At 43.0% G+C, this 57671-nt stretch carries 56 protein-coding genes, 1 tRNA gene and 1 other annotated feature (1 of these 58 running past the window's edge); of the genes, 24 read left to right on the top strand and 33 right to left on the bottom strand.

The window, feature by feature from the left end; genetic code table 11:
• From ACE4RR_RS16965 to guaB, 24 genes are all read right to left on the bottom strand, one after another.
• Positions 1-388 carry the 5' portion of a polysaccharide deacetylase family protein gene (locus tag ACE4RR_RS16965; RefSeq protein WP_375536627.1) on the bottom strand. 200 nt of this gene lie to the left of the window's left edge, so only the first 388 of its 588 coding nucleotides appear in the window; its start codon is at positions 386-388; its stop codon lies off the left edge, out of view.
• Positions 389-500: 112 nt separating this feature from the next.
• Positions 501-878, bottom strand: a complete 378-nt coding sequence (crcB, locus tag ACE4RR_RS16960) for a fluoride efflux transporter CrcB (protein ID WP_375536626.1) — start codon at positions 876-878, stop codon at positions 501-503.
• Positions 875-1273, bottom strand: a complete 399-nt coding sequence (locus tag ACE4RR_RS16955; RefSeq protein ID WP_375536625.1) for a fluoride efflux transporter FluC — start codon at positions 1271-1273, stop codon at positions 875-877. Before ACE4RR_RS16955 ends, crcB begins: the two co-directional genes overlap by 4 nt.
• A gap of 355 nt (positions 1274-1628) precedes the next feature.
• Complete coding sequence (locus ACE4RR_RS16950) at positions 1629-2114, bottom strand: DsrE/DsrF/DrsH-like family protein (protein WP_375536624.1); 486 nt, start codon at positions 2112-2114, stop codon at positions 1629-1631.
• 12 nt (positions 2115-2126) lie between these two features.
• Positions 2127-2354: a sulfurtransferase TusA family protein gene (locus ACE4RR_RS16945; RefSeq protein WP_375536623.1), complete on the bottom strand. Its 228-nt coding sequence runs from the start codon at positions 2352-2354 to the stop codon at positions 2127-2129.
• Between the two features lie 32 nt (positions 2355-2386).
• Positions 2387-3514 carry an MBL fold metallo-hydrolase gene (locus ACE4RR_RS16940; protein ID WP_375536622.1) on the bottom strand — a complete coding sequence of 376 codons (1128 nt, stop codon included), beginning with the start codon at positions 3512-3514 and terminating at the stop codon, positions 2387-2389.
• 21 nt (positions 3515-3535) lie between these two features.
• Positions 3536-4105: a sulfurtransferase TusA family protein gene (locus tag ACE4RR_RS16935; RefSeq protein WP_375536621.1), complete on the bottom strand. Its 570-nt coding sequence runs from the start codon at positions 4103-4105 to the stop codon at positions 3536-3538.
• Positions 4106-4213: 108 nt separating this feature from the next.
• A complete protein-coding gene (locus ACE4RR_RS16930) occupies positions 4214-4999 on the bottom strand; it encodes a sulfite exporter TauE/SafE family protein (RefSeq protein ID WP_375536620.1) in 786 nt (261 codons plus the stop codon).
• Positions 5000-5065: 66 nt separating this feature from the next.
• Positions 5066-5326, bottom strand: a complete 261-nt coding sequence (locus tag ACE4RR_RS16925; protein WP_375536619.1) for a metal-sensitive transcriptional regulator — start codon at positions 5324-5326, stop codon at positions 5066-5068.
• 504 nt (positions 5327-5830) lie between these two features.
• Positions 5831-7948, bottom strand: a complete 2118-nt coding sequence (locus ACE4RR_RS16920) for a heavy metal translocating P-type ATPase (protein ID WP_375536618.1) — start codon at positions 7946-7948, stop codon at positions 5831-5833.
• On the bottom strand, positions 7935-8315 hold the full coding sequence (locus ACE4RR_RS16915; RefSeq protein ID WP_375536617.1) for an ArsR/SmtB family transcription factor: 381 nt from the start codon (positions 8313-8315) through the stop codon (positions 7935-7937). The genes ACE4RR_RS16920 and ACE4RR_RS16915 overlap by 14 nt, the downstream gene beginning before the upstream one ends.
• A gap of 134 nt (positions 8316-8449) precedes the next feature.
• Entirely contained in the window at positions 8450-8905 is a 456-nt protein-coding gene (locus tag ACE4RR_RS16910; protein ID WP_375536616.1) for a DUF1801 domain-containing protein, read from the bottom strand.
• A 316-nt stretch (positions 8906-9221) separates the two neighbouring features.
• A tRNA-Ser gene (locus tag ACE4RR_RS16905) sits at positions 9222-9314 on the bottom strand.
• A 154-nt stretch (positions 9315-9468) separates the two neighbouring features.
• Positions 9469-10350 carry an oligopeptide ABC transporter permease gene (gene opp4C, locus ACE4RR_RS16900; protein ID WP_375536638.1) on the bottom strand — a complete coding sequence of 294 codons (882 nt, stop codon included), beginning with the start codon at positions 10348-10350 and terminating at the stop codon, positions 9469-9471.
• 33 nt (positions 10351-10383) lie between these two features.
• Positions 10384-11346 (bottom strand): ABC transporter permease, encoded by a 963-nt coding sequence (locus ACE4RR_RS16895; RefSeq protein ID WP_375536615.1) that lies wholly within the window; start codon positions 11344-11346, stop codon positions 10384-10386.
• 156 nt (positions 11347-11502) lie between these two features.
• Positions 11503-13308 (bottom strand): peptide-binding protein, encoded by a 1806-nt coding sequence (locus ACE4RR_RS16890; RefSeq protein ID WP_375536614.1) that lies wholly within the window; start codon positions 13306-13308, stop codon positions 11503-11505.
• Between the two features lie 93 nt (positions 13309-13401).
• The gene (locus ACE4RR_RS16885) at positions 13402-14460 is read right to left on the bottom strand and encodes an ABC transporter ATP-binding protein (RefSeq protein ID WP_375536613.1); all 1059 of its coding nucleotides are present in this window, start codon (positions 14458-14460) and stop codon (positions 13402-13404) included.
• Entirely contained in the window at positions 14444-15451 is a 1008-nt protein-coding gene (locus ACE4RR_RS16880) for an ABC transporter ATP-binding protein (protein ID WP_375536612.1), read from the bottom strand. The genes ACE4RR_RS16885 and ACE4RR_RS16880 overlap by 17 nt, the downstream gene beginning before the upstream one ends.
• Before the next feature lie 91 nt (positions 15452-15542).
• Positions 15543-15995: an Lrp/AsnC family transcriptional regulator gene (locus ACE4RR_RS16875; protein WP_375536611.1), complete on the bottom strand. Its 453-nt coding sequence runs from the start codon at positions 15993-15995 to the stop codon at positions 15543-15545.
• Between the two features lie 328 nt (positions 15996-16323).
• Positions 16324-17607 carry a serine--tRNA ligase gene (serS, locus tag ACE4RR_RS16870; protein WP_375536610.1) on the bottom strand — a complete coding sequence of 428 codons (1284 nt, stop codon included), beginning with the start codon at positions 17605-17607 and terminating at the stop codon, positions 16324-16326.
• Between the two features lie 147 nt (positions 17608-17754).
• Positions 17755-17971, bottom strand: a binding site (T-box leader).
• Positions 17972-17974: 3 nt separating this feature from the next.
• Positions 17975-18580: a pyridoxal 5'-phosphate synthase glutaminase subunit PdxT gene (gene pdxT / locus ACE4RR_RS16865; protein ID WP_375536609.1), complete on the bottom strand. Its 606-nt coding sequence runs from the start codon at positions 18578-18580 to the stop codon at positions 17975-17977.
• 41 nt (positions 18581-18621) lie between these two features.
• Complete coding sequence (gene pdxS, locus ACE4RR_RS16860; RefSeq protein WP_375536608.1) at positions 18622-19506, bottom strand: pyridoxal 5'-phosphate synthase lyase subunit PdxS; 885 nt, start codon at positions 19504-19506, stop codon at positions 18622-18624.
• Positions 19507-19662: 156 nt separating this feature from the next.
• On the bottom strand, positions 19663-20982 hold the full coding sequence (locus ACE4RR_RS16855; protein ID WP_375536607.1) for a D-alanyl-D-alanine carboxypeptidase family protein: 1320 nt from the start codon (positions 20980-20982) through the stop codon (positions 19663-19665).
• A 502-nt stretch (positions 20983-21484) separates the two neighbouring features.
• Positions 21485-22939, bottom strand: a complete 1455-nt coding sequence (gene guaB / locus ACE4RR_RS16850) for an IMP dehydrogenase (RefSeq protein ID WP_375536606.1) — start codon at positions 22937-22939, stop codon at positions 21485-21487.
• Between the two features lie 183 nt (positions 22940-23122).
• Between guaB and ACE4RR_RS16845 the strand changes: the two genes are divergently transcribed.
• Positions 23123-24046: a YaaC family protein gene (locus ACE4RR_RS16845; protein ID WP_375536605.1), complete on the top strand. Its 924-nt coding sequence runs from the start codon at positions 23123-23125 to the stop codon at positions 24044-24046.
• An 8-nt stretch (positions 24047-24054) separates the two neighbouring features.
• Here the strand turns inward: ACE4RR_RS16845 and ACE4RR_RS16840 are convergent, their stop codons facing one another.
• The 8 genes from ACE4RR_RS16840 to dnaA all read right to left on the bottom strand — a co-directional run bounded on the left by ACE4RR_RS16840 (position 24055) and on the right by dnaA (position 34522).
• The gene (locus ACE4RR_RS16840) at positions 24055-25134 is read right to left on the bottom strand and encodes an HD-GYP domain-containing protein (RefSeq protein ID WP_375536604.1); all 1080 of its coding nucleotides are present in this window, start codon (positions 25132-25134) and stop codon (positions 24055-24057) included.
• Positions 25135-25418: 284 nt separating this feature from the next.
• A complete protein-coding gene (gyrA, locus tag ACE4RR_RS16835; protein ID WP_375536603.1) occupies positions 25419-27959 on the bottom strand; it encodes a DNA gyrase subunit A in 2541 nt (846 codons plus the stop codon).
• Between the two features lie 55 nt (positions 27960-28014).
• On the bottom strand, positions 28015-29922 hold the full coding sequence (gene gyrB, locus ACE4RR_RS16830; RefSeq protein WP_375536637.1) for a DNA topoisomerase (ATP-hydrolyzing) subunit B: 1908 nt from the start codon (positions 29920-29922) through the stop codon (positions 28015-28017).
• Between the two features lie 67 nt (positions 29923-29989).
• Positions 29990-30274, bottom strand: a complete 285-nt coding sequence (gene remB, locus ACE4RR_RS16825; protein ID WP_375536602.1) for an extracellular matrix regulator RemB — start codon at positions 30272-30274, stop codon at positions 29990-29992.
• 9 nt (positions 30275-30283) lie between these two features.
• Positions 30284-31402, bottom strand: a complete 1119-nt coding sequence (gene recF, locus ACE4RR_RS16820) for a DNA replication/repair protein RecF (RefSeq protein WP_375536601.1) — start codon at positions 31400-31402, stop codon at positions 30284-30286.
• Between the two features lie 12 nt (positions 31403-31414).
• Positions 31415-31636, bottom strand: a complete 222-nt coding sequence (yaaA, locus tag ACE4RR_RS16815) for a S4 domain-containing protein YaaA (protein WP_375536600.1) — start codon at positions 31634-31636, stop codon at positions 31415-31417.
• A gap of 231 nt (positions 31637-31867) precedes the next feature.
• Complete coding sequence (gene dnaN, locus ACE4RR_RS16810) at positions 31868-33010, bottom strand: DNA polymerase III subunit beta (RefSeq protein WP_375536599.1); 1143 nt, start codon at positions 33008-33010, stop codon at positions 31868-31870.
• Between the two features lie 159 nt (positions 33011-33169).
• Positions 33170-34522 carry a chromosomal replication initiator protein DnaA gene (gene dnaA, locus ACE4RR_RS16805; RefSeq protein WP_375536598.1) on the bottom strand — a complete coding sequence of 451 codons (1353 nt, stop codon included), beginning with the start codon at positions 34520-34522 and terminating at the stop codon, positions 33170-33172.
• 608 nt (positions 34523-35130) lie between these two features.
• On the opposite strand from dnaA, the gene rpmH reads away from it, so the two are divergent.
• From rpmH to ACE4RR_RS16755, 10 genes are all read left to right on the top strand, one after another.
• On the top strand, positions 35131-35268 hold the full coding sequence (gene rpmH, locus ACE4RR_RS16800) for a 50S ribosomal protein L34 (protein WP_375536597.1): 138 nt from the start codon (positions 35131-35133) through the stop codon (positions 35266-35268).
• An 80-nt stretch (positions 35269-35348) separates the two neighbouring features.
• Entirely contained in the window at positions 35349-35708 is a 360-nt protein-coding gene (rnpA, locus tag ACE4RR_RS16795) for a ribonuclease P protein component (protein WP_375536596.1), read from the top strand.
• 184 nt (positions 35709-35892) lie between these two features.
• Positions 35893-36669: a YidC family membrane integrase SpoIIIJ gene (gene spoIIIJ / locus ACE4RR_RS16790; RefSeq protein ID WP_375536595.1), complete on the top strand. Its 777-nt coding sequence runs from the start codon at positions 35893-35895 to the stop codon at positions 36667-36669.
• The gene (jag, locus tag ACE4RR_RS16785; protein ID WP_375536594.1) at positions 36666-37292 is read left to right on the top strand and encodes an RNA-binding cell elongation regulator Jag/EloR; all 627 of its coding nucleotides are present in this window, start codon (positions 36666-36668) and stop codon (positions 37290-37292) included. Before spoIIIJ ends, jag begins: the two co-directional genes overlap by 4 nt.
• Before the next feature lie 311 nt (positions 37293-37603).
• Complete coding sequence (gene mnmE, locus ACE4RR_RS16780; protein ID WP_375536636.1) at positions 37604-38974, top strand: tRNA uridine-5-carboxymethylaminomethyl(34) synthesis GTPase MnmE; 1371 nt, start codon at positions 37604-37606, stop codon at positions 38972-38974.
• 31 nt (positions 38975-39005) lie between these two features.
• On the top strand, positions 39006-40895 hold the full coding sequence (gene mnmG, locus ACE4RR_RS16775; RefSeq protein WP_375536635.1) for a tRNA uridine-5-carboxymethylaminomethyl(34) synthesis enzyme MnmG: 1890 nt from the start codon (positions 39006-39008) through the stop codon (positions 40893-40895).
• A 113-nt stretch (positions 40896-41008) separates the two neighbouring features.
• The gene (gene rsmG / locus ACE4RR_RS16770; protein ID WP_375536593.1) at positions 41009-41725 is read left to right on the top strand and encodes a 16S rRNA (guanine(527)-N(7))-methyltransferase RsmG; all 717 of its coding nucleotides are present in this window, start codon (positions 41009-41011) and stop codon (positions 41723-41725) included.
• A 141-nt stretch (positions 41726-41866) separates the two neighbouring features.
• Positions 41867-42715 (top strand): nucleoid occlusion protein, encoded by an 849-nt coding sequence (noc, locus tag ACE4RR_RS16765; protein WP_375536592.1) that lies wholly within the window; start codon positions 41867-41869, stop codon positions 42713-42715.
• Positions 42716-43050: 335 nt separating this feature from the next.
• Positions 43051-43812 (top strand): ParA family protein, encoded by a 762-nt coding sequence (locus tag ACE4RR_RS16760; RefSeq protein WP_375536591.1) that lies wholly within the window; start codon positions 43051-43053, stop codon positions 43810-43812.
• Positions 43805-44653, top strand: coding sequence for a ParB/RepB/Spo0J family partition protein (locus ACE4RR_RS16755; protein ID WP_375536590.1), 849 nt, complete (start codon positions 43805-43807; stop codon positions 44651-44653). Before ACE4RR_RS16760 ends, ACE4RR_RS16755 begins: the two co-directional genes overlap by 8 nt.
• Positions 44654-44691: 38 nt before the next feature.
• On the opposite strand, the gene yyaC is transcribed toward ACE4RR_RS16755, so the two are convergent.
• Positions 44692-45351, bottom strand: a complete 660-nt coding sequence (gene yyaC / locus ACE4RR_RS16750) for a spore protease YyaC (protein ID WP_375536589.1) — start codon at positions 45349-45351, stop codon at positions 44692-44694.
• Positions 45352-45450: 99 nt separating this feature from the next.
• Between yyaC and ACE4RR_RS16745 the strand changes: the two genes are divergently transcribed.
• The 13 genes from ACE4RR_RS16745 to dnaB all read left to right on the top strand — a co-directional run bounded on the left by ACE4RR_RS16745 (position 45451) and on the right by dnaB (position 57501).
• Positions 45451-46470, top strand: a complete 1020-nt coding sequence (locus tag ACE4RR_RS16745; protein ID WP_375536588.1) for a YkvI family membrane protein — start codon at positions 45451-45453, stop codon at positions 46468-46470.
• Between the two features lie 402 nt (positions 46471-46872).
• Complete coding sequence (locus ACE4RR_RS16740) at positions 46873-47070, top strand: DUF951 domain-containing protein (RefSeq protein WP_375536587.1); 198 nt, start codon at positions 46873-46875, stop codon at positions 47068-47070.
• 101 nt (positions 47071-47171) lie between these two features.
• Positions 47172-48269: a redox-regulated ATPase YchF gene (gene ychF / locus ACE4RR_RS16735; RefSeq protein WP_375536586.1), complete on the top strand. Its 1098-nt coding sequence runs from the start codon at positions 47172-47174 to the stop codon at positions 48267-48269.
• Positions 48270-48383: 114 nt separating this feature from the next.
• Positions 48384-49424: a LytTR family transcriptional regulator DNA-binding domain-containing protein gene (locus tag ACE4RR_RS16730; RefSeq protein WP_375536585.1), complete on the top strand. Its 1041-nt coding sequence runs from the start codon at positions 48384-48386 to the stop codon at positions 49422-49424.
• Positions 49425-49544: 120 nt separating this feature from the next.
• Positions 49545-50393 carry an ABC transporter ATP-binding protein gene (locus ACE4RR_RS16725; protein ID WP_375536584.1) on the top strand — a complete coding sequence of 283 codons (849 nt, stop codon included), beginning with the start codon at positions 49545-49547 and terminating at the stop codon, positions 50391-50393.
• A complete protein-coding gene (locus ACE4RR_RS16720) occupies positions 50390-51100 on the top strand; it encodes an ABC transporter permease (RefSeq protein ID WP_375536583.1) in 711 nt (236 codons plus the stop codon). The genes ACE4RR_RS16725 and ACE4RR_RS16720 overlap by 4 nt, the downstream gene beginning before the upstream one ends.
• Before the next feature lie 145 nt (positions 51101-51245).
• On the top strand, positions 51246-51533 hold the full coding sequence (gene rpsF / locus ACE4RR_RS16715) for a 30S ribosomal protein S6 (protein ID WP_375536582.1): 288 nt from the start codon (positions 51246-51248) through the stop codon (positions 51531-51533).
• Between the two features lie 27 nt (positions 51534-51560).
• Positions 51561-52040, top strand: coding sequence for a single-stranded DNA-binding protein (ssb, locus tag ACE4RR_RS16710; RefSeq protein ID WP_375536581.1), 480 nt, complete (start codon positions 51561-51563; stop codon positions 52038-52040).
• A gap of 66 nt (positions 52041-52106) precedes the next feature.
• Positions 52107-52334: a 30S ribosomal protein S18 gene (rpsR, locus tag ACE4RR_RS16705; protein ID WP_375536580.1), complete on the top strand. Its 228-nt coding sequence runs from the start codon at positions 52107-52109 to the stop codon at positions 52332-52334.
• 405 nt (positions 52335-52739) lie between these two features.
• Entirely contained in the window at positions 52740-53681 is a 942-nt protein-coding gene (locus ACE4RR_RS16700) for a YybS family protein (protein WP_375536579.1), read from the top strand.
• 11 nt (positions 53682-53692) lie between these two features.
• Positions 53693-55663 carry a DHH family phosphoesterase gene (locus tag ACE4RR_RS16695; protein ID WP_375536578.1) on the top strand — a complete coding sequence of 657 codons (1971 nt, stop codon included), beginning with the start codon at positions 53693-53695 and terminating at the stop codon, positions 55661-55663.
• Entirely contained in the window at positions 55660-56103 is a 444-nt protein-coding gene (rplI, locus tag ACE4RR_RS16690; RefSeq protein WP_375536577.1) for a 50S ribosomal protein L9, read from the top strand. The genes ACE4RR_RS16695 and rplI overlap by 4 nt, the downstream gene beginning before the upstream one ends.
• 33 nt (positions 56104-56136) lie before the next feature.
• Positions 56137-57501, top strand: a complete 1365-nt coding sequence (gene dnaB, locus ACE4RR_RS16685; protein ID WP_375536634.1) for a replicative DNA helicase — start codon at positions 56137-56139, stop codon at positions 57499-57501.
• Positions 57502-57671 lie beyond the last annotated feature (170 nt).

Below are 57671 nucleotides of genomic sequence, written 5' to 3'. Positions count from 1 at the left end.
AGCTGAGTGACCACATGATTACATCGAGCTGAAGCTCTTCGCAGACACGAACGGTTGTGTCGTTCCACTGTCCGAACGGCGGACGGAATAAACGCGGTGTCTGCCCGGTCACTTGTCTGTAATGCTTCGTGCTCATTTCAATTTCCTCTTGCTGCTTCTCTTCGTCCAGCCTGCAGAGATTGACATGACGGTGAGTATGCAGGCCGAGAGCATGTCCTTCCTCTAACAGACGTCGCCACGGCCTCTCCTGATATAAATACCTGGTAACCCAAAAGAACGACGCTGTAACATCTTTTTCTTTTAATATATCCAAGATTGTTTCTGTGTATCTGCCAGGGCCGTCATCGAAGGTTAAATACACGTGACTGCCTGAACCTTTGCTGATCACTCGCTCATGGAAGCCGGCACGGACTCCCTTTCCGGTTACAACTCAAGGAGATTTTCGTGAATTATTATTCATTATCATTCCCTCCCCACTATTGTTAACTGCCTCTTCTTTTTTATATAGAAAATATATACCCCACTATAAAGGCAAGTAAAGAGCCGGCAGCAGAAAGAAACAAATAAATAAACAACGGCTTCAGTTTTCGTGATTCTAGTAATTGATAAGCTTCTACACTAAAGGTGGAGAATGTAGTGAAGGCTCCAAAAAAACCTACCCCAATAAGCAAAAATAAGGAATCACTATAAGCACCTGCAGGGACAGCACCAAAATATTTTCCAAAGAACACCCCTAGTCCTAAGGATCCAAGGATGTTTACAGTAAGCATCGAGACTGGAATGGGAGGACTGGGGAATAAGCGCATGAGAGCTTTGCCTAAAAGAAATCTTAAGATAGCACCAGCCCCCCCTCCCAGCGATAGAAGGATAATATTCACGGCTGCACCCCCCTTTTTCGAGACTGTTTGGATGTAATATTTTGTGCAAGTACAAAACCGGCAGCTGCCAGGAAAACTCCTCCTGCTATGCTTACACATATGTAACTAATCGTAGAAATAAAATGGCTGTGTAAATATAGATAAACACTGTCAGCGGCAAATGTCGAAAAGGTGGTAAACCCTCCGCATAACCCGACGCCCAGGCCAAGTTTAACCCATTCTTTAGTGGTTCTAAGAGCAAAATAGCCGGTGAGAGTCCCTAATAGAAAACTGCCGGCTAAGTTTTCAAGTAACGTTCCGTACGGAAAGCCTGACTCAAGGGTGAGAAGATTTATACTATAACGAAGGAGCGTGCCGGCTATACCCCCTACCGCAATAGAAAGTAGATTCTTCATAATTTCCCCCTTTTTTATGACTAAAAGACATAAAAATTGTACCATAAGCTGCTGCAGCCAGGCACCAAAACAGCAAGGTATTCATATTTTTCACAAAACCAAAGTATGCTATGCTTTCAAACATGTTGGTTATCAATAATTAAGAATACTTGCACGCTTATTTAAAAGTAATATTAACTATCTTCCGTATCGTGCGTTGAATCATAAATTGAGAAGTTGATTACACAAAAATAAACATAACAATAAACATGTTGATGTCATTTTCTATAGAGCCCAGGTGATGTTTGGAATAGGGACATTTAAGGTAGATAGAAAAATTAGAAGCTGCCCCCAAAAGGAACAGCTCCCATCATACTTATATAAACAGGTTAATATTAGAGTCCTCTGCTTCGGCCAGATAAGATGCGACTCCCGCGTACTCGAGTCCGTCGATTAGTTCTTCTTCCTTTAAACCCATGACATCCATCGACATCGTACAAGCAACCATTTTTACATCAAGCTCCTGTGCCATTTCAATCATTTCTTTCAACGAAGACACATTATGGTTTTTCATCATCTTTTTCATCATTTTCGGACCCATACCTGCATAGTTCATTTTCGAGAGACCGAGCTTTTCGGGTCCGCGCGGCATCATTTTCTCAAACATTTTTTCCATGAAGTTTTTTTTGCTGCCACTGATAACATTATCCTTACGGAGAACATTCAGCCCCCAGAAGGTAAAAAACATCGTTACCTGTTTTCCCATAGCGGCAGCGCCGGTCGCAATAATAAAACTAGCCATCGCTTTATCTAAATCCCCGTCAAAGACGATCATTGTTGCACGTTCTTTTGGATCTGCCATTTTATTGCCTCCTTACCCTTTTTGAATCCAAAATGATAGAATTCCATTGTTTTTTTCTTGGTGCACAAGGTCATGTCCGGAAGATTTTGCCCATGCGGCCATATCAGCTTCAGCACCTTTATCAGTGGCACGCACCTCTAAAATCTGCCCAGTTTCCAGCTGATCCATTTCTTTTTTAGTTTTAACAACAGGCATCGGACATGCCAGTCCTTCTGCATTTAGTACTTTATCGCTTTTCATAGATACCTCTCCTTTTAATAATTTATCCGTTTTTAAGACACCGCACAGCGGTTCGGTCCGATTTCCATTTCGGACTGCTCTTCTTCCGCCGGTGCAGCTTTTCCCATATTGGTCTGCCGTATTTCTTCATAGGCATGTGGCTGGCGCGGAAGATTTTTTGTTACAGTCTCCCGAAATATTTCTTCATTATCGACATTCAAGCCGTGATTTTTCTCATATAACTCTTTTAACGGAGCCATCACACGTCCTTTTTCATCCAATTCTTCTTTTTTCGAGAAATGCGCAGGCAGCACGATCAATTCCCTATCCAGGTCGGCGTAACGGCTGTAGAGAGTCTTACGCAAATCACCCGCCCAGTCCTCTGCTTTACCAGCCAGATCAGGGCGGCCGATTGAATCGACAAATAAATTGTCCCCGGTCAGTAAAAATTTGTTATCTACAATAAACGAGGTGCTTCCAATTGTATGGCCTGGCGAATAAATAGCCTGGATCTCAATGGATGCCTGGCCGACTGTAATGGTATTTCCATCTTTAAGCGGATGATATGAAAAGGTGACTTCTTCGGCATCAGCGTGAGGCAGCCAATAAGACGCATGGAACTTCTCCGCCAGCCTCCGTCCCCCGGAAATATGATCTGCATGAAGATGCGTATCGACAGTGTGCTTTAATGTTACTTGTTTTTCGTTGAGAAATTCAGTATACGCACCGGTCAGACGAACAGGATCTATAATAGCTGCTTCTCCATCAGATAAGATAGCGTAGGAGAGACAGCCTTTTCCAATACGGACAAATTGGTATAGTTCACCGCCATTTAATTCGCCAATTTTCACCGGTTCAAGATGCTCACTCCACGTTTTCATGCCACCTTCAAGATAATAGAAACGACGGCCCGTTTGTTCGGCCAGCTGCTCTGCGACAAATTTAGACGAACCTTCTTTTGCACAGACAACAAGCACATCTTTATCGCCGGGCAGCGCGTCAATGATCTCTTCTACTCCATCAAGTAAATCGAAATACGGTTTATTAATAATCTCGACGCTTTTCCCTTCCACTTTCCAATCAGTAAAATCTTCTTCATTACGAACGTCCAGAATAAACAGGTCTTTCTGATTCATGACTTTTTCTGCTAATTCCTTTGCTTTCATTGGCTGGATACACATCTCTTTTTCCCTCCTGTTTAATTATTGACCGTCTTCTGTTTCTCCGTCCCATTCGGACATTCCAGGCTTTACGTTAATCACTTTGTCGAATCCGTTGTCCTTCAGCATATGAGCGGCCATGCTGCTCCGGCTGCCGGTTCTGCACAACACGTAGATTTCTTTATCTTTATTTAGCTCATTTATTCTTGCTTCAAGTTCGCCAAGGGGGATTGATACAGCACCTGGTATGTGAGCGAAACTATATTCTGCTGGTTCTCTGACATCCAGAATAATAATTTCGCTATTACCTTTCTTTTTATTCAGTTCTTCGTTTGAAGCTTCGTTCGGAAATGCTTCCATTTCTTTTGTCTCCTCCGGATTGGATTTTCTTAAATAATGATAGAGAACGTCTCCCTCTTCATTAGAGCCGATATATTCATGTCCTGTGGTTTTCGCCCAACCTTTTAAATCAGCGAGAGAGCCTCTGTCGGTAGCCTGTACTTCAAGAACCTCTCCTGCTTCTATTGCTTCAATCGCTTTTTTTGTCTTTACAATCGGCATCGGACATGCCAGACCTTTTGCATCAAGTGTATGATTTACGGGAATGTTCATGTTTCATATCCTCCTTTTATACCTGATGGGGTATAATTTTTGTAAAAAATATATACATATACCTGTAAGGGTATATTAACTAATAAATGGTCCCAGGTCAACATTTTCTTAACCTAACATATCAAGCCAGATTTTTATCGCTGTTCCAAGTAGTAGTGCTGCTAATATCCATTGCAGAATTTTAGTGTTGATTTTTTTTCCAACCATCACCCCAAGCGGAGAAGCAATTAAGCTTGCGACTACCATTACTACTGCTGGAATCATTAATACCTGGCCGGTTGCCACCTTTCCCGCCGCTGCCCCTATGGAGGAAATAAACGTAATTGCAAGTGATGTGGCAATAGCCATCCTGGTTGGAATTTTTAATATTACAAGCAGGATAGGCACTAAAATGAACGCCCCGGCTGCCCCAACAATTCCTGCACCTAAACCGACAAGAAAAGCTGAACCTGCTGCAATTCCCTTGTGAAATGTTACCTGTTCGTTAGAAATATTATCGTTTCCTTTATTAGGAATAAACATCATGATAACGGCCAGACTCGCAAGAATAACATAAACAAGGTTTACTCCGCCTTCACTCATTAAATTCGAGCCAAAGGCACCAATTAAGCTGCCCAGCAAGATGCTGACTCCCATATAAGTGATAAGTGTTTTATTCAGGTACCCGCCTTTCCGGTAGGCCCAGACACCACCGAAAGTTGCAAAAAAGACCTGTACCGCGCTGATGCCTGCCACCTCATGAGGAGTAAAAGCTGAAAGACCAATAAGCGGCGGGATGTACAGCAGCATCGGGTACTTTATAATCGATCCACCTATCCCCACCATTCCAGAAACAAATGATCCAATGAATCCAATGAAAAATAGGACGATGATGAACAACACGTCTACTTCCATGTCCTCCTCCCTTCTATTCAAAATATACACATACATGCATCGGTATTATAATTTGATAAAAAAAATCTAAATGCCTTTGCCAAGTAATTCAATCGCTTCTTTTACTAATTCAGAAGAATCTTCTCCTTTCTCCGCTTGCTGGCGGATACATTCCTCTAAATTCTGTGCAACGATAAATGTAGATGCACGGTCGAGAGCAGCTCTTGCCGCAGACAGCTGGTGAATCACATCTTTGCAGTCCTTTCCTTCATTCATCATTTTTTGAACACCACGCACCTGCCCTTCCACACGTTTTAATCGATTTTTCGTTTCGACAGTATATTCCATCTCACAACCTCCTCGCAGGATTATTTGCAAAAATACATATACATCATGGGGTATAATCTTGTATTTAATGATTCGTCAAGATGATGAGTCTTTTAAAAAATATATTAAAGAGGCTGTATCAAAAGACATTTTTAAAAATTTTAGTCCCCGCTCTGGTGGTTAAAATCACACCAAAACAAGTTATCCCTTACTACTTTTATAGTGATACGGGATTATTTTTGGGATGAAGTTAATAGATTATCATCTTTTGATACAGCTCTTTTTCCTGTTTCCTTTAAAAAAAATCGCCTCTTTCGGTATAATGTAGTCACCACAACCCATTAACGAAAGAAGGCGATTTTTATGAGTAACCTAACGATCACTTTCCAAGATTATACCATGAATCAGCCGTTTTTTTGATACGTATCAAGAAGGCGGGCGTCCATGGTATTTTAAGTTAAGGGCTTTTGATACAACCCTTATCAATTTCCCTTATTTTAATTGTTTCATGTGAAACATTTCTGCTTATTTATTTTTCAACTTTAATAAACGTAGACTGTTCAAGGTAACGATAAGTGTCGCTCCCATATCGGCAATTATCGCAATCCAAAGAGTAAGCCAGCCTGGAATCACAAGCAATAATGCGAATGCTTTTAGGCCGAGGGAAAAGGCAATGTTTTGTTTAATGATGACCAGTGCCCTGCGGCTCAAATTTATGGTGAACGGTAATTTTTCCAGATCATCACCCATTAACGCAATATCGGCTGTTTCAAGAGCTGTATCTGTCCCCACTCCCCCCATTGCAATTCCGACTGTACTGCTTGCAAGTGCCGGAGCATCATTGACCCCATCTCCCACCATCGCTGCCTTTTTGTGGTTCGCGGCCAGTTTTTTCATAAACGAAACCTTATCCTCCGGCAATAGATTTGCCTGAATAGAAGATACCCCAATACTGCTTCCAATTGCCTGTGCCGTTTCTCGGTTGTCACCTGTCAGCATAATGGTTTCTTCTATCCCCATATCATGAAGAGCTTTAATAGTGCGGGCACTTCCTTCCCGGACTTCATCCGCCACAGAAAAAAGACCGGCTAACCTGCTTTCGCTTCCCAGCAGAAGTACGGTAGTTCCAAGTTTTTGAAAATGTTCTATTTGTTTTTCATATTCGGAATTCCACCATGCTGGCTGCATATTCTTAAAAAGCTCCGGACTGCCGATGTAATAAACAATTCCGTCAATCGTCCCCTTGACTCCTTTTCCAGTTATAGAGCGAAAATTTTCTACTTCCACAATCTGAAGATCGATTTTTTCTTGTGCGGCTTTTGTCATGATCGCAGCTGCTAACGGATGGTTAGAGTTTTTTTCAAGGGCAGCTGCCAGTGTAATAGCTTCTCTTTCATTTTCCGCAGCCATTTCAATGACAGCAGGCTTTCCTTTTGTCAACGTTCCCGTCTTATCAAATGCCACTGCCTTTAATGCGCCTGCCTCTTCTAAATAGGCACCGCCTTTGATCAATACTCCATGCTTAGCTGCGGTACCAATGGCCGTCACCACTGCAACTGGAGTGGAAATAACTAGAGCACAGGGGCAGCCAACTACAAGCACAGCTAATCCTTGATAGAGCCATGGCTGCCATCCAGCCGAGAATAGTAATGGTGGGACAGCTGCTACAAGAATCGCCGTGAGAATAATAGCAGGCGTATAATATGCAGCAAAACGATCTACAAATGCCTGAGACGGAGCTCGTTCCTGCTGTGCTTCTTCAACTAAATGAATTATTTTTGCAAGTGTTGTATCCTTTACATGTTTCGTTACCTTTACTTCTAAGACGCCTTCTTCGTTCATTGTACCGGCAAATACATTGTCTGCCATCGTTTTTTCTACCGGCATGGATTCACCTGTGATTGCGGCTTGGTTAATAGTTGAGTGCCCTTTAATAATCTCTCCATCCATCGCTATTTTTTTGCCGGGTTTTACGATGAGAGTATCGCCAATCTTAATACTATCGACCGGGACTGTCAGTTCCTCACCGTTCCGGCGAATCAACGCTTCTTTTGGACTGAGCTCCATAAGACTGCGTATGGAGTTTCGTGCTTTATCCATTGAATAACGCTCGAGTGCTTCACTGATCGCAAACAATAAAACGACCACGGCCCCTTCTCCCCATTCACCGATCGCTGCAGCACCAATTATAGCTATTGTCATCAGAGTTCTCATATCAAATTTTAACTGAAACAAATTTTTCAAACCTCTAATAAATAAAGATCTTCCTCCAATGACCATGGATGATAAATAAAAGAAAACAGTAAGCAAAGACTTTTCTCCTGCCGCCATGTGGGTCATAAAAGCAGTTATTAGGAGAATAATAGAGATAAATAAGGAAAAATGCCTTCTCCAAAATGGCTCTGATTCTTCTTTGAAAGCTTGATTTTCCGGAACCACTTTCAAATGTTCAAAAGCTCCTGCATTTTCTAATTCTTCAATCGTGGCGCTGCCGGTAATAGTTATTTTTGAAGCTGCAAAATTAACAATTGCTTCTTCTACGCCTTCCAGGCGCAGCACATTCTTTTCGAATGTTTTGGCACAGCCCGCTCACGTAAAGCCTTTTATTCGAAACACTTGTTTTTGGTCATTATTGTGCTGCATGACTATCTGTCCTTTTTTGGTGAGGCATCATTGCCATAGAAAGTATTTCTTTCACTTGCTCATTATCAAGGGAATACCAGACCAGCTTTCCTTCTTTTCTAAATTTTAACAAACCGCTTCTTCTTAGAGATCGCAGATGGTGGGAAGCATTGGCAATTGGCGATTTGAGCAGATACGCCACATCGCACACACAAAGCTCTTTTTCTAGCGTTAAAGCCTGCAATATTTTCAGTCTGCTTGGCTCCGCTAGTCCTTTGAACAGTATCGACATCAGCTCTGCCCTCTCATGATCAATCTGCTCGTGAATGGCTTTTATTTTCTCAGGATCATAACAGGTGACCTCACATACATCCTGCTGCTTATTCATTTTCCACACTCCAATCATTCAAATGTTAATTTGATTATAACATTTAAATATATGTTTGAATAATCATATTATGAATTCCGAATTCAACACAAAAAAGCATAACCCTGTATAGGTTATGCTTGCTGCACTTTAAATTATGGCTGGTCGGGGTACGTTTTTTTGAGGAAATCAACAGACTGGCGAATGAGGTCTAGTACCTCCACATCAATATCATCAAGTTTGTTTATATATACACATGCTTTTCCGGTAGTATGCTTTCCGAAATTCTTCAGCAGAAATTCTCTATCCGGGTCTCCCGTGGCAAAATATAAGCTGATTTTGGCTTTTCGAGGAGAAAAGCCAACAAGAGGAGCATCCCCTTCGTGACCGGTTGGATATTTATAATGGTACGATCCAAAGCCGATAATGCTCTGGCCCCACATTTTCGCTTCATGACCTGTTGTTTCTTTAAAGATATCCAAAAGCTTAAAGGAATCCTCTCTTTTTTTCGGCTGTTCCACCTCTTCAATAAATTCTCTTACACTATAATTGTTTTCTTTTGTTTTTTGTTCATACTTAGCGCCAGCTCCTTTGTAAACTATACCAAACAATAAGAAATCTTTTAGTCGAATAATGAATTCCTAGATAATATTTTTCCCTGATTTTACATTGGTTGCTTCAACGAATAGTAAAATACCCCTAAACATTTTTTCTACTCCAGTTACCCTCATTCCACTTCGTTCGATAAGTTTAAGTAAATTGCGTTTCATTCAATATTGCTAAAATATATTATTACTCTTTAGCCGTGTAGTAACCAGCAATTTAAGGGTATCAAAAATGAGAAAAACGTTTATAAAAGTTTAAAAAAGCATAACCTGCAGTGTATACAGAGTTATGCTTGTAATCTTAACGTATTCATTTAATTAATGGCGGAGGAGGAGGGATTCGAACCCCCGCGGGCCGTGAAGCCCCTGGCGGTTTTCAAGACCGCTCCCTTCAGCCGGACTTGGGTACTCCTCCGTCTGTTGTTTTTGGCTGACAAAGAATATAATATCACATGGAAATAGGAATGACAAGCACATTTCCCGTTTCACAAAAAAATTTTTTAAAATAATGATAGGACGGCAATCCAGCTGGAACTGCCGCCCTTAGACCCTTTTTCACTCTATTATTTTTAACGCTGGCTGCTTTTCGGATCAAAGGCATCCCGAAGGCCGTCCCCGATAAAGTTAATCGCAAGCACAGTAAGTAGGATGGCCATTCCCGGCGGCACCCACGCTTCCGGCGCCCCCTGCAGGACTCTCATGCTTCTTGCTTCATTTACCATGTTGCCCCACGTCGGTGTCGGCTGCGGCACACCTGCGCCGATAAAGCTGAGCCCAGACTCTAAAATAATCATTGTAGCCATCATAACTGTGGCGTTAACGATTATCGGACCGACCGCATTCGGCAGGAAATGCTTCGTAATAATACGCCAGTCAGAACACCCGACAGAACGGGCCCCTAGAATATATTCCTTTTCCCGCAGAGATAAAAACGTTCCCCGCAGAATCCTGGTGATGTTTGGCCACGTCGTGATGGAAATGACGATAATAAATAAAGTAATGGTAATGTTTTGGACAATCGCAATAACGGTTAGTACAAAAAGGATAAATGGAAGTGTCAGCATTACATCAGCAGCACGCATGATAATACCGTCAACAATTCCACCATAATAGCCGGCGATCGAGCCAAGCAGGACTCCAATCACCAATGTACACAGCATTGCGAAAAACCCGATAATTAATGTAATTCTCGACCCATAAACTAAACGGGCGAAATTGTCTCGTCCGGATCCGTCTGTACCAAGCCAGTGATCAGAGCTTGGCGGCTGCATGACACTCAAAAGATCTGACTTGGTAGGGTCCTGATCTGTCAAAAATGGAGCAAATATAGCAACCAATGTAAAAAATACGAGAATCACAATTCCGGCAATTGCCAGCTTATTTTTCATGAATCGTTTCATGGCAAGTTTTAAAGGACTATGTCCATGTTTTTTCTTAGCATCCGCAGTCATAGCTGCCTGTTGATTTTCCACAATGTTCACCCCTTAATCGTAACGAATTCTTGGATCGACGACCGCATAAAAGATATCAGCCAGGAGGTTCCCGACAAGGATGGTCACCGATAGAATGAGGTTAATTCCCATGATGACGGGGTAATCACGATTGACGATCGAGTTAAGAAATAATGTTCCAAGTCCCGGATAGTTAAAAACAGCTTCTGTAATAACGGCCCCGCTCAGCAGCATTCCAAATTCAAATCCGAGCAGTGTAATGATTGGAATTAATGCGTTTCGAAGCGTATGTTTATAAAGTACACTTCTTGAACCCATCCCTTTCGCTTTGGCTGTACGGATAAAATCGCTTCCCATGACATCAAGCATTTCACTTCGCATATAGCGCATGTAAATAGCTGTACTTGAGAGTCCGAGCGTCAGTCCCGGAAGCACCAGGTGCCTGAGTCTGTCCAGAAAATATTCAAAGCCTTCAAGCCCTACGGAAGAGACCGAACCCTGAGATGGAAATATACTGATTTGAAAAGCAAAAAAGTAAATGAGCAGCAGCCCTGCAAAGAAATTAGGTGTCGCAAGCCCTAAAAATGCAAAGGTGGTAGCTCCATAATCAAGCGTGGAATACGGCTTTTTTGCAGAATAAATACCAATTGGCAGCGCCACCACCAAGGTGACAAACAAGGCAAATACCGATAACGACAAAGTATTATCCACCCTCGATAAAATCAGCCCCTGCACCGTCCGGCCATTGTAGTGCATGGAATCCCCAAGATTGCCCTGTACTACAGATCCAACCCAATTAAAGTATTGTACATGAAACGGATCATTTAATCCCATCGCTTCTCTTCTCTGCTCAAATACTTCCGCATCTATGTTCGGATCAATTTCTCCAGTCAAAGGATCTCCGGGAGCTAGATACGCCAATAAAAATACAATAAATGAGACCGCAATCAGCATAGGGATAAAAAGTAGGATCCTTCGTACGATGTATTTATACATAATGTTTTATCCTCCTACTTGCTAAAAATAAACAGAGCATATTCTCTTTAGTAAAACCGCAGTGACAGAACGTCACCGAAGTTTTGCTAAAGTAATATTTTTTGAAAAAAGGACGTATGGCAGGTCTGACCATACGCCCCCTTACTATTTTAAGGCTTATTCTTGATTCAGCCACCATTCATGAGAATTGTCTACAATGGTATGCGGCTTTCTAGTAATACCATGGAGGTTTGCATTATGAGCAAATACGTTGTTTTCGGAATACAACGGAATTTCCGGCAGTTCTTCAGAGAATAACTGCGCCCACTCTGCATACTTTTCTTCACGGTATTCAGTTTCAAATGCATCAGGAGCCTTCATGGCTTCTTCAATCAGCTGATCACTTTCTTCATTTTCCCAGCGCAGATAGTTGTAAGCAGCATCCGATTTATGAATGCCGGATGGATCCGGATCTCCGGAAGAAAGACTCCAGCCTGCAAGATACATATCCCAATCGGTATCGTTCTTCTCTACCTCTTCAAAGTGAGCTGCTGCTTCACGAGGGTTGCGCAGATTCACTTTTAAGCCGACTGCTTCCAGGTTTTCCTGGATGATCGGTGCAGCTTGTTCACGTACAGCATTTCCTGTCGGATAGTCCAGATTTAGTTCGAATTCTTCGCCATCCGGGTTTTCGCGGATGCCGTCATCGTTTGTATCCTCATAGCCTGCTTCGTCAAGAAGCTCGTTCGCTTTTTCTTCGCTGTACTCGTATTCATTTACTGCATCTGCATTGAACGCCCAGGAAGCTTCCGGGAATGGAGCATTTAATACTGCCCCGCTTTCATACATTAAACCGTCGATCATACCCTGGCGATTAATAGCGTGGGCAATAGCCTGACGCACTTGCTTGTCCTGCACCTTTTCATTTGGTTCCCATGAATCGGAATCCGTCGGTGAATCGTCCGATCCGTGATGATGTTTAAAGCCAAGGTATTGATAGCCAAGATCCTGCATTTCGAATGTAACAATATTATCCATACCTTCTACAGTTTCTTTATCTGCTTTCGGAACACCGCCAGGATCTTTTACAAGATCAAGCTCGCCGTTATCGAACATACCAGTCATGATCTCCTGGTCGATAACCTGCCACTGAATGCGGTCGAGATGCGGCTCTCCCTGCCAGTAATCTTCATGCTTGTCTAAGATATACTGCTCGCCGTCCTGCATATCTGACAGTTGGAATGGACCGGTACCAATGACTTCTCCTGCATTAATAGAGGCAGAGTGCTCCGGCATATCTTCCACTGCTACATCTCCAAAGATATGTTCTGGAATAATAGGAAAGCTGGTATTAAATAGTCCGGTAACATTCGGCTCTGAGAATGTAAAGGTTACAGTGTAATCCCCGTCAGCCTGAACGCCTTCAAGCTCATCCGCTTCTCCGCTTTGATACTCTTCAAAGCCTACAAGTTTGTTTACGTAATCGATCCGTACCCCGCCGGAGTTAACATATTCAGGGTCAGCAATAGACGTATAAGTAAAGACAACATCCTCCGCTGTAAATTCTTCTCCGTCATGCCATGTGACGCCTTCTTCAAGTGTGTATGTCAGTTCTGTCTGATCATCATTGAATTCCCATTCAGATGCCAGTTCTGGAATAAATTCTAATTCATCGTCCTGGGCTACGAGTGCTTCATGAGTAAAATCCAGAACATTCGCTTCATATGCATCTTCATAAAAGATAGGATTAAACTGGCCGCCCGGAGCGGAATACATCGCAGCTGTGATGGAGCCGCCGTCCTGAGGCTCACCGGCCGCTTCTTCATTTTCTGCAGCTTCTTCTTCACTGGTGCCAGTCTCTTCTTCAGAGCCGGAACCATCTCCTTCTCCCTCTGTTTCTTCGCCTCCGCCGCTGCATGCCGCAAGAACCAGACCGAAAGAAAGCAATGCAATCAAGAGAAACAGCAAACTTTTCTTCTTCAAAATAAAAACCCCCTTGGATAATTAAGAACTAAATGTAAAGCTGAGTTGGTGCAGCCGCGCTGACGTTCACCCCCCATTCGTAATAAATAAAATTTAATGCAGCGGTCTTTTGACAGTGCCATCTTCTTCCGTGTACAAGTGGCAGGCAACGTAATGCTCGTCTCCCATATCAGTCAGCTCCGGCCGTTCTGCTTTACAACGGTCATGTGCTTCTGGGCATCTAGTATGAAATGGACAGCCTGTAGGTGGATTGGACGGGCTCGGCATGTCCCCCTCAAGCTTAATTTTTTCACGCTTCTTCGTTACATCCGGCTCAGGCACAGCTGAAATAAGTGCTTTCGTGTACGGATGAAGCGGCTCTTTATACAGGGAACGCTTTGGTGCAATTTCAGCAATCCGCCCAAGGTACATCACCGCTACGCGATCACTGATATGCTTTACTACACTCAGGTCGTGGGCAATAAACAGATATGTTAAGTTAAATTCCTTTTGAAGCTGACTCATCAAGTTCAATACCTGCGACTGCACAGATACATCGAGCGCGGAAACCGGCTCATCCCCGATAATAAATTTCGGCTTCGTGGAAAGGGCACGGGCAATCCCGATGCGCTGCCGCTGCCCCCCGGAAAATTCATGAGGATACTTAAAACGGGCTTCTCCCCCAAGACCAACCGTTTCAAGCAGTTCCACCACCCTTTTCTTTCTTTCATCCTTTGAAATTTTCTCATGAAGCAACATCGGCTCTTCTATCAGCTCTCCTACGCTCATTCTAGGATTTAACGAGCCGTACGGATCCTGAAAAATCATCTGCATATCCTTGCGGGACGACCGTACTTTACGCTGGGAGGCAGTGGAGATATCTTTTTCATCGAAAATAATCTGTCCCTCAGTCGGATCAATCAATCGTAATATCATCCGCCCTAACGTCGATTTACCGGAGCCTGACTCTCCGACTACCCCAAGAGTCTCTCCCTTGTATATGTTAAAAGAAACGTCGTCTACAGCTTTTACGTGCCCGACAGTACGGCGGAGAATTCCACCTTTAACAGGAAAATATTTCTTAACGTTTTTAACCTCGACAAGCTTTTCCTTATTCTCCGACAAAGCAGACGGCGGTGTATTGGTTTTTGTCTTTTCATTGATGACTGTCATGTAATACGGCCCCCTCATCGGTATACAGAATGCAGCGGACATGATGCGTAGGTTCATCCTCAATTAAGTCCGGCACCGCCTGTATGCACGCTTCCATGGCGTGTTTGCACCGTGGTGCAAACCGGCAGCCGTGTGGAAAGTCATGGGCTGGAGGAACAGTACCTTCAATTGATTCCAACGTTTCTTTTTCATCTTCTATTTTTGGCATACTTGCAAGCAGGCCCCTTGTGTACGGATGCTTTGGTTTTGTAAACAACTCGCTGGCCGATGCTTCTTCTACCACCTGCCCGCCGTACATAACCAGCACGCGGTCTGCTACCTCTGCAACCACACCAAGATCATGCGTGATAATTAAAATCGCAGAGTTGGTTTTTTCCTTCACATCGAGCATCAGATCAAGAATCTGGGCCTGAATGGTCACATCTAAAGCGGTGGTGGGTTCATCTGCAATCAGAAGTTTAGGGTTGCATGCCATCGCAATTGCGATCATTACCCGCTGCCTCATGCCGCCGGACAGTTGATGCGGATACTCTTTAACTGTGTCTTCCGCTCTTGGGAACCCAACCAGCTTTAAGAGTTCTATCGCTTTTTGATTTGCCTCTTTTTTCTTTAGACCCTTGTGCTTAATCAAGGGTTCGGCAATCTGCATTCCGATAGTAAACACTGGATTAAGTGAAGTCATCGGCTCCTGAAAGATCATGCCGATTTCGTTGCCGCGCACCTTTGTCATCTGCTTGTCCGATAAATCCAATAATTGTTTGCCTTCAAGCTTTACAGAACCTTCTACAATTTTGCCGGGCGGCTCAGGGATCAGTCTCATTATCGAGAGCGAGGTAATGCTTTTTCCACTCCCGGACTCTCCTACTATTGCGACTGTTTCCCCGTTATAAATAGAAAAATCTACACCGTCGACTGCTTTAGCGGTTTTCTTGTTGTCTAATGAAAAATATGTCTTTAACCCTTTTACTTCAAGCAGCGCTTCCTTACCCATGAACACACCTCAATTTTTCAGAATACTTAAAGTCAAGTGAAAAATTCGTATAAATATTTTGAAGATAAGAAATTTTTAAAAAGTTCAAAAACTATGGTATGACGTATGAAAAGGAATCTTTGTACTGCTTTAGTTCTACGTTGACATCAGCACTTAATATCCCATCAATTTGTGCTAATTCTTTGTTCACAAAGTTAACAAGGTCCTCGTTACTTTTAAAATAAGCCTGTATAATTAAGTCATGCCTGCCGGAAAAAGCTCCGACAAAGCGGACCTCAGAAAATCTCTGCAGGCTCCTGGCTATTTCCTCCTGCTCTCCCAGCTTCGTAGAAAATCCGATAATAGCCTGAACTTCTAAACCTACCTTATTCGGATTCGTATGTATGATAAATTCAAACACACCATTATTCAGCATTTTATTGATCCGGGTCCGGACAGTGCCTTCGCTCACTTCAAGGTACCTGGCAATTTCACTATAGGAGCGTTTACCGTTTTCCTGAAGGTAACCAAGAATCAACAAATCGGTTTTGTCTAGATGATCCATTGAGCTCACATCATTTCCATTTTTCTAGTCTCTTCCGAATCCCTTTAATAGTTACGAAAGTATTAATGTTTAACGAAATCCATTGTAAATTTCGTAAAATTTTTAACGTTATTTAAGATTATTATAAGTAATAGATTTAATTATTGCAATATTCGTTTTCATATTTTTCTATTTTTTATGACATTTTTTCTCACTTTGGTAGAACAACATGAATACCTGTTCATTTTGAATGATATACTGAAAGCGTTTACAATTCAATGTTTTTTTCATTTTTTTCAAAAAAACAAGGACTTTCCATCTGGAAAATTCCCTGTTTTTGAAATTTGTATTATTTTTTTGAAGTAATTCTTTTTTTTCTGCCCATATATTCCTGTAGAACTTCTGGAACAGCAATGCTTCCATCCTCCTGCTGATAGTTTTCCATAATAGCAGCGACGGTTCTTCCTACCGCAAGGCCGGAGCCGTTCAACGTGTGCACGAATTCTGTTTTGGATTTCTGGTCTCGTTTAAAGCGAATATTGGCACGCCTTGCCTGAAAGTCTTCAAAATTACTGCAGGAAGAAATTTCTTTATAATCCTCATAGCTTGGCAGCCACACCTCGATGTCATATTTTTTGGCTGCTGTAAAACCGAGATCGCCACTGCACATATTTAGGACGCGATATGGCAATTTCAGCAGCTGCAGGACTTTTTCCGCCTGGGCCGTTAATTGCTCAAGTTCTTCGTAGGAATTCTCCGGCTTCACAAAACGAACGAGCTCTACTTTATTAAACTGATGCTGTCGAATCAATCCGCGAGTATCCCGTCCGGCAGATCCCGCTTCAGAACGAAAACAGGCGCTGTAAGCAGCGTATGCCAGTGGAAGCTCTTCCCCTTTTAATATTTCATCTCGGTGCATGTTGGTTACCGGTACTTCCGCAGTCGGGATTAGAAAATACTCCTCCTCGCGGATTTTAAATGCATCTTCTTCAAATTTTGGAAGCTGTCCGGTACCTGTCATGCTGTCACGATTTACCATGTAGGGGGGCAGTATTCCTTCATATCCATGTTCGTCCTCGTGAAGATCCATCATGAAATTAATCAGGGCGCGCTCAAGCCTGGCTCCCGCTCCTTTATAAAAAGCAAATCGACTGCCTGTCACTTTTGATGCCCGTTCAAAATCCATGATATTTAAATCAGACGCGAGATCCCAGTGAGCTTTTGCATCAAAGGAAAATTCAGGAATTTTACCCCACTTTCTTATCTCTTCATTATCCGTTTCATCAGCGCCATATGGAACGCTTTCATGCGGGATATTAGGAATGCTGAGCAACAGCTGATGTAAATCTGCATCTACCTGGCGAAGCTCTTCGTCAAGACTTTTAATTTTTTGAGACACGTTTTTCGTCTCATGAATTAAATGATCCGCTTCCTTTTTCTCCCTCTTCAGCTGAGCTACTTCCTGTGATACATTATTGCGGCGCTGTTTTAGTTCCTCTGTTTCTTGAATCAGCTTACGCCGCCTTGTATCTTTTTCCTGAAAGGTATCCAGTTCGCTGATATTTTCCCCGCGATCTTTTAATTTTTTCTTAACCTCGTCGAAATTACTGCGCAATTTTTTTACATCGAGCATTGTTTTTCCTCCTTCATTTCATTTACTTTTATAAAGAAATACTTAATCAGGACCAAATAGCGAATACCATAGCTGTTCTTAACTTTCATCCATTATTAAAATTAAAATTTTTTTAAAGGAATTAAAAAAACCCTCATCCCCAAAATGTTCAGGGACGAGAGTTAACCCGCGTTGCCACCCAGTTTGCAGAATTACTGCCACCTCGGATCCATTAACGGGGATAAAGCGGAGAAAGTTATGCTAAAAAAAGCTTCCCTTTCTCACTCCGGACCGGATTCAGACTGGGCCGCAAGCCGGTTCGCACCAACCACCGGTTCTCTGTAATACGGATAACAGCCTTACTAATGTCCATCTATGATTTTATTTATTAAGTTGCAGCAAGAGGCTGCTCAGTAGATTCAAGCGATTCCCTTACCAGTTGTACAAAGTATTGATGAAAGCGAATATCAGTTGTTAATTCTGGATGAAACGAGCAGGCAAGCAGATTGTCCTGCCGGGCAGCTACAATTTCCCCGTTATACTCTGCCAGAATTTCTACACGTTCTCCGACATTTTTGATAAGTGGTGCCCTAATGAAAACTGCTTCAATGTCCTCAGCCACTCCCAGTACAGGCAAGGTTGTTTCAAAGCTTTCCCGCTGGCGGCCGAATGCGTTTCTTTCCACTTCCATATCCATTACCTGCAAGTGTCCCTGGTCCTGGCCACTTATATCCTCAGCCATTAAAATAAGACCAGCACAAGTACCGAACATTGGTTTACCTGAAGCTGAAAATTCCTTCAGCGCTTCAAAAAAACCATATTTATCTACAAGACGGCGCATGGTGGTACTTTCCCCGCCAGGGAAGACAAGTCCGTCCAAATCATTCAGCTGTTCTACGCGCTTTACAATAACTACTTCACAATCTGGAGCTTGGAGACTTTTTACATGTTCTCTTACCGCCCCCTGTAATGCGAGTACGCCAATTTTCATCATGTTAATGCCTCCTTTTCATTATGCTGCTTATGAAAGGAAGCTTACCAGCCACGATCCTGCATTCTTTCAGAAGGATCGAGAGTGGAAATTTCCAGTCCTTTCATCGCTGTGCCGAGACCTTTGGACAAACGCCCGATCAACTCATAATCCTCATAGTGAGTCGTAGCTTCTACGATGGCACGGGCAAATTTTTGAGGGTCGTTTGATTTAAATATTCCAGAGCCGACAAAAACACCATCAGCACCGAGCTGCATCATTAATGCTGCATCTGCAGGAGTTGCAATTCCACCTGCCGCAAAGTTAACTACAGGCAGGCCTTCGTTGGATTGAATATCAAGAAGCAGATCATAAGGTGCTCCAAGATTTTTTGCTTCCGTCATCAGCTCATCTTTGGACATACCGATAACCTTTTTAATTTGTGCCTGCACCATTCTCATGTGACGCACTGCTTCAACGATGTTTCCAGTGCCGGGCTCGCCCTTTGTACGGAGCATGGACGCGCCTTCACCAACACGTCGCAGTGCTTCACCAAGGTCGCGGGCTCCGCATACGAACGGTACCGTATATTGACTTTTATCCAGATGATATACTTCATCTGCCGGAGTGAGTACTTCACTCTCATCAATATAGTCGGCTCCTAACGCTTCTAAGACCCGCGCTTCAACAATATGCCCGATTCTTGCCTTTGCCATAACCGGTATAGATACAGCATTCATCACTTCTTCTACGATAGAAGGATCCGCCATGCGCGCGACCCCGCCGGCAGCACGAATATCTGCAGGGACACGCTCCAGCGCCATCACTGCAACTGCTCCTGCTTCTTCTGCGATTTTTGCCTGCTCTCCATTGACTACGTCCATGATGACGCCGCCTTTTTGCATTTCAGCCATCCCGCGTTTTACTCGATCTGTCCCTCTGTCTGCCATCTGTCCATTCCTCCTGCTAATATCCATAATATCTCTTATCGCCTGCTGCATTATACGTCTGCGCAGACGTAGTAGATTTTTATTCTGTGTTATATTGTACCACTTAGCTGGTCGTGAATAAAGTATGGTAAGCTCCTGTCAAGCAAAAATTTGGGCTTAAAATAATCCTTTGACAAAACCTGCTGCATTATCCCACACATTTCCAAAAAATACCCCTATTCCTCTCATAGAAAGAGTGAACCAGTCAGCTTTTTCGACATCTTCATTCAATACGAGAGGCACCTTGTTACCTTCAGCCAATGATTCTGTCAGATATTCTTCATCCTCCGAGGAAACAGTGATGGTCCCAATCTTGTCTCCTTTTTTGAGAGGTGCTTCAAGTTCTCCCTCTTCATTCACTAGTTCTTCGTTTAATTTCACATTCGTTTCGATAGAATCTTGTTCTCCATCTCCAATCAGTAATGATAAACTCTCGCCTGCAGAAGCAGAAACAGAGTCTTCCTTTCCTTTTGTTACAGGAAAAGAATCGTAGTTGTCAATGGCCTGGCCTTCTGTCACTAATTCTTCTGACGCGTGGCTGTCAAAGCCGTAATCGAGCAGCTTAGCTGTTTCTTCAAATCTCGATTCGCGTGTGTCTGTTTTCATGACAACGGATATATAACGCATATCATCGCGTTCAGCCGTGCCGGTAAAAGCATTGCCGGCCATGTCAGTAAAACCTGTTTTTAAGCCGTCTACTCCTTCATATTCATTCGATCCACCTGGAAGCATCCAGTTCCAGTTTTGCATTTCTATATAATCTTCTGTATCTTCTTTAAATACTTTTTCACTTACGCTTGTGGTCTCCAGTATTTCAGGAAAATCCTTTAATAAATGATAGCTTAAAATTGCCGTAGATCTTGCAGACATCATGTTCTCTTCATCTGCACCTGTTCCCTCCGGATGATTTCCATTTAACGATTGGTTATTCAGCCCGGTGGAATTCACAAATTCATAATCTTTCATCTCAAGCTCTTCTGCTTTTTCGTTCATTAGAGCTACAAATTCTGTCTCTGTTCCTGCAATATGTTCAGCAAGCGCTATTGTTGCGCCATTAGCTGAATAAATAGCTAGTGCTTCATATAATTCTCTGACCGTATATGTTTCATCCTGGCGTAAAGGAACATTTGAAAGACTGGTTTCAAGCGACAAATTCCGCACATTATCACTAATTTCGACTTCATCTTCCCAGGAAATATCTTCATTTTGTATTGCTTCATGAATGATATATTCCGTCATAATTTTTGTCATGCTTGCCGGTGGTAATATGACATCTATGCTATCGCCATAAACAACTTTTCCTGTTTGAGCATCCACAAGAATCGCCGCCTTGGCATCCAATTCTGGTTCTTGAGCTTCTGCATTCGTTAACGGAAAAACAAGTGCCGCACCCGCAATTAGAGCCGCTGCTCCCATTTTTATGTTTTTCTTAATCAATCTTTTCCGCACCCCCATAATTTCTTGCACACAAAAGATATTTTATCACAACCGGACGGAAAAAAATAGGTAGTACAATTCACTATTATTTGAACAATTTCCCGGGAAATGATTATTGTAAAAAAATCGGCTTGGAGCCAAATCGAATAACCGAAGCCATAGCTTTTTTATTTACTGGTAAGTTACATGAGAGATGGTATAAAAGAGTTGTTCATTCCTGCGCAAACTCACTTGTCGCAGGATTGATATTAAGTACTAAAAAGGGGCTGTATCATAACTGATACTCGCCCCTTTTGCATGGTAAAAAAAAGCAGTGGACAAGTCCTTCGCTTTCCGTGGGCAGCGCTTCAGCTAACCGGGCGAAACCCACGCCCGGCGGATCTTCAGCCGCTGCTCTTCCCACAGGAGTCTCGGACTTGTCCCCTGCTATCTTCTATTTAGGATACTACTTTTTCTATAAAAAGGGGCTTTTGCTACAGCCCCCTTGTTATCATTTGTTTCTTCAGCTGTAATTTGGAGCTTCCTTCGTAATCTGCACGTCATGAGGGTGGCTTTCTCTTAGTCCTGCGTTAGTAATCCTTGTAAAACGAGAATTCTCGCGCAAAGACATCAAATTTTCCGTGCCGCAATAACCCATTCCTGCTCTTATTCCGCCAAGCAGCTGATGGATCGTATCCGAGAGCGGACCTTTATATGGAGTTCGCCCTTCTATTCCTTCCGGCACAAGCTTCTGATTATCTTCTTGGAAATAACGGTCTTTACTTCCTTGTTCCATTGCAGCCATTGAGCCCATTCCGCGGTACACTTTAAATTGACGCCCCTGAAAAATTTCCCGTTCTCCCGGACTTTCAGATGTCCCAGCAAGAAGACTGCCGAGCATAACTGCGTGTGCTCCTGCTGCAAGTGCTTTTACGATATCTCCGGAATATTTAATTCCTCCGTCCGCAATGACAGGTACATTATACTTAGCTGCTTCGGAAGCACAATCATAAACAGCAGTAACCTGAGGAACGCCAACTCCGGCGACAACTCTTGTTGTGCAGATAGAACCTGGGCCGATGCCGACCTTTACGACATCCGCGCCTGCCTCAATTAAATCCCTGGTGCCTGCTGCAGTGGCCACATTCCCTGCTACTAAAGTGATATCTGGAAAAGCAGAACGTATTTCAGTAATTTTATCAAGTACACCTTTAGAATGACCGTGGGCGGTATCAATGACAATCACATCAACCTCAGCCTTCACAAGGGCTTCCACTCGCTTTAGAGAATCATTTGTGACTCCGACAGCAGCTCCAGCAACAAGCCGGCCGTTCTTGTCCTTTGCTGAGTGAGGAAATTCAATTACTTTTTCAATATCTTTGATTGTAATAAGTCCCTTTAACGTCCCATTATCTTCAACAAGCGGCAGCTTTTCAATTTTATGCTTCTGCAGGAGTTTCTCTGCTTCTTCGAGAGTGGTTCCGACTGGCGCCGTGACTAAGTTGGAGCTTGTCATCACATCTTCAATTTTAATAGAATAATCTTCAATAAAACGCAGATCACGGTTTGTGAGGATACCGACAAGCTTTTGAGCTTCATTAACGATCGGAACACCTGAAATACGGAATTTACTCATTAAGTGTTCAGCATCAAATACCTGTCTGTCCGGCGTTAAAAAGAAAGGATCAGTAATGACACCACTTTCAGAACGTTTTACCCGGTCCACCATCTCCGCTTGCTCTTCAATAGATACATTTTTGTGAATAATCCCAAGGCCGCCTTCTCTGGCAATCGCAATTGCCATTCCTGCTTCCGTTACAGTATCCATGCCAGCACTGATAATCGGTACATTCAAACCTATCTTTTCTGTCAGTGTTGTTTTAACAGAGACTTCCCGCGGGTGTATTTCTGAACGTGCCGGAATGAGCAGGACATCATCAAATGTTAATCCCTCTTTTGCAAACTTATCTTCACGCACCGTTATCCTCACCTTCCTAAATAATAATTAATGTAAAACTGTTTATCCTAAACGTGATACAGCTGTTTCTAACGAATATTTTCTCATATCTTATCATTTTTCTGGCAATACCACGAGTAAAAGGAATAAGTTTAAACTTTCCGAAAAATCAAAACCACAAAAATTAGAAAGGGCGGGGATTATATGGGCGAAATAAAATACAATTCCTCTCTTTCACTCCTTTTTTTGGAATCTGGAGAGCTTGTACATGAAAATTTGCTCGTTCAGTATAAGAAATTAAAAATTTCGGAAGCAGAACGATTCGCTTATCGAAATGCTTCCGTGATTCACTCAGAATGGAAATTAGGAATGATTTTCTGGAACGAAGGCCAGTGTGCTCCACTTCCAACCAAGCCATTGCTTTTATTTTACGGGCTTTCTCATTTTCTTAAGGCAGCTGCCCTGTATCATGATCCCCATTACCCCTCTTCCTCAGAGGTGCTTGCACACGGGATTACTACAAGAAAACGAAAACGAAGGGATTACAGCTTTCTGCAGGATGAAATAAAAGTACAAAAGAATGGCTTTTATCCTTATTTTGCAGCTTCAATGTTTCACATGAAACATCGGATCGGTGAAAGCTGGGCGATGAGGGATATGTTAGTGGAATTTTCTAAATTGCTTCCTGTTTTTATATCATTGCCGGCGGATAGGCAGCCTCCGAAAATCGATTTAAATGAAAAATCACTCTTAATTTCAGCAGCGCTTTCTCTAAAACAAAAACAGGCCTTATCCGCCTGGTTAACAAAAGACGAACGCACAGTGCTCGGTATTACTGAAACAAAGGGGATGTGCCGTGTTCATATCAGTAAACCTGTCTCCTCTTCGTTATTTCTCAATGATAAAGGTAATTATTATCTGAACTATTCGATGGATCGGATTCATCTTCCTGAATTATGCATGCATTATTGCCTTTTGTTTAATCTCAGCATTCTCTGCCGATACGAAGCGGAATGGTGGAGCGATTTCATTCATCATCAGGAAAATCCTGATTTTCCAGTTATTCGTTATTACATGAATACAATAACTGCAGAGGTCCCTCGATTGTTTGAGCCTTTATTTCAATGACTCTCCCGTTACACCGAACGAATCTCCTCGAGGAAAGGCGGCTGTGATGTTGATAATTGAATAATCTCCTGTGATTCGTCAAGCTTTACAATAGGGGAGGTCGGATTGTTTCTATCTGTAAAAATGATTTCCGCATTTTTTCCGTTGCTGAGACTTACTTTTGTGCCGATGGAAAAGGTAAGTAATTTCTCCATTAATGAATGCACTACTTCAAGATGAAGTTTGCCGAATTGGCCCTTCAGCATTTCATCGATAACTTTATAAGGAGATTGTTTTTTTCGGTACGGCCGTTCACTGGTCATGGCATGATATACGTCAGCCGCTGCCAGTATTCTGCTTATTTTATTTAGTTTGCTGGAGCTTGTGCCGAACGGGTAACCATTGCCGTCTTCACGCTCATGATGCTGTAAGACTGCGATAAGCATTAATTCTGTTACAGTGCTTGTGCCTTTCAGCATCGTATAGCTGTGGTACGGATGGTTTTTTACCTCTTGATATTCAGATTGAGTGAGCTCTCCTTTTTTTTCAATTATAGCCGGAGCAAGCATTGCCATTCCTGCGTCACTCAATACACCTGCCATTCCTGCCTGCAGTACTTCTTTATTTGAAAATTTCATTTTATGAGCAAGCATAGCAGCCAACAGGCCAGTCGCAACTGCGTGGTGGTATAAATAATCCTTTTTTGTGCAAAAATGATGCAAAAATAATACATGGTTGGACTGGCCAACAGCTTCCTGGAGAAGTGGAGTCATAACTCGCCTTATTTCTCCCATATCAACAGGATTTCCGGCCTGCCACTTCTGAAACATTGATTTATATACACCTACAGCATTTAAATAATTCTCAATAAATACCGGAGCGTGTTCCTCTGCATTCTCGTCCGTATTCTCTGCAGTTTCCGGTAGAAACGGCTCCCCATTAATCAACTTCTTTTCGACACTCGCTTCTTTTACAAGAAATGCATGTAACACGTTAAGATGTACCTGATTTAATACCGTTTTTCTGCGTATGATTGGATGAGTTGACAAGACGTAAATATCTTCTGTTATTACACAACCTTCCTGAAGCTGTTCCCTTTTTACTCTCATGTTTCCAGGCTCCCATCCATCAATTAGTTCTCCATAGTATACAGAAAAATCAAAGAAAAAGAAACTATTTTCCTATAAATATTAAGTAGTTTTGCAACATGTTTGGGTATTAGTAACTATTTAAAAGCCATTTTATTGAAATAAAATGATTTGAAATCTTTGACGGCAGTATTCGCAGTTCTGCAATCCCTCTCTATCACCCATCAAATAAAATATTCGATAAAAAAATGAGCCGGGATATTTTTTATCCCAGCTCATCGTATATTAGATATAGGAAGAATCCTTTATTCTTCTTCCGAATCAGTATCCGGACTTTCTTCCTGAACTGAATCTGATTCTCCTTCATTCTCTTGATCAACAGGCAGCTGCTCTATCTCATCTGCTTCTGCTTCCTGTACTTCCTCCGGCATTTCTACCGGACTGACCGCAGATACCTCTTCACCTTCTCCGAGCCGTATCAATTTGACACCCTGGGCATAACGGCCGAGCCGGGAAATTTCAGAGCTTTTGATGCGGATGAGCACTCCGTGAATAGTCATTATCATAAGGTCGATATCCTCGGGTACACAGCGCAGTGCTACCAGTTCTCCGTTTCTTTCCGTTAGTTTGCAGGCTTTTAAACCTTTTCCGCCCCGGTTTTGAACGCGGAAATCACTAATTGGAGTTCGTTTTCCAAAACCTTTATTGGTTACGATCAATACGTCTTTGTCTTCTGATACCATATCCATGCCGACGACGCTGTCCTCCTTGGAAACACTTAATGCTTTCACGCCGGTAGCCGTTCGTCCCATTAAGCGGACGTCGCGTTCATCAAAATGGATCGCCATTCCTTTTTTCGTTCCAATTATTAGACGTTCTTTCCCATCGGTCAGCCGAACGCCATACAGCTCATCCTCCTCGCGGACATTAATCGCAAACAATCCGCCTTTCCGGATATTGGCAAACGCTGATAAGGAGGTTCGTTTTGCTATACCTTTCTTCGTTAAGAAGAACAAGCACGCCTCATCGGAGAAATCCTTGACCGGTATTACCGTGCTGATATACTCTCCTTTTTCAATTTGGAGAAGATTAATGGCTGGAATTCCTTTCGCTGTTCTTTTCAATTCTGGAATTTCATACGCCTTCAGCCTGTATACTTTTCCTTTATTTGTAAAAAATAATATTGTCTGGTGAGAGCTTGTGGTAAATAAATGCTCCACAAAGTCATCATCATTAGTGCCCATTCCTTGAATACCACGGCCGCCTCTTCTTTGAATACGATACGTATCACTTGGCATCCGCTTAATGTAGCCTTGATGACTGATCGTTATCACGACGTTTTGACGAGGAATCAAATCTTCATCCTCAATTTGATTCTCCCCGGTAGTTATTCTTGTGCGGCGTTCATCATTGAATTTTTCCTTCAGCTCTGTAATTTCCTCACGGATAATTTCGAGTACTCTTTCTTCACTGTCAAGAATTGCTTTTAAATCCTTAATCCGCTCTATCAGCTCTTTATATTCCTGTTCAATCTTATCTCGCTCAAGTCCCGTTAAACGCTGCAGTCTCATCTCTAAAATTGCCTGAGCCTGCTCATAGCTTAGAGAATAATTTTCCATTAAGCCATTTCGGGCGATTTCGGTTGTTTGTGAGCTGCGGATCAAACTAATCACTTCGTCAAGATGATCCAGAGCTACCCGCAGACCCTCGAGAATATGGGCTCTCGCTTCAGCTTTACGCAGTTCAAATGCTGTGCGGCGCTTTATAACTACCTTTTGATGTTCTAGGTAATAAACTAGACACTGTTTTATATTCAGTACTTCCGGACGGCCGTCTACAAGTGCGAGCATATTCACGCCGAAGCTCGTCTGCAGAGCTGTCTGTTTATATAAATTATTTAACAATACGTTTGCATTGGCATCCTTACGAACTTCAATAACAATTCTCATGCCGTTTCGATCTGATTCGTCACGCAAATCGGTAATTCCGTCTATCTTTTTATCCCGGACCAGTTCGGCGATTTTTTCCACGAGCCTTGCTTTATTTACCTGGTATGGAAGCTCTGTAACAATAATGGACTGTTTTCCATTTTTCATTTCCTCAATTTCTGCTACAGCACGCAGCAAAATTGAGCCTCTTCCGGTCTGGTATGCTCTTCTGATGCCGGAGCGTCCTAAAATCATCGCCCCTGTAGGAAAATCCGGTCCAGGTATAAATTCCATTAATTCTTCAATTGTAATATCTGGATTTTTACTGATCTCTAATACTCCGTCAATAACTTCTCCAAGCTGATGCGGCGGGATGTTTGTCGCCATTCCGACAGCAATTCCGGAAGCTCCGTTTACAAGCAGGTTCGGGAACCTGGAAGGCAGGACAATCGGCTCGCTTTCATTTCCATCATAGTTATCCTGGTAATCAATGGTGTCCTTGTTTATGTCACGTACCATTTCCATGGAAATCTTCGACATTCTCGCTTCTGTATACCTCATCGCAGCAGCAGCATCACCATCTACAGAACCGAAGTTTCCATGTCCGTCCACAAGCATATTACGGTAGCTGAAATCCTGAGCCATCCGGACCATTGTTTCATATACTGCTGAATCCCCGTGCGGGTGATACTTACCAATAACTTCCCCGACGATACGCGCCGACTTCTTATGGGGTTTATCCGGTGTCATGCCAAGCTCATTCATTGCATATAAGATTCGCCGGTGCACCGGCTTCAACCCATCTCGAACATCTGGAAGCGCCCGGCTCACAATAACACTCATTGCGTAATCCAAGAATGATGTACGCATTTCCTGGCCAATATTTATTTCTGTGACTCTTGATTCGTTCTCTGCCATTCCTGCAACCTCCCAATTCTAACCGCCACGGACGGCTTACACACTACAGCCTTTGTTATACATCAAGGTTTTGCACGTATTCAGCATTTTCCTGGATAAAATCTCTCCTTGGCTCAACGCGGTCTCCCATTAATGTTTCAAAGATCTCATCTGCCTTCATCGCATCTTCAAGCGTGACCTGAAGAACACTCCTGCCCTCTGGATCCATCGTGGTCTCCCAGAGCTGATTCGGATTCATTTCACCAAGACCTTTGTAGCGCTGTATGCCAGGCTTAGGCTGAGCAGGAAGTTCGGAGAGAACGTTGTCTAGTTCTCTTTCGTAATAAGCATAATTCACACTTTTTCCCTGCTGAATTTTATACAGCGGCGGCTGGGCAATGTAAATATAGCCTTTATCAATCAACGGCCGCATATACCGGTAGAAAAAAGTCAGAATCAGCGTTCGGATATGAGCACCGTCAACATCCGCATCCGTCATAATGATAACCTTATGGTAGCGGGCTTTTTCAATATCAAATTCGTTTCCGATTCCGGTTCCGAGCGCTGTGATAATGGACCGGATTTCATTATTGGCAAGAATCTTATCCAGTCTTGCTTTTTCCACATTAATGATCTTCCCACGCAAAGGCAGAATCGCCTGAAAATGCCGGTCTCTTCCCTGCTTGGCTGAGCCGCCTGCGGAGTCGCCCTCTACAATATAAATCTCGCTGATAGAAGCATCCTTCGATGAGCAGTCAGCAAGTTTGCCAGGCAGCGAGCTCACTTCCAGCGCATTCTTTCTTCTAGTGAGTTCTCTCGCTTTTTTCGCAGCATCTCTCGCTCTTGAAGCCATCAATCCTTTTTCAACTACAAGTCTTGCAGTATCAGGATTCTCCGCCATAAAACGGGAAAAATGTTCAGAGAAAAGAGAATCAGTAATGGTTCTCGCTTCACTGTTTCCAAGTTTGGTTTTTGTCTGCCCTTCAAACTGAGGGTCTTCAATTTTCACAGAAATAATAGCGGTTAAGCCTTCTCTGACATCATCGCCGATTAAATTCGGATCATTTTCCTTAAAAAGGGAATTTCTGCGCGCATAATCATTGATTGCTCTTGTCAGCCCGGTTTTAAAACCTGATTCATGTGTCCCGCCTTCATGGGTGTTGATGTTGTTTGCAAATGAATAAATATTGCTAGTAAAGCTGTTATTGTACTGAACAGCAATTTCTACCTGAATGCCATCTTTTTCGCTTTCAATAAAGATAGGCGGTTCATGCAGCACTTCTTTTTGTCGGTTCAAATACTCTACAAACGAAGCAATTCCGCCTTCGTAGTAGTATTCAACCTCTTTATCCTCTTCTCTTTTATCGGTAAAGATAATGCGAAGTCCTTTATTTAAAAACGCAAGCTCGCGTAATCTTGTAGAAAGTGTGTCAAAATCAAACTCTATTGTTTCGGAAAAAATATCGGTATCCGGTTTAAAATGAATTTTTGTGCCCCGTTCTTCCGTTTTTCCGATTACCTGCAGATCATGCTGCGGCACCCCGCGTTTATAGCTTTGCTGGTGAATATCACCGTCCCGGTGAACTTCAACCTCAAGCATTTCTGAAAGGGCATTTACAACAGAAGCACCGACTCCATGAAGGCCCCCTGATACTTTGTAGCCTCCACCGCCGAATTTACCGCCGGCGTGCAGAACAGTCATAATGACTTCTACGGCCGGGCGTCCCATTTTTTCTTGGATGCCCACTGGAATTCCCCGGCCGTTATCCCGTACTGTTACACTATTATCTTCTTCTACCGCAATCCAGATATGATCGCAGTGACCTCCCATGGCCTCATCAATACTATTATCTACGATTTCCCATACTAAGTGATGAAGACCGCGTGCACTTGTAGAACCGATATACATGCCTGGACGCTTTCTGACCGCTTCGAGCCCTTCAAGCACCTGAATTTGATTTTCATCATAAGATTGTGGTTCCATTGCCAATCTATTCACCTTCGCTTCCATGACGAATACTTAAAAACATAAAGAAACAGCTATGTTTTTTTTATGATTCGTTGTTTGCTCCAACTTCTTCGCTGAAGTCTTCAAATTCTGATACAACCTGGGAACGGCGCTTAAGCGTCAATGAGGAGATAGGTGATAAATACACCCTATCACTTGTCACGACGACTGATTTCGTAAGATCGGCGGAAATTTCCATTATGTTTTCCTTTTGCTGAGCCGATAAAAACTGCCTCGTAATGCTTGATGAATCATGACTGTCTGAATCTACAATTGTGATGACATCTTTTGATCGGATAACTGTATCCCCGCCTAAATGAATAAACATCGTTTCACCTCATTTCATATGCTTGAGCGTTCCTTCTTCCACAATAAAAGCGGAAGCCTGTCTTAATGTTTCATGCTCAATTCCGTCCACGCTGGTCGTGGTGACAAATGTCTGAACCTTGCCTTGAATTGTATTGAGCAGATGGGACTGCCGGAAATGATCGAGCTCTGATAATACGTCATCCAATAACAGAATTGGATATTCTCCAATATTGTCATGAATCAATTCTATTTCAGCAAGCTTCAAGGACAGGGCAGCCGTCCGCTGCTGTCCCTGAGAGCCGTAAGTCTGGACATTCCGGCCATTTATATGCAAAGAAAGTTCATCCCGGTGCGGGCCTGTGAGCGTGAGGCCTCTTCTCCATTCATTTCTTTTATTTTTTGAAAAGGCCTCATGCAGTCTCTCTTCTATTTTCGACAATTCCATATCTTCTGATACGTGGGCGGTTGGAAGATACGCTAAAGCCAGTTCTTCTTTTCCGCGGCTGATCTGCTGGTGGATCTCTTTTGCCCAGTTTTCGAGCATGGAAATAAATGAAAAACGCTTTTTTATTACTTTTGCAGCAGTCTCTGCCAGCTGTTCGGTCAGAATATCCAGCATCAGCTCGTCAGACTCCTCTGCCTGGGCACCATCTTTCAACAGCTGGTTGCGCTGCTTTAAAATCTTCTGATAGACCGCAAGATCATACAAATAGACCGGACTGATCTGTCCGATTTCCATATCAATAAATCGACGGCGAAGCTGCGGGCCGCCTTTTACAAGGCTGAGATCCTCCGGTGCGAACATGACGACATTGCATGCACCGATATACTCGCTTAATCTTCGTTGTTCTAATCGATTTACTTTCACTTTCTTTCCCTTTGCAGAAAGTATAACTTCAAGGGAAGCACTTCCTGTCTTTCGTGTGATGTCCCCTTCTATTCGGGCGAAGTCTTCTTCCCACTTTATCAGTTCTTTATCTTTTGAGGTACGGTGAGATTTAGCGAAAGCAAGCACATATATGGCTTCCATAAGGTTTGTTTTTCCCTGGGCATTTTCCCCGAGAATAACATTTACTTTATTTTCCACAGGTAAACGAAGCTCATGATAATTGCGGTATTGTTTCAATCTGATTTCATTCAAATGCAAGGCGTGTCACTCTCATTCACTTGAATGCACCGTAACTGTACCGGCCCCTTCTATCTCAATCTCATCCCCATGATAAAGCTTCTTTCCTCTTCGCTGTTCCTGTTCTCCGTTCACATGCACCTCGTATTCCGAAAGAAACATCTTCGCCATTCCGCCGGTGTCAATAACTCCAGCTTCTTTTAAAAGCTGCCCGAGAGTAATGTAGGGCGTATGAATTGTAATGGTCTGTTCCATGGTTTGTCCTCCTGACTATAACACTCATTGCTTTATCACCGGCAGAATATAAGTATTCCTCTCCTCCAGATGGCATATGGATACATTATATATTTTACTAAACTATTGGCATTTGTGCCAATAGTAAATACATATGGAATACACTGGCGCCGGGAAAGGCTTTTCTGCTGACATAGAGGCTGCCTCTGGACTATATGAGAAATCCAGAGGCAGCAAGGGTTTTATAGTTTGTTAGTAGGTTCTGACAGGCGAGAATAAGTGCAGCATTTGATCGTGGTCAGTTGGCCGGAGTACAAATGGACTCATTGCCCCTGTAAACATGATACGAACAGTTTCACTATCAATTACTTTTAAAGCGTCCATTATATTTTTTCCGTTGAAAGAAATTCTCAGCTCTTCTCCTTCGAGCTCATTGCAGGTTATCTTTTCGGTAACTTTCCCTACCTCTGCGGAGACTGAATTCACTTCAATTTCGGTGCCGTCGAGGGTTTTCAAGTTAATAACGTTGTTCTTAGCCTCTCTTGACAGAAGCAAAGCCCTCTCTAATGAGTGAAGCAGATCTTTTGTAGAAAGAACAATAGTTGTTTTCGCCTGGTTGGGAATCATGTTTTTAGTGATTGGATATTTCCCATCAAGTAACCTGGAGAAAAATAATAAATATTGAAATTTAAATAATATCTGGGTGTCAGTTACTATAATTTCGACCTGTTCCTCGGAATCCTCTAGTATTTTATTTAATTCACTCAGACTTTTCCCTGGAATAACAATATTAGATAAAGCAAGCTCTTCAAGACTTGTTTCAATCCCTGCTTTTCTCATGGCCAGTCGGTGACTGTCTGTTGCAGTACAGATTAATTCTGCTCTTTCCGCCTCCAGGTTTACACCTGTCAACACGGGGCGTGTTTCCTGAGTGGACACGGCAAAAACGGTTTGTTTGATCATATCCTTTAATAGATTCTGCGGGAGTTTAAAAATGTTATCCTCAGCGAGATTTGGGAGTCTCGGATATTCTTCCGGATCAAGCCCGTTTAAATTAAAGACAACAGAAGCGGAGCGTAATGTCGCTGCGAATTGATCCTGCACAATTATTTCGACAGTATCTCCAGGTAATTTCCTTACGATTTCTGCAAAAAATTTCGCTGATAGTACGATGCTTCCTTCTTCTTTTACATCCACATATTCCGTTTCTTCATCAGCTGCTGGAATAAATGATTCAATCGATATATCCGAATCGCTTCCTGTTAATGTGACACCGTCTCGTGCAGCATCAATTTTTATACCGGTTAAAATAGGAATCGTCGTTCTGGAAGATACAGCTTTGTTTACATGCTGAACACTATAGACAAATTTGTCCTTATGAATAATAAAGTGCATGGTTTAATCTCCCTTTGCATATATATTTATTATTAATGAATTTTTAGTAGAAGTAGTAATAGGGCTTGTGGTTACTGTGGATAAGTTCGTCCAACCCTATGTGAAATAAGGTTATCCACTTGTGGATAGAGTGTGCACAACTTTTTTGATTTGTGCACATTAATTTTTGAGCCTGTTAGTAATTTCCTGCAGCTGTTTTTGCAGAGCCGTATCTGTCGATAGCATTTTTGATATTTTTTCATGTGCATGGATGACAGTGGTATGGTCACGTCCCCCGAATTCCCCGCCGATTTTCGGCAGAGACGATTCCGTCATCTCCCTGGAAAGATACATTGCGACCTGTCTTGGAAAAGCAATTGTTCTCGTTCGTTTTTTTGCCTTCAAGTCCGGAGTATTGATCTGATAATGATCTGCTACTGTCTCTTGAATGTCTTGTATTGTAATTGTTTTTGGCTTGGAGCTCGGAATTATATCCTTCAACGCTTCTGCTGCGAGATCTGCATTCATATCCTGATTTATAAGTGAGGAGTATGCGACTACCCGGATAAGAGCTCCTTCAAGTTCTCTTATGTTCGTATCAATTTGATTAGCTATATAAAGCATAACTTCATTAGGAATATCAAGTTTTTCTGCTTTGGCTTTTTTTCGAAGGATCGCAATTCTAGTTTCCAGATCCGGCGGTGTAATATCTGTAATCAATCCCCACTCAAATCTTGATCTGAGCCGATCTTCAAGCGTCGGAATTTCTTTTGGAGGGCGGTCGCTCGAAATGACGATTTGTTTGCTTTCTTCATGCAGTGCATTAAACGTATGGAAAAATTCTTCCTGCGTTTGTTCTTTTCCCGCTAAAAATTGAATATCATCAATCAGCAGCACGTCAACACTTCGATATTTATTACGAAAATTCACAGCTTTATTATCTCTGATTGAATTTATAAATTCATTCGTAAACTTTTCAGAAGAAAGATAAACTACCCGGGCATTCGGATTGTGATCAATGACATAGTGGCCGATGGCATGCATTAAGTGAGTTTTTCCGAGTCCCACTCCCCCATAAATAAATAATGGATTGTAGGCTTTGGCGGGAGCTTCCGCCACAGCCAGGGAAGCTGCGTGGGCAAAGCGGTTACCTGAGCCGATAACAAAAGTGTTAAATGTATATTTATCATTTAACATGCTTTTAGGAACCTCTTCGGCATCATTATCTATTTTAGGAGGAGTTTTTTTAACTTCCTGTTCTATAGAGAATTGATCCAGATCCTCTGTTTCTGGAATGATAAACTTTACTTTCAAATCAGCACCGGTGATGTCCTTCAACGTATCTGCTATTAAAGTAGAATATCTATTTTCAAGCCAATCCCTGGCGAATTCATTCGGCGCAGTAATGATGATTGTATTTTCCTTGAGCTCAGATGCTTTTGTAGATTTAAGCCACGTTTCAAAGCTCGGTTTGCTGACTTTTTTACTAATCACTTCCAGCGTTTGATCCCATAAATCCGTAATATTTTCCAACCTTGAATCCCTCCTTTTCCCCTTTCAGAAAAAAACTTAAGAAAGGCTTCCACCTTTCTAAGTTGAAGTAGGAAGCCTCCGTTTCATCTCATTGTATAAGTTTTGTAAATGCGAACACCACATCATTCATACACAGGTTATCAATAAAAATCGGCAGATTTAGTATTATAGTAGAAAGCGGGGATATTCACAATACAAACATTACTGTGGATAAAATGATTCAACCCCTGTGGAAAATTATCCACAATGTTATTAACAGCTGTGGATAGAAAAAATCGTATATGTAGTTATCCAGAGTAAAACACATACATCATATCAAATTTATTTACTATAATCAACGGGGTTTGCAAAGGTTATCCACACGATCAATACCTTGTGTATTATAATTATCCACACCACTATATTATGTGTGTATCTTGTAGATAACCTTGTCGAAAACATTATGTTCGTGTCGAAATTTTATCCACAATTGAATTTGCTGTCGCTTTATCCAGAAATACCTGAAAAAACTAATCAGAAATTTTCTTGACATCAGACGTCAAACCTCTATATAATTTACGGGAATGTCCATTGAGAAAGAACGTTCACCGAGGAGGTGCAAGTATAGTATGGGTAAACCAACCTTTAATCCCAATAACCGCAAGCGTAAAAAAGTACACGGATTTCGTGCACGCATGAGCACAAAGAACGGACGCCAGGTGCTGAAAAACCGTCGCCGTAAAGGAAGAAAATTATTGTCTGCTTAAGGCCACTGCATTTCACAGTGGTCTTTTTTTCACTTTTAATAAGCTTCAATGCAAATGTCTGGGAGGCGGGGAGGATCTCTATGAAAAAGGAACAGCGTATCAAAAAAAATCATGAATTCAGCAAGGTATTTGAGAAAGGGGCCTCCTTTGCAAACCGGCAGTTTGTATTATATATACTCAATAAACCCGGGCAGCAGGAGCACAGGACAGGCCTGACAGTCAGTAAAAAGATTGGAAATGCTGTGACAAGAAACCGCATCAAGCGTTTATTAAGAGAGGCTGTAAGAGAAATGGGAGACCGGCTCGAGTCAGGAAATGATTATGTGATTATTGCACGAAAACCAGTGCTGGAAATGACTTTTACGGAAATAATTAAGAGCCTCGAACATGTGGCTAGAAAAGCAAAGGTTTTAAAAAAACAGCCAAAATCCTTTACTTAACTTTGTTTCTAACTATTTTTCTATCATATTTATTCTGTGTCTTTATTTATTTCTAACACTCAGCTAAAATGAGTGGTGGTAGTGTGGCGCTTCCATAAAATCTCTTTTCAAAATAATGCTTAAATAAAGGCGTAAGTATGTCTCCAATGGGGAGGATGCGTGGTCGCCAAGGAGGAAAGTACTCGTGTACAAGAAATTAGGACTCACTGCAGTGCTTGTCACTATGATGGTACTGATGACTGGATGTCTTGAAATTGATGAACCGATAAATGCAGAGAGTGAAGGATTTTGGAATTCATTTTTCGTATATCCGCTTTCATGGCTGCTTATACATATGGCTGGATGGGCTGGAGGAAGCTATGGATTGTCTATTATTTTTGTTACTTTAATTATCCGGCTTGTCATTATGCCATTAATGATTAAACAGACAAAAAGTGCACGAGGCATGCAGGAATTGCAGCCTGAAATGCAGAAATTAAGAGAGAAATATAGCGCAAAAGATCAAAAAACCCAGCAGCAGCTCCAGCAGGAAACGATGAAGCTCTTTCAGGAAAAGAACATAAATCCGCTGGCGGGATGTTTTCCTATTCTCATCCAAATGCCGATTTTAATCGCTTTTTATCACGCAATTATGCGGACTAGAGAGATAGAACAGCATCAATTCCTATGGTTTGAGCTTGGCCAGCCGGATTATATTTTACCGCTTGTTGCCGGGGTGACAACATTTATCCAGCAGAAAATGATGATGGTGACAGATAATCCGCAAATGAAAATCATTATGTATATGATGCCATTTATGATTACTGGTTTTGCCTTCTTCTTCCCGTCAGCACTGGCATTGTATTGGGTTGTCGGTAACCTCTTCATGATTGTTCAGACTTATTTCATCACCGGTCCTGGAGCAAGAAAAAGAGCTGACGCTAAAGCTGCTGCTAAAACGGGAGGAGCGGAGAAAAAGTGAAAACAGTAAAGATTTCCGGAAAAACAGTAGATGAAGCTATTTCACTTGCCATGCAAAAACTAGAAGTAAATAGTCAAGAGGAAATAGAATATGAGGTGCTTGATCAAGGATCGAAAGGATTCTTCGGTATTATCGGCTTCAAACCGGCTGTAATAGAAGCAGCTCCAAAAATTGACCCGGTCGAGGAGGCTGCTGCGTTTCTCCGTCAGGTAATTTTGGACATGCAGGTGGATGTCGATATTGAGCTTATAAATAAAGGTCGCGAGACAGAATTTCAACTAATCGGTAAAGATATCGGCGTGTTAATCGGAAAGCGTGGAAAAACTCTTGATTCTCTGCAGTATCTAGTCAATCTAGTAGCCAACCGGAATTCCGATAAGTATGCACGTATCATTCTCGACGCAGAAAATTACCGGGAACGACGCCAGGAAGCTTTGGAACATTTAGCGGACAGACTTGCTGATAAAGCGAGAAGAACAGGCAGAAAAGTAGTACTCGAACCTATGAATGCAAGAGAAAGAAAGATTATTCATACGGCTCTTCAGAATTCAACCGATATTGAAACGTATTCAGACGGCACCGAACCAAGAAGACACGTGGTCATAGCACTTCGAAATCAATAACTGTACATTCCGGATTCTTACTGTTACTGAAAATGCCTGGTCAGCCATTGACCGGGCATTTTTTTGTCCGCTCAGCTTTTATTATCTATACGTTTTTCCTGCTGCTGATTTGTGGATAATAAAATGAATAACACCGAGAAATAGTTATCCACATGTGGATACACTCATCTTTCTCTTTCAGCCTGTATGTGCTATTCTGTTATGTTAGGGAATACTAAAAATTATTATCTCTAACTCAACTTTCGCACAATGAAAGTTGAGCCTCTAAATTTATAGATAAACCCTGAAAAAGGAGGGGAAGAAACATGGAAATGGATACAATAGCTGCAATTTCGACCCCTTCCGGAGAAGGTGCCATCGCAATTGTCAGGTTAAGCGGCAGTCAGGCGTTTTCGATTGTCGATACAATATATAAAGGCCGGCAGCAGTTATCCGAAGCGGAAACGCATACGATTCATTACGGTCATATTAGTGACCCGGAAACGGGAAAAAATATAGAGGAGGTCATGGTTTCTGTTCTTCGCGCTCCGAAGACCTTTACTCGCGAGGACATTGTCGAAATCAATTGCCACGGCGGGCTGGTGTCGGTCAATCGAGTGCTCGACATCGTGCTGAGCAGTGGAGCCCGGCTTGCGGAGCCGGGAGAGTTTACCAAGCGTGCGTTTTTAAATGGACGAATTGATCTTTCTCAGGCTGAGGGCGTAATGGATTTAATCCGTGCAAAAACTGATAGAGCGATGAATGTAGCATTTAAACAGGTGGATGGCAGACTATCTGAAAAAATTCGGAGGCTGCGCCGGCAGCTGCTTGAAACCGTAGCTCATGTAGAGGTTAACATTGACTATCCTGAATATGATGCAGAATCACTGACGATTGAGCTTTTACAAGAAAAAGCTTCCGACGTGAAAGTCGAAATAGAAAAGCTGCTGCAGACCGCCAAGCAGGGAAAGATTTTACGTGAAGGGCTTGCTACAGCTATCATTGGAAGACCGAATGTTGGTAAATCATCGTTAATGAACAGTCTCGTTCATGAAAATAAAGCAATAGTAACTGATGTACCTGGTACAACCAGGGATGTTATTGAGGAATATGTCAATGTGCGAGGTGTGCCGCTGCGATTAATTGATACAGCCGGAATCCGCGAAACAGAGGATATTGTAGAAAAGATTGGAGTAGAACGGTCCCGGCAGGTATTAAAGGAAGCAGATCTTATATTACTTGTTCTTAATAGTGCAGACGAGCTGACGAAGGAGGACGAAGCACTCTTTCAAGCTATTCATGGATTAAATGCTATTATTTTGTTGAACAAAACAGACCTTCCTAAAAAAGTAAATGAAGATGTGGTAAGAGAGAATGCTGCAGGACGTCCAATCATCGCAGCCTCCCTCCTCAAGGATGAAGGAATTGAGGAACTCGAACAAGCAATAGCAGAGCTGTTCTTTGAAGAAGGTGTAGAAGGAGCAGATTTAAGCTATATTTCCAACGCCCGCCACATTGGGCTGTTGAATCAAGCTAAACGTTCTGTGATTGATGCTCTCGATGCGGCAGAAGCAGGAGTCCCCGTGGATATGGTTCAAATTGATATTACTAGAGCCTGGGAACAGCTTGGAGAAATTATTGGTGAAAATGTGCATGACAGTTTAATTGATCAATTGTTTTCACAATTTTGCCTTGGAAAATAATCAACTATTGAAATTGAAGGAGGAATAAATGATGAGATATGAAGGCGGAACCTACGACGTTATTGTCATCGGTGCCGGTCATGCCGGAGTCGAAGCAGGCCTTGCCGCTGCACGCATGGGATCCAAAACGCTGATGCTGACATTAAATCTTGATGCCGTAGCTTTTATGCCGTGTAACCCGTCGGTAGGCGGACCTGCAAAAGGCATTGTTGTGCGTGAAATTGATGCTCTCGGTGGAGAAATGGCACGAAATATTGATAAAACACACATTCAAATGCGTATGCTTAATACAGGAAAAGGCCCAGCAGTGCGGGCACTGCGTGCTCAGGCGGATAAGTTTATGTATCAGCATGAGATGAAAAACACACTTGAAGAAGAAGAAAACCTTACTCTCCGCCAGGGCATGGTGGAGGAGCTGCTTGTAGAGGACGGCGTCTGTAAAGGAGTTGTAACGAATACTGGAGCAGCTTACCAGGGAAAAACAGTCATTGTTACGACTGGCACGTATCTGCGGGGGAAAATTATTCTCGGCGAATTGGCCTATGAGAGTGGCCCTAATAATATGCAGCCCTCCATTAATTTGTCACACAGTTTGAAAAAGCTCGGATTTGAACTTGTCCGTTTCAAAACAGGAACGCCTCCACGCGTAAACAGCAGCAGTATTGACTACGAAAAAACGGAGATCCAGCCGGGGGATGACAAACCTCGTGCGTTTTCCTATGAAACCACCAAGTATATTACTGATCAGCTTCCGTGCTGGCTCACCTACACCGGGGAAGCAACACATCAAATTATTAATGACAATTTGACGCGTTCCCCGATGTATTCAGGGATGATTGAAGGCACAGGCCCCCGCTATTGTCCATCAATAGAGGATAAAATTGTCCGATTTAATGACAAGCCGAAGCATCAGATCTTTCTTGAGCCAGAAGGAAGAAACACAAAAGAGGTATATGTCCAGGGGCTTTCTACAAGCCTGCCGGAAGATGTTCAATTTAATATGCTAAAAACAATTCCGGGCCTTGAGAACGTGAGAATGATGCGTCCCGGCTATGCGATTGAATACGATGCAATCGTGCCTACCCAGCTGTGGCCGACGCTCGAGACAAAAAATGTGGAAAACCTGTTCACTGCCGGTCAAATCAATGGCACGTCAGGTTACGAGGAAGCAGCAGGCCAGGGAGTAATGGCAGGTATTAATGCGGCTTGTAAAGCACAGGGGAAAAAAGGGGTCATTCTTGACCGCTCGGACGCGTATATTGGCGTGATGATTGATGATCTAGTCACAAAAGGAACCAACGAGCCTTACAGACTTCTTACGTCCCGGGCAGAATACCGCCTGCTGCTGCGTCATGATAATGCCGATTTACGGCTGACTGAGATTGGGCATGAGATCGGCCTGATATCAGATGAGCGTTTTGAGCGTTACTCCCGCAAAAAAGAAAAAATTGCCGAAGAAAAACAACGGCTTGAAAAAACAATCGTAAAGCCCGATCAAGAGCTGCAGAAAATGCTCGAGGCGAAACAGTCCTCTCCTATGAAGGAAGCTGTTTCTGCAGCACATCTGTTAAAGAGGCCGGAGCTCGGCTATGACGATATTATCCCATTTGTACCGGGGGAAGAAACGCTGACTCCGGATGTTGCAGAGCAGGTGGAAATTCAGACAAAATATGAAGGATATATTGCCAAACAGCTCGAACAAGTGGAACGGATGAAAAAGATGGAAGAGAAACGGATACCGGAAAATCTCGACTATGAAGCCATCTCCGGAATTGCTACGGAAGCAAGGCAGAAGCTTGCTGAAGTAAGGCCGCTCTCCGTCGGTCAGGCCTCCAGGGTATCCGGCGTGAATCCGTCAGATATCTCTATATTGCTCGTTTATATTGAGCAGGGCAGGATGGCGAAGGTACAAGAAGCATAGACAAAACTTTTTCGGGAGGCGCCATTTATTTGCCTTCCGACTTTTTTCTGCCGGTTAAAGTGTGAGACTGATAACCGACCGAACAACATCCTTGTTGGAGGAGTATGTGTAATATGAGTAAGCTTAAATTTAAAGATTGGGCCGCAGATATTGGTGTCGAACTCTCAGAGCATCAGCTGCGGCAGTTTGACAGCTATTATCAGCTGTTGATCGAATGGAACAATAAAATGAATTTAACCAGTATTACAAATGAAGATGAAGTGTATGAGAAGCATTTTTATGATTCGATTACGGCAGCTGCTGCGTATGATTTTAAAAAGCCGATGAATATTATTGATATTGGCGCCGGTGCCGGTTTTCCAAGTCTGCCGCTGAAGATCTGTTTCCCGCATTTAAAGGTGGTTATTGTTGATTCTCTTAAAAAAAGAATGACTTTTTTAACCGAACTATCCAAAGAACTCGGCCTGCAGGATGCGCAGTTTATTCACGCACGTGCAGAATTGCTTGCACGGAATAAACATCATCGAGACAGCTATGATGCAGCGCTGGCAAGAGCAGTAGCCGGCATGCCGACGCTCACAGAATTATGTCTCCCTTTTGTGAAAAAAGGAGGAATATTTATTGCATTAAAAGGTGCAGGAGGCCCCGATGAAAAGAACGAAGCGGACCGTGCCTGTAATATACTCGGAGGCGAGTGGCTCAACTCAGTTTCTTTAACGCTTCCGGCAGAAAAAAGTGTACGGAGTATATTAAAAATAGAAAAAATCAAGTCAACGCCGAAAGCCTATCCCCGCAAGCCTGGAACCCCTTCTAAAAAACCGATTATGTAGTGGTTAATGGTAGACAATGGTTGCGATCATGGTAAAATGTAACGCAGATGACGACCTTTATCACTTCGTCAAAGAAGGAATCAGCTCCTAATTCGGCGAATATTATAGATCCGTAGTTTTTAAGTAAGGTGGTGTGGGGCAGTGAAGCAATCCATTCAGAAATGGTTTGGAATTGGTGATCAGGAAGAAGAAAAAACTGGGAAAGAGCACGAGCACCCGCAGGAGGAGGTCCGGCAGCTGCCAGTTCAAGATATTTCCGCCAATCCATTTCAACCGCGTACGATTTTCCAGGAGGAAAAGATTGCGGAGCTTGCACAATCAATTCGCACGCATGGTCTGCTGCAGCCAATCACGGTACGTGAGCGGGACGGAAAATATGAAATTATTGCAGGGGAACGGCGCTGGCGGGCTGTAATGAGCCTTGAAATGGAACAGATTCCTGCAATTATAAAAGATTTTAATGATACACAAACTGCTTCCGTAGCTTTGATTGAAAATTTACAGCGCGAAGAACTGACAGCTATAGAAGAAGCAACAGCTTACGCAAGGCTACTGGAGCTTCACGGGCTAACCCAGGAAAGCCTCGCTCAGCGACTCGGTAAAGGACAATCAACAGTTGCGAATAAATTAAGGCTTCTTCAGCTCACAGAACCAGTGCAGCAGGCATTAAAGGAAAGAAAGATTACAGAGCGCCATGCCCGTGCCCTCCTGGTAGTGAAGGAGGAGGCGCAGCAGATTTCAATCTTAGAAGAGCTTATTGAAAAAGAATGGAATGTGAAGCAGACAGAAGAGCGTATTAAATCACTTCAGGAAGACAAGCCAAAGAAGAAACGCCCGGCTCGCAAGCATTATTCTAAGGATACCAGACTTGCGATGAACACAATCCGGCAATCGGTTGATATGGTCGTAAAAAGCGGAATGACCATTGATACGGACGAAGAAGAACATGAGGAATATTATCAGTTTACGATTCGGATACCGAAGAAATAGTCTACCGTGCAGCAGCATGTTAGACTATTTTTTCTGCCTAAATGGCAGTTGTTCCTTTGGATGCGTTTTTTTGATTTTATTTCCCGGGTGATAAAGTAATAAACCAGGAGGAAGTTTACATTTAACTCACGACAAACTTCCCTATTTCTATATTAAGATTTTATCTTTTCCTGTCTTATGAAACGGAAATCCTATAAAGTTGTCGAAAAAACCTTTGCGAAATTTTTCTGAAAACATGATAGAATAAAAGGAAGTCATGCTGAATTACAGCGATATACTAAATGATTTAGCAAATATTCGAATACAAGAGCAGCTAGAGGAAAGTAGGTGTAACGATGGCAAAAATTATTGCTGTCGCCAACCAGAAGGGCGGAGTAGGAAAAACCACCACTTCAGTTAATATCAGCGCCTGTCTGGCTTACATAGGTAAGAAAGTATTACTTGTTGACATTGATCCGCAGGGAAATGCAACGAGCGGTGCTGGAATAGAAAAAGGGGACGTAGATGAATGTGTGTACAACCTGCTGGTAGAAGATACAGACATCTCACAGGTGATCCGGCCATCGAGCGTGGACAACCTGGACGTGGTTCCTGCCACCATTCAGCTTTCCGGAGCGGAGATTGAACTCGTTCCGACCATTTCGAGGGAAGTCCGTCTGAAAAAGGCGCTGAGTAATGTTGATAAAGATTACGATTATATGATTATTGACTGCCCGCCATCTCTTGGGCTGTTGACTATCAATGCGTTGACGGCTTCCGACTCTGTGCTGATTCCTGTTCAATGTGAGTATTATGCACTGGAAGGACTCAGCCAGCTGTTAAATACAGTCCGCCTGGTACAAAAGCATTTAAACACTCATTTATCCATTGAAGGAGTGGTGTTGACAATGCTTGATGCGCGGACAAACCTCGGTATTCAAGTGATTGAAGAGGTGAAAAAGTATTTCAGGGATAAGGTTTTTGAAACGATTATTCCAAGAAATGTCCGGTTAGGTGAAGCACCAAGTCATGGGCTCCCGATTATTTTGTACGATGCAAAATCAAGGGGAGCAGAGGTTTATTTAGACTTAGCAAAGGAAGTGGTTGCCGGTGGCTAAAGGACTTGGCAGAGGGTTAAATGCTCTATTTCCGGACGAAACAAGAGGTAAGGATGATGTCATTAAGGAAATTAAAATGAAAAATCTCCGTCCCAATCCTTACCAGCCTCGAAAAAACTTCTCCGGCGATGCGATTGATGAATTAAAAACATCCATATCTAAACATGGTGTGCTCCAGCCATTAATCGTTCGGAAAAGCATTAAGGGGTTCGAAATTGTAGCGGGAGAGCGGCGTTTTAGAGCAGCTAAGGAAGCCGGTCTCGAGACTGTACCTGCGGTAGTGAAGGACCTTGATGATGAAAAAATGATGGAAATAGCTCTTATTGAAAACCTGCAGCGTGAGAATTTAAATGCGATAGAGGAAGCAATAGCCTACGAAAAATTAATGACATATTTGAATTTGACACAGGATGAGCTTTCCAAACGTCTAGGTAAAAGCCGCCCTCATATCGCTAACCACATGCGGCTTCTGCAGCTTCCAAAGCCGGTTCAGGATAAGGTCTTTGATCAATCCATCACGATGGGGCATGGCCGGGCTCTGCTTGGCTTAAAAAACCAGGAGCTTGCTCTGAAAGCAGCCGAAAAAATTATCGATGACGAGTTAAACGTCCGACAGACAGAAGAATTAGTGCAGCTGTTGAATCAAAAGAGTGTTTCACGTGAAACAAAAGAAAAAGACAAGAAAAAGCCTTCGGTTTTCATTCAGTCTAAGGAAGAAGAACTCCGCTCCTTTTTTGGAACGTCTGTTTCTATAAAAAAAGGAAAGCGAAAAGGGAAAATAGAAATAGAATTTATGACAGAGGATGATCTTGAGAGAATTTTACATCTTCTGGAAAAATAATTTAGCGCAAGCGTACTCCGGGACGCTTGCGCTTTTTTCTATGGACGAACTGGTTCTTTTTTTGAAACATCTTTAGATGTTAAATACGTTTTTGGCAGCGTTGTAACAGAAGGAGGGGATTGGCGCAGTGATAATTGTCTATCTGCATGGATAAATCCTTCAGAAATACACTCTGCGATCGTCATAACCATATGCAGCCTTGTATTCTGCAGGACGAAATATTCCATCATACCGCTTACATTAACGATGCCGGTAATATGAACATCTCCGACAGGAGGAAGCTTCTTATTCATTGCTGCACCGGGCATGACCGGCCCCTCAGCCAAGGAGATAGTTCCTACATTTTTTAGACGCCCGAGGCAGGCATCGACAGCGATGAGGAAAGGATTTCGGTATTTCTGGACTATATCAGCAAGCGTTTCCTCTAAATTAACGGCGTGAACTGGCGCCGCCAGAGTTCCGTGTACGTGAACTCTTTTTAAGCGTGCTTTTTGAAGCATTGTTCCCGTCAGCGGCCCCAGGGAGTCCCCCGTGGAGCGGTCTGTGCCAATACAGACAATCACAATGTCGCGTGAAACAGGAATCGTCTGTATCAGTTCCTTTAAGGAAGATGCGAGCTTTAGATAAGAGCGATGCTGATCAGCATGTATTCTCGCGGAAAAGGCTGGTCGTTCCGTAATCGGTTTTTTTCCAAGCATATTGGTCTCTCCTTTTTCATACTAGTTCCAGTATAGGAACCATTTTTATTTTCTATACGCATTGGACAAGTATCGACATTCCAGTTAAGGGAGAGAGCAATGATAGCAGACGGACTAAAATGGATGTTTTTAATAATTGGAACGACGATTGGCGCTGGCTATGCTTCAGGACGAGAAATCTGGCAATTTTTTGGGCATGAGAGCGGACTTGCTATCGTGTTGTTTATGATCATGTTTATCATCTCCTGTTATGTTGTCATGACCGTCAGCTTTCAGCATCAAACAAAAGATTATTCTGCTGTACTGACAGTACTGATGGGTCCGAAGGTGTCCAAGTGGTATGATGTCATTATTATTTTTTATTTATTTACAACCACCGGTGTCATGATAGCTGGTGGGGGAGCTGCCCTGGAAATGTTTCATATTCCGTATTCGAGCGGCATTTTATTCATGTTCGTGCTGTTGATCCTCACAGCTGCCAGGGGGATCAAGGGTTTGACAGAGATCAATGGAGTGTTGATGCCAATTTTGATTATCTGTCTCGGCGCCGTGCTTCTTTGGTTTTTCAACCACGAGGATAGTGCAGTTGGTGTCAGCAGCTGGAATCATCAAAGCAACTGGACAGCTGCCTTTACCTTCACGTCGTTGAATTTACTTCCGCTCGTGGCCGTGTTGTCGGCTGCCGGAAAAAAAATAAAGCGCAGGCAGGAAATTATTGTCGCTAGTGTTGGCAGCGGCGTTGTACTAGGAGGAGTTTCCCTTCTTTATAACGCTTCTCTCGTGAAAGCTGCTGAAGACATTTTGCTTTATGAAATACCATTGTTTGCAATCATGGAATCCTTCCCCGGGTATATGACGATGATTATGACTGTCCTTTTATGGGCAGCGATATTTACTACGGCTGCTTCAGGATTATTCGGCCTGGTCAGCCGGCTTCAGCCCATGTTTTCTGCGCCGGGGTGGATGTTGGCCATTCTGCTTTTAAGTCTGATGCTGCCAGTGACGACATTTGGATTTGCAAGCCTTGTTGGTTTCTTATACCCGTTATATGGATTTTTAAATTTATACTTATTAATCATGGTGTTAATTCATCCTTTTTTTATTTCTCATAAAAAATGAATTAATTTTTCAGGTCATTTTCAATTCAGGTGAACGCTCTTCGCGGGGACTGAGCACGGAACGCGGTCGATTGTAACAGCGAAAAATTATATTGAGTGGAAGATGCATGCGGACAGGAGTTCCGGTATTCTATCAAATTTCCCTCTTTTTGAATAGGAGGCGGACATGAGGTGCGCTATTTGCCTGCTGGACAAAGAATTTGGCTTCCTTTTCAGCTGATAACGGAACCATTGTCCGGAGAAGTCGGCGGTGGCTTCGCTTAAGCTCAATTAAATGAGAAATTTTATTTCCCTGGAAATAAGGATATTGGGAAGACTGGGTGATTGTTTATTTCAAGAGGATAGGATAGGATAATAAATATAATTTACAAGCTTGCAACAGTATTAAAGCGAGGTGTCTGAAATGGCGGGAGTACCGTACGAGCTGCATGACATTGTTGAAATGAAAAAACCGCATCCATGCGGCGAAAACCGCTGGAAAATAATACGGATGGGGGCCGATATCCGCATTAAATGTCAGGGCTGTGGCCATAGTGTGATGCTCCCGCGCCGGGAATTCACTAAGAAGATGAAAAAAGTTACGGAGCATGCCAATAATTAAGGATTTTTCCGGGGGTGCTTGCGCTTTTCTTTACTTCTTTCTATAATTGGGAAGGATATAACTCTTTTTGTTTTTTTACATTTAGAAGGAAGTGAATTTTTATGGCTTTAACAACAGGCATTGTAGGCCTTCCGAATGTCGGGAAGTCTACATTATTTAATGCCATTACTCAGGCTGGAGCGGAATCAGCAAACTATCCGTTTTGTACCATAGATCCAAACGTCGGGATTGTAGAAGTTCCTGATTTCCGGCTGCAGAAGCTTACAGAGCTTGTGTCGCCCAAAAAAACGATTCCTACGGCGTTCGAGTTTACTGACATTGCAGGTATTGTTGAAGGGGCCAGCAAAGGAGAAGGACTCGGAAATAAATTTCTCTCCCATATACGCCAGGTCGATGCTATCTCCCATGTTGTCCGCTGTTTCGATGACGGGGATATTACTCATGTGTCGGGCAGTGTAGACCCGATTCGGGATATTGAAATTATTAATCTCGAGCTGATTCTAGCTGATCTCGAATCGATTGAAAAAAGAGCGGCAAAGGTGGCGAAGCTGGCAAAGTCAAAAGACAAGGACGCCATGGCAGAGTACGAGGTATTGAAAAAACTCATTGCGGCATTTGAAGAGGAAAAGCCGGCCCGCAGTCTCGAGCTGACTGATACGGAGAAAAAGATTGTTCACGGCTTTCAGCTTCTGACAATGAAGCCGGTACTGTACGCTGCAAATGTAAGTGAAGAGGATCTTCTCGGCGAGGACAATGAATATGTGAAAAAGGTCAAGCAGCTGGCCGCCGAAGAAGAGTCGGAGGTCATTACTGTCTGTGCAAAAATAGAATCAGAGATTGCAGAGCTCGACGGAGAAGAGAAAATGGAATTCTTAGAAGAGCTTGGTATAGAAGAATCAGGTCTTGATCAGTTGATTCGGGCAGCCTATTCATTGCTTGGACTCGAGACTTATTTTACTGCTGGTGAACAGGAAGTGAGAGCCTGGACAATCCGCAGCGGTACGAAGGCGCCACAGGCAGCCGGTGTTATTCATACCGATTTTGAAAGAGGCTTTATACGCGCAGAGGTTGTCAGCTATGATGCTCTCGTAACAGCCGGGGCAATGGCACAGGCGAAAGAAGCAGGAAAGGTTCGTCTCGAAGGGAAGGACTATGTGGTGAAGGACGGAGACGTCGTTCATTTTCGATTTAACGTATAGTGTAAAGAAGAAAGGCCGTCTGTCACGACGGTTTTTCTTTTTTTCTTCCTGTTTTGGCATGGATAAATTCGTGTATGATTAATTTAGAAAAAGGCAATGTGGGGGGGTGGTAGTTTGTCTATATTAAAAATAATAGATGCGGAAAAACACCGCCAGGATACCGTAATCTTTCCGGCGTTTCAGCTTGAAGTCGAGGAAGGAAATGCAGTGGCAATACATTCAAGTATAGAGGTGCGCCGCATTCTGCTCGATTTTATATCAGGTAAAGAATTTTTGGCAGCCGGTGAAATCAGGGTGGCAGATAAGCCTGTGCAGCTGGGAGAAGCCTCTCAGATACGGGGGCTTGGCATATTATTTCTTGATGATGGTGTGTATGAGCGACTGCGGGTAAAGGATTACTTGATATTTTTTAAACGATTGTACGGATCGCAGGTAACTTTAGCTGAGGTTTATGAGCATCTTCAAATGACCGGTGACAAACAGACGCGCGTAAAGGACCTGCCTTATTCAAAGATACGCCGGCTTCAGATGGCCAAACTGCTATTGCAGGATCCCTGTCTTTATATATTAGAAGAGCCGGACCAGAATGTAGATACTGAAACAAAACGAATTTTTGTAAAGCTGATCCGGCACTTGAAATTGAAAGGAAATGGAATTTTAGTTCTGACGAGCAACATGGAAAGTGCCATAATCTTTACGGAGAGAATTTACCGCCTGGATGACAAAGGGCTGCAGTCAATCGACGTGAAGCCTGAAACACGAGAAATAGAGGATACGTCTGCAGAAATGGTGGAGGAAGCAGAAGCAGAGCCGCTTCGTTTTCATAAAATACCGACAAAAGTAAATGATAAAATGCTTCTATTCGATCCTCCTGAAATAGATTATATCGAGAGCCATGATGGACAGTCCAGTGTCCATATCCGTGGAGAATCATTCCCTTGCGTTTTCACACTTAACGATTTGGAAGGAAAGCTTCAATCATTTGGTTTTTTTCGGTGCCACCGTTCCTATATTGTGAATCTTCAGAGGGTACGAGAGGTTATCACCTGGACAAGAAATAGTTACAGCTTAAGGCTGGAAGACAGTGTTCAATCAGAAATTCCTCTTTCCAAAAGCAAGATGGCAGAGTTGAAAAGTATGCTCGGGCTGAAATAGCTCCACTCACCAATGTCATAGCTCCTTTTATCGAAAATATGATGTCGGCCGGCTCCTGTTCCTTTATGCTGTTGGGGATGAAAAAACCGCTTGAGTAACAGGCAGAAGAGGAGCAAAGCAATGGAAAACATTATTCATGTTGATGGCTTAAAAAAAGAATTTGCGAATAAGACCGCTCTGGAGGATATGGATTTTTCTGTAAAAAAGGGTGAGATTTTTGGCTTTCTTGGACCGAGTGGTGCTGGGAAAACCACAACCATTAAAATTTTAACCGGCCAGCTTGAACCGACCACAGGAAACGCGAGTGTCTTTCACGTTTCTGCCGCTAAAATTAACAGCCCGCGTTACCTTAAAAAGATCGGGGTAATGACGGATAACAGCGGATTATATCAGCGGCTTTCCATCTATGAAAATCTTAAACTTTATTGTGCTCTCTACGGAATTCCTTTAAAACGAATCCAAGAAGTGCTCGAAGCAGTTAATTTACAGGGAGAAGAAAAGAAAACTGCAGCTAAGCTTTCAAAAGGGATGATGCAGAGGGTCATTTTAGCCAGAGCACTGCTGCATGAGCCTGATTTATTGTTTCTGGATGAGCCGACCGCCGCGCTGGATCCAGCTACCTCCATCCTGATTCATAAAGAATTACGTAAATTAAATGAGAAAGGAACGACAATCTTTTTAACGACCCACGATATGAACGAGGCAGAAGAATTGTGTGACAGGGTCGCCTTTCTTTTTGATGGCCGGGTTAAGCTGCTGGATGAACCTAAAAGTCTGCGGCGCAGCTTTTCTGACAACACGATTACGGTAGAACTGAAGAATGGTGGAAATATTGTCATGAAAAACGGTCCGGAAAGTGCAGGGGAACTGTATAAGTACATGACTGAAGATCAAGTTATTTCCATGCGGACAAATGAACCGACGCTGGGCGATATATTTGTTAATGTGACAGGGAGGGCGCTTGTATGACACTTTCTTTTAAAAGAATGTATGCCATTTTTGAAAAGGATCTCAAGGACCTTTCGAAAAACATGTTTGTGTTGACGACCCTTCTCATGCCTTTGGTGTTCGCTCTCATGTTCAGCCGTTCAGAAACGGTATCCATTGAAATTTATTTTCTCGTGATCAATATGACGTTTTCCGCTGTGGGTACATTCGTGCAAAGTGCCATTATTGCAGAGGAAAAAGAGAAAAATACGCTGCGGGGCCTGATGATGTCTCCTGCTTCCACCATCGATATTCTTGCTGGTAAAAGTCTTGTCAGTATCGTATTAACGGTTGTGACGATGATTCTCTGTCTTTTTATTTTAGATTATGAAATGACAAATCCCGCTTTGACTATCCTGGCGTTTGGAATATCTCTTTTATTTTTTATTGGGCTTGGTACCATTCTCGGACTGTTGACAAGATCGTTAATGGAAGCTTCTGTTGTTATTGTGCCTGTAATATTTGTGCTGGGAATGGGGTCAATTTATTACTCGTTTATCCAAGAATATTCTGCGCTTCAATTTCTTGAATATCTTCCAAACTTCCAGTTGGAATTTTTAGCGCGGGAGCTCGAGGGCGGTGCTGCAGCACGGGATATTGCAGAGTATCTTGCTGTACTCAGCGGCTGGGCCTGCGCTGCAGTTGTATTGACTATTGCAGTCTTCCGAAAGCGGTCCATTGATGAGTAACTGTGTTGAATTCTTTTCTGTAATGACATTGTCAATCCCGGCTCGTTCTGCTATAATCATAACTTGCGAGTAAAATTTCTTTTTTGAATTTGCTCCTTGCTCTGTCTGATGGACAGGGCCATAGACCAAAAGGAGGTGACGCAGTATGCGTAAATACGAAGTTCTTTATATCATCGCTCCAAGCGTGGATGAAAATGGTGTAAAAGAAACCATTGAACGTTACAACAATGTTTTGACAAACAATGGAGCGGAGATCGAAAAGGTGGATGAAATGGGGAAACGCCGTCTAGCTTATGAGATCAATGATCTTAAAGACGGTTATTATGTCGTTACTTACATTAAGGGCGACGCTCAGGCCACAAACGAATTTGATCGTCTCGTAAAAATGGACGACAATGTAATCCGCCATCTAGTTGTAAAAGATGAAGATTAATCGACAATAAAATTGGGAGGGGTTCCGATGATAAATCGAGTTGTACTGGTCGGCCGCCTGACCCGCGACCCCGAATTGAGATATACACCGAATGGCGTTGCTGTAGCAAACTTCGGGATTGCTGTCAATCGTCCGTTTACCAACCAGCAGGGAGAACGCGAAGCTGACTTCCTTAACTGTGTGGTATGGAGAAAACAAGCGGAAAATGTTGCAAACTATTTGAATAAAGGCAGCCTGGCCGGCGTAGACGGCCGTCTGCAGAGCCGCAGCTATGAAAATCAGGAAGGCCGCCGTGTTAACGTCGTCGAGGTTCAAGCTGAAAGCGTACAGTTTTTGGAGCCCCGCAATGCTTCTGGAGGCGGCGGTTCTCAGGGATATGGTTCCCAGGGTGGAAACCAAAACCAGGGCAAGCAGGATCAAGGCAGAGGTTCTTCGAATCTTAATGATGATCCATTCGCCGATGACGGCAAGCCTATCGACATCTCGGATGATGATCTGCCATTTTAAGGACACCCTTTCCCTATCATAAAAAGTAAACGATCATAAACATTTTTATAAAAGGAGGTTGAAACGATGGCACGTCGCAGAGGAAAGCGCAGAAAGGTCTGTTACTTTACAGTCAATAAAATTAAAAAAATTGACTATAAAGACACAGAGCTTTTGAAGAAGTTTGTTTCTGAACGCGGAAAAATCTTGCCTCGCCGTGTGACAGGTACTTCCGCTAAGTACCAGCGTCAGCTTACACGCGCGATCAAGCGTTCCCGTCATGTAGCTCTGCTCCCTTACGTAAAGGAGCAGTAATAATATTAATACAGCCGCCGCTCAGGGTATTTGCCCTGGGCGGTTTTTTGTATTTCAAGAGGTTTATATTTCTTCAGAAAAAGGTAAAGTAGATATAATTCACAGGCTCTCACATATAAGATGCTGCTGACCAGGAATCCTCAGCCTTCAAACTCCCGGCAGAAAAATAAACAGGACAGACGAAAAAATAAAACACATGCAGCCGATTCGCATAATTTTTGCGGATCGGTATTTTTGAGGGGAACATGCCCACATTGTCTTTTGTTAGAATGAAGCTTTATGCTACTCCTTTCTTTTTTGCAGTGAATAGGCTACAATAGACGAATGAATTTCACATTTTTACACATATAGAGATTGATAATAAAAGTGGATCTTTATAGTGTTTCATTAGACGAGGTGACCTTTTTGCAACGAACAAAACGTTTGACAGAAGGAGCGGTTTTGAGCGGATTATATATAGTCCTGCTATTGCTCGTTCTGTTCATTCCATTTTTAGGAACCATTCTGTTATGGTTTCTGCCTCTCCCTTTTATTATTTACGTTGTCCGGCATGGTTTAAAGCCGGGTCTTTTGATGTTTACCGTAACGTTGCTGCTTTCAATTTTAATCGGAGCCGGTATCGGCCTGCCGTTCACACTCCTTGCAGGAGCCGGCGGAGTGACAGCTGGAACCTTAATTCATATGAAAAAAGAAGCGCTCCTGGTACTTGCGGGAACCTCCATTGCAAATATTTCAGCTTTAACCTTGCTTTATGCAGGCTCCGTCCTTATTTTAGATATTGATCCATTGTCAGTTATGCAGGATATTATGCGGGATTCTGTTACTCAGGCGGAATCGATGCTCGGAGCAATGGGGCAGGAGCCGTCAGAGAATCTCGACATGTTTAATGAAATGATTACGCAGGTCGGTTATATGGGACCGCTGATTATTGCATTTACCGGGATTGCATTTGCCGGTCTTTCCCAGGGCATCGCACATATCGTGCTTCGCCGCCTAAAAACTCCGGCTGAGCCTTTCCCGCCGTTCCGCGAATGGAATTTTCCTAGAAGTCTGCTATGGTACTATTTGATTACATCTATTATCTTTTATATTGGAATGGAAGAAGAGGGAAGCCCTTTATTTATTGTCGTTTGGAACCTCTTTCCATTACTGGAAACGGCGATGGCTATTCAAGGTTTTAGTGTGGTTTTTTACTATTGCTATAAGAAGTCCATCACCAAAGCTGTTCCGATAATTATGCTTATTTCTGGGTTAGTTTTACCAATTATTCTCCTTTTCGCTCGAATCTTAGGTATAATTGATTTAGGATTCCATTTAAAAAAACGTATGGAAACTGACAAGAAGTAGGGGTTGACATTATGCCGAAGTTTTTACTGAGACGATGGCACGGCTTTCACGTAGTGGCATTATTTATTATTGCTGCTCTTTTCATCGGTGTTTTAACTGTATATCAATGGCAGCTGGGCCTGCTTGGATACTGCCTGCTTGCTTTGTTGTTTATTTATGTAATTCAGGCCCGATTAGCGTTTGAAAGAGATCTTGAGCAATACATCAGAACGCTTACCCACCGGGTGAATAAAGCCGGAGAAGAAGCGGTAACAGAACTTCCTGTCGGAATGATTCTTTACAACGAAGAGTATCAAATCCAATGGGGCAACCCCTTTATGAAAAATTTTATGCCTAAAGAATTTACCGGTGAAACACTCGACCGCATTTCACCTGATTTAATCCCTGCCATAAAAAAAGGGGCAGCGGAGACGAAGATTACGTTAAAGGATCACCACTACTTTGTTTATTTACGACAAACTGAAAGACTACTGTATTTATTTGATATTACCGAGTCGGTCCAGACAAAGCTGCTTTATGAAGAAGAGCAGTCGGTCATCGGCCTGGTCTACCTTGATAACTATGATGAAGTGACGCAGGGGATGGACGAGCAATTACAAAGCAGGCTGAAAAGCCATGTGACCTCTGCCTTAAATTCATGGGCGAATGAACATCAAGTGCTGCTGAGAAGCATTGCTCCGGATCGATTTATTGCCGTTATGAATCATGGTTCACTGAAGCAGCTTGAAAAGACAAAGTTTGAAATACTTGATGAAGTCAGAGAAACTACTGGAAAAGACAAAGTCCCAATAACCTTGAGTATCGGGATCGGCACCGGTGAGGAACCGCTGCGTGAGCTGGGAAGCCTTGCGCAGTCGAGTCTTGATCTTGCGCTAGGGCGCGGGGGCGACCAGGTTGCAATTAAAGAAACGAGCGGAAAGGTTCGTTTTTACGGCGGTAAATCCAATGCTCTTGAAAAAAGAACAAGGGTGAGGGCGCGGGTTATTTCGCATGCCCTGCGCGACTTTGTCCTTGAAAGCGACCAGGTAATCATTATGGGGCATAAAAATCCTGATATGGATGCAATTGGGGCGGCGATCGGCGTCCATAAGATAGCCGAAGTGAATAACACCGATGCCTATATTGTGGTGGACCCAAATGATATTAATCCTGACGTAAAAAAATTAATGGAAGAAGTCGGTAAGCATGATGATCTCTGGTCACAGTTTATTACACCTGAAGAAGCGATGGAGGAGCTCACTCGGCATACACTGCTGGTGATTGTCGATACTCATAGACCTTCGCTTGTCATCGAACCAAAGCTCTCAGAAATTGTTGACCGTGTCGTAGTTCTTGATCATCACAGGCGGGGAGAAGAGTTCATTAAAGATCCTGTACTTGTTTATATGGAGCCGTATGCCTCTTCTACTTCCGAATTAGTAACAGAACTGTTAGAATATCAACCACAGAAATTAAATATGGATGTACTCGAATCAACAGCTTTATTAGCCGGCATTATTGTGGATACGAAAAGCTTTGCGATCCGTACAGGATCACGCACTTTTGATGCCGCTTCGTTTTTGAAATCCCACGGTGCGGACACCACACTTGTACAGATGCTCTTAAAAGAGGATCTCGAGCAATATGTCCGTCGCTCTCATTTAATTGAAAAAGCTTCTTTGTACCGGGATGGCATGGCCATTGCAGTAGCTTCGGAGGACGAGGTGTATGATCAAATTTTAATCGCTCAGGCAGCCGATACGCTGTTAACCATGAATGACGTAAAAGGTTCATTTGTTATATCAACTCGACAGGATGGGAAGGTAAGCATCAGTGCACGCTCTCTGGGGGATGTGAATGTGCAGCTTATCATGGAAGCAATGAACGGGGGCGGCCATTTGACAAATGCTGCAACCCAGCTGTCAGACGCCACCCATGAAGAAGCAGAAACTCAATTAAAAGAATCGATTGATGAATACCTGGAGGGAGGAACACAGGAATGAAAGTGATTTTCAAACAAGATGTCAAAGGCAAGGGTAAAAAAGGCGAATTAAAAAATGTGTCGGAAGGTTATGCAAGAAACTACCTGCTCCCCAACAACCTTGCCGTTGAAGCGACAAAAGGCAATTTAAAAAATCTTGAAGCAAAACAAAAAAGCAACGAAAAAAAATATGAAAAAGAATTGGCTGAAGCAGAGGCCTATAAAGAGAAGCTCGAAAACACCACCGTTGAAATATCAGCCAAAGCAGGTGAAGCCGGCCGGCTGTTTGGAGCAGTTTCAACCAAGCAGATTGCAGAGACGATGAAAAGTATGGATTTAAAAATAGATAAAAGAAAAATTGAAATGAAAGAACCTATCCGCACGTTAGGGGTAACCAAGGTGCCGATAAAAATACATCCAAAAGTAACGGCGACTGTCGATGTACATGTGAAGGAAGAATAGGAATTGGCTCGACCTGAAAGGCAGGAAGCACCAATGAGTGAAGTATTTACAGACAGAACCCCACCTCAAAATATTGAAGCGGAACAAGCGGTGCTTGGAGCTATTTTCTTAGAAGCAGAATCGTTAATCACGGCCTCTGAACGGCTGGCGCCCGAAGACTTTTACCGGGCGGCCCACCAGCGCATCTATCGTGTCATGCTGGAGCTTGGAGAAAAAGGCAGTCCGGTCGACCTTGTGACTGTCACGTCTTCTTTACAGACCCATCAATGGCTCGAAGAAATTGGAGGCATTACGTACTTAAATGACCTGGCAGGTTCTGTGCCAACAGCTGCCAACGTCGACTATTACAGCAGATCGGTTCAGGAAAAGTCATTGCTCCGCCGGCTGATCCGGGCAGCGACTGACATAGCATCTGAAGGTTATGCCGCAGAAGAAGAAGTAGAGGATATTCTCAATGATGCGGAAAAATCGATTCTGGAAGTTGCGCAGCAGAGAAGCTCGCAGGCATTTGTTTCCATAAAAGATGTATTGATTGAAACGTATGATAACATTGAAATGCTTCAGAGCCGGGAAAACGATGTAACTGGCATTTCAAGCGGGTTTGCGGAGCTCGATCGTATGACTGCAGGTTTTCAGAGAAGCGACTTGATTATTGTCGCAGCACGGCCTTCAATGGGGAAAACCGCTTTTGCCTTAAATATTGCACAAAATGTGGCCACAAAAACAGCTGAAAACGTGGCGATTTTCAGTTTGGAAATGGGAGCAACTCAGCTCGTCCAGAGAATGCTCTGTGCTGAAGGAAACATCGACGCGACGAGAATGAGAACCGGCGCGCTGGAAGAGGAAGACTGGGAAAAACTAACCATGGCAATGGGAAGCCTCTCTGGAGCCGGTATATATATTGATGATTCCCCTGGTATTAAAGTAAATGACATCCGTGCCAAGTGCCGCCGTTTGAAACAGGAACGGGGCATCGGCATGATTTTGATTGATTACCTGCAGCTGATACAGGGGTCTTCAAAAGGCGGGGAAAGCAGACAGCAGGAAGTATCTGAAATATCGAGAAGCTTAAAAGGACTTGCAAGAGAACTTGATGTGCCGGTTATAGCTCTTTCGCAGCTCTCCCGCGGCGTGGAATCCAGGCAGGATAAACGGCCGATGATGTCCGATTTAAGAGAATCCGGAAGTATTGAGCAGGATGCGGATATCGTTTCTTTTTTGTATAGAGAGGATTATTACGAACAAGAAGCAGAGAACCAGAACATCATTGAAATCATCCTCGCCAAGCAGCGTAACGGTCCGGTAGGCACAGTAGAACTGGCCTTCATAAAGGAATATAACAAATTCGTTAACCTCGATCGACGTCATGATGAAAGCCAGGCGCCGCCTGGAGCGTAAGGGGCTGTTGCAAAAGCCCCTTTTTATAGAAAAAGTAGTAACCTAAATAGAAGATAGCAGGGGACAAGTCCGAAGACTCCAGTGGGAAGAGCAGCGAGGCTGCTGAAAAACCTGCATTTTATCTCCAACAAAAACGGAAGTTCAAAAAAGGACCCTTTTATTCCTCTATT

Source organism: Alteribacillus sp. HJP-4 (genome assembly GCF_042139015.1).
In the GTDB taxonomy this organism is placed as follows: Bacteria; Bacillota; Bacilli; order Bacillales; family Marinococcaceae; genus JBHIKY01.
Note: the sequence above shows the minus strand (reverse complement) of the source record. Positions and strands in the feature narration are given on the sequence as shown.

Bases quoted from the DNA above. Each gene is read 5' to 3' on its own strand.
- rnpA (WP_375536596.1), top strand. From the start codon at position 35,349: ATGAAAAAGGAACAGCGTATCAAAAAAAATCATGAATTCAGCAAGGTA.
- ACE4RR_RS16940 (WP_375536622.1), bottom strand. From the start codon at position 3,514: ATGTGTATCCAGCCAATGAAAGCAAAGGAATTAGCAGAAAAAGTCATG.
- yaaA (WP_375536600.1), bottom strand. From the start codon at position 31,636: ATGGAACAGACCATTACAATTCATACGCCCTACATTACTCTCGGGCAG.
- dnaB (WP_375536634.1), top strand. From the start codon at position 56,137: ATGAGTGAAGTATTTACAGACAGAACCCCACCTCAAAATATTGAAGCG.
- ACE4RR_RS16740 (WP_375536587.1), top strand. From the start codon at position 46,873: ATGGCGGGAGTACCGTACGAGCTGCATGACATTGTTGAAATGAAAAAA.
- dnaN (WP_375536599.1), bottom strand. From the start codon at position 33,010: ATGCACTTTATTATTCATAAGGACAAATTTGTCTATAGTGTTCAGCAT.
- pdxT (WP_375536609.1), bottom strand. From the start codon at position 18,580: ATGATGAAAATTGGCGTACTCGCATTACAGGGGGCGGTAAGAGAACAT.
- opp4C (WP_375536638.1), bottom strand. From the start codon at position 10,350: ATGACTGCGGATGCTAAGAAAAAACATGGACATAGTCCTTTAAAACTT.
- ACE4RR_RS16880 (WP_375536612.1), bottom strand. From the start codon at position 15,451: ATGGGTAAGGAAGCGCTGCTTGAAGTAAAAGGGTTAAAGACATATTTT.
- rpsR (WP_375536580.1), top strand. From the start codon at position 52,107: ATGGCACGTCGCAGAGGAAAGCGCAGAAAGGTCTGTTACTTTACAGTC.
- ACE4RR_RS16935 (WP_375536621.1), bottom strand. From the start codon at position 4,105: ATGAACATTCCCGTAAATCATACACTTGATGCAAAAGGTCTGGCATGT.
- ACE4RR_RS16925 (WP_375536619.1), bottom strand. From the start codon at position 5,326: ATGGAATATACTGTCGAAACGAAAAATCGATTAAAACGTGTGGAAGGG.
- ACE4RR_RS16840 (WP_375536604.1), bottom strand. From the start codon at position 25,134: ATGAGAGTAAAAAGGGAACAGCTTCAGGAAGGTTGTGTAATAACAGAA.
- ACE4RR_RS16745 (WP_375536588.1), top strand. From the start codon at position 45,451: ATGATAGCAGACGGACTAAAATGGATGTTTTTAATAATTGGAACGACG.
- pdxS (WP_375536608.1), bottom strand. From the start codon at position 19,506: ATGGCAGACAGAGGGACAGATCGAGTAAAACGCGGGATGGCTGAAATG.
- ACE4RR_RS16720 (WP_375536583.1), top strand. From the start codon at position 50,390: ATGACACTTTCTTTTAAAAGAATGTATGCCATTTTTGAAAAGGATCTC.
- ACE4RR_RS16760 (WP_375536591.1), top strand. From the start codon at position 43,051: ATGGCAAAAATTATTGCTGTCGCCAACCAGAAGGGCGGAGTAGGAAAA.
- gyrB (WP_375536637.1), bottom strand. From the start codon at position 29,922: ATGGAACCACAATCTTATGATGAAAATCAAATTCAGGTGCTTGAAGGG.
- ACE4RR_RS16875 (WP_375536611.1), bottom strand. From the start codon at position 15,995: ATGGATCATCTAGACAAAACCGATTTGTTGATTCTTGGTTACCTTCAG.
- ssb (WP_375536581.1), top strand. From the start codon at position 51,561: ATGATAAATCGAGTTGTACTGGTCGGCCGCCTGACCCGCGACCCCGAA.
- remB (WP_375536602.1), bottom strand. From the start codon at position 30,274: ATGTTTATTCATTTAGGCGGGGATACAGTTATCCGATCAAAAGATGTC.
- rpsF (WP_375536582.1), top strand. From the start codon at position 51,246: ATGCGTAAATACGAAGTTCTTTATATCATCGCTCCAAGCGTGGATGAA.
- ACE4RR_RS16885 (WP_375536613.1), bottom strand. From the start codon at position 14,460: ATGACAGTCATCAATGAAAAGACAAAAACCAATACACCGCCGTCTGCT.
- ACE4RR_RS16915 (WP_375536617.1), bottom strand. From the start codon at position 8,315: ATGAATAAGCAGCAGGATGTATGTGAGGTCACCTGTTATGATCCTGAG.
- ACE4RR_RS16955 (WP_375536625.1), bottom strand. From the start codon at position 1,273: ATGAAGAATCTACTTTCTATTGCGGTAGGGGGTATAGCCGGCACGCTC.
- ACE4RR_RS16695 (WP_375536578.1), top strand. From the start codon at position 53,693: ATGCCGAAGTTTTTACTGAGACGATGGCACGGCTTTCACGTAGTGGCA.
- ACE4RR_RS16845 (WP_375536605.1), top strand. From the start codon at position 23,123: ATGGGCGAAATAAAATACAATTCCTCTCTTTCACTCCTTTTTTTGGAA.
- yyaC (WP_375536589.1), bottom strand. From the start codon at position 45,351: ATGCTTGGAAAAAAACCGATTACGGAACGACCAGCCTTTTCCGCGAGA.
- ACE4RR_RS16930 (WP_375536620.1), bottom strand. From the start codon at position 4,999: ATGGAAGTAGACGTGTTGTTCATCATCGTCCTATTTTTCATTGGATTC.
- serS (WP_375536610.1), bottom strand. From the start codon at position 17,607: ATGCTCGATGTAAAAAAATTGCGCAGTAATTTCGACGAGGTTAAGAAA.
- rsmG (WP_375536593.1), top strand. From the start codon at position 41,009: ATGAGTAAGCTTAAATTTAAAGATTGGGCCGCAGATATTGGTGTCGAA.
- ACE4RR_RS16725 (WP_375536584.1), top strand. From the start codon at position 49,545: ATGGAAAACATTATTCATGTTGATGGCTTAAAAAAAGAATTTGCGAAT.
- rpmH (WP_375536597.1), top strand. From the start codon at position 35,131: ATGGGTAAACCAACCTTTAATCCCAATAACCGCAAGCGTAAAAAAGTA.
- mnmE (WP_375536636.1), top strand. From the start codon at position 37,604: ATGGATACAATAGCTGCAATTTCGACCCCTTCCGGAGAAGGTGCCATC.
- mnmG (WP_375536635.1), top strand. From the start codon at position 39,006: ATGAGATATGAAGGCGGAACCTACGACGTTATTGTCATCGGTGCCGGT.
- ACE4RR_RS16945 (WP_375536623.1), bottom strand. From the start codon at position 2,354: ATGAAAAGCGATAAAGTACTAAATGCAGAAGGACTGGCATGTCCGATG.
- ACE4RR_RS16895 (WP_375536615.1), bottom strand. From the start codon at position 11,346: ATGTATAAATACATCGTACGAAGGATCCTACTTTTTATCCCTATGCTG.
- gyrA (WP_375536603.1), bottom strand. From the start codon at position 27,959: ATGGCAGAGAACGAATCAAGAGTCACAGAAATAAATATTGGCCAGGAA.
- ychF (WP_375536586.1), top strand. From the start codon at position 47,172: ATGGCTTTAACAACAGGCATTGTAGGCCTTCCGAATGTCGGGAAGTCT.
- ACE4RR_RS16950 (WP_375536624.1), bottom strand. From the start codon at position 2,114: ATGGCAGATCCAAAAGAACGTGCAACAATGATCGTCTTTGACGGGGAT.
- rplI (WP_375536577.1), top strand. From the start codon at position 55,660: ATGAAAGTGATTTTCAAACAAGATGTCAAAGGCAAGGGTAAAAAAGGC.